This window comes from Methylobacterium sp. J-072 (assembly GCF_022829425.1).
Lineage (GTDB): Bacteria > Pseudomonadota > Alphaproteobacteria > Rhizobiales > Beijerinckiaceae > Methylobacterium.
The window spans coordinates 1-57,671 of sequence record NZ_JAKSYK010000039.1 but is presented as its reverse complement, the minus strand read 5'-3'; the positions used below and the strand labels follow the sequence as shown (position 1 = coordinate 57,671).

Here is a 57,671-nt window from a genome sequence, read left to right as displayed (position 1 = left end):
GCATGGTCAGGCCGATGAACCCAGCTGCCCCGGCACGTCGGCTGAAGCCGGCGTCGAAGGTCGTCCACGAGGTCCGATGCGGCACGAAGTGCCCGGCCGCCAGTTCAGCGTCGAGGAAAACGCGGACGGCCGCGCGGGCCGCCTCGGCCTCGGCCGGGAGCGGTTCGGCGCTGAAGCGAAAGCTCTGCATCTCTGCTCCGTGGTCTGTCAGATCAGGGGCTCGCCCGTATGGCCCGCTCAGCTCCCGTCGCGGTCCTTGAGGCCCGGAAAGAAGAGTTCCTGCCAGTCGGTCGGCACTTTGCGCAGGAGCCCCTGCGCCGCCATCGCCTTGGCGAGGTTGACCATGTCTTTCGGGGCCACGCCATAGACCAGGGACCCGTCGGTGAGGGTCGCCTCGACTTGGGCCTGATCGATCTGCACCTGCTCTGAAGCCAGATAGATCGCCGCCGCCCGCCTCGGGTCGCTGCGAATAAGCGAAACCGCGTCCTCCATGCCGGCGAGGATCGCCTGCGCCACTCTGGGATTGGCGTCAACAAAGCCCTGCTTGGCGTTCAGGGTCGCGGCGGTGGGGTCACCGTCGCCGATCAGACCGGTGGAGGTCATGATCGCCCGGAGCTTGGGATCCCCCCGCAGGACCTGGGTGAAGGGTGGCGTCGAGAAGTAGCCGGCGATGCTTTGCCCGGCGCGCATGGCCGCGGTGGCGTCGGGGTGGGGCAGGCTCACCATCAGCGTATCGGCCTTGGCCGGATCGCCGAGTTGCCGGGCCGCGGCCACCCGCAGCAGGATAGCCTGCGGCGAGTTAAAGGCTGGGACCGCGATTTTGTCACCAAAGGTAAAATCCTTCAGCGCGGTGACGCCTTGCTTGCCCGTAAACAGCGTGTAGACGACTGACGTGAGGGCGCAGAGACTCTTGATCTGCTGACGACCGCGGGTCTTGTCCCAGGCGATCAGGGCGCCGGTCGCGCCGAGGGTGCCCAGCTCGATGCTGTCGGAGAGCAGCGCGTCGTTCATCGCGGCTGAGCCACTGAAGCGGCTCAGCGTGACCGACAACCCGTCGAGGCCTGCCGCCTTGGCGCGCTTATCGAACAAACCTTCGTTCTGCGCGATCATCACCGGCAGGTAGACGAGACCGTATTGCAGGCCGATGCGGACCGTGTTCGTCTCGGCGCGGGTCGGTCCGCTCAAAGCGGACAGCAGCAGCGCCACAGCGACGAGACGCGCGGCGACGGCCGCGAGGCGGATCGACATCGGCATTCCTCCCGAGCAGAGCCGCCCTTGGCGCGCGGTCTCAGCACGTCCGGACAGCATCACCGTCCGGCGCTCGCCCTCGAGTAGGACAGAGCCGGGATTGGTCTTCAACCGTCATCGTCGATCTGCTGAGCAATATCACATCTGTGATGGAGCGGCGGATGATTCGCACTATACGTCGTCGAGCGCGGATGCGGTGATGCATTCATGACGGCAGCTGGACCTAAGCGGCCCGTACTCCATTCACGATAATTGGACATGCCATGAAGTCGCACCGCAGACGCCATGTTCGTTCGAGTTGCGGGCGACTCAAATGATTGCCGGGCGGGCAGTCTATTCGTGGGCTTCACGGTGCGCGGATATCACGTTCGCGGCCGTTCACAGCCTCCTCGCACTACCGGCCTGGAGCTGGGTATGATTGGCCCCGGCCGCTTCACGCCTCGGGTAAAGACCGGAGCGGGTTCGAGCACGGACCTCTTAGTTAGGGCCGATGCAGTCGGTCCCTCCTTGGCTTTCGTGAAATCCGCGGGCCGCGTGCTTCAGATCCTGGAGCTGTTCGACGAGCTTCAGCGCGAAGCTCGGGTCTCGGAGATTGCCGAGCGCCTAGGCTTTCCGCAATCCTCAACCTCGATGCTTCTGAAGAGCCTCGCCCAACTCGGCTATCTCGATTACGACGCCGATAGCCGCAGCTTCCTGCCGTCGCCGCGGGTCGCGCTGCTGGGCGCGTGGCTCGACAAGGGGCCGGTGCGCGACGGTAGTCTCGTGCGCATGCTCGAGCATCTGTCCGAGTGCACGGGCGGCACGGTGATCCTGGCGGCACGCAACACCATCTATTCGCAGTACGTCCACGTGTTGCAGGCGCGAACCGCGATGCGCTTTCACGTCCCACCCGGCACGCGCCGACTTGTGGTGTGGTCGGCGACCGGCACCGCGCTTCTCGCCGGTATCCCCGATGCCGAGATCGGCCCACTTGTGCGGCGCACGAACGCGGAGGCCCCGCCCGAGCAACCCCCGATTCAGGTCTCAGCCGTCTTGGCCAACGTGGCCCGTTTGCGGCAGGACGGCCATTTCTTTTCTCATGGCCTCGTCACGTCCGGTGCCGGGTCGATCGCGGTGCCACTACCCAACCGCATCGACCGCAAGGGCCGTCCCCTCGCCGTTGCGGTCTCAGGACTGCTCGAGGAATTTGAGCGACGGGAGGCGCAGATCGTCGCGATGATTCACGATGCGATCGCACGTTTCCTCGTACACATGGACTAGGAAGATGGATCGGTATGTCCGCGGCCAGTTAGGGCAGGGGGCGATTGCGCCGTGGCAGCTCGTTCTGAGTGAGGCGGTGTGACGACCACTCCGTTAGTTTCAAGATCATCTGCTCCCTCCTGTGCGGCCGACAGGCTGGGGCCATCACCGACCGGACCTATCGCTCAACCTTAGGCACGTATCTCGGCCTCCTGAGCAGGGCCGGGGCACCGCCATCAAGATGGTGGTGCGAGGCACAAGACGCGGTGCGGTCCAGGGACGGTCGCGTAGTTCGGTCTGGCTTATCCACGGGAAGGCCGATTATCGTGATCTCACGCCGTCTTCTCCTAGCATGTCTGGCCCTCGCCCCAACATCGAGCCGGGGTCAGGAGGGCGAAGCGACCAGACGTATCGTACTTGGCACGGCAACGCCGGGGGGCTCGTTCCCCGCCTTCGGTCGCGCGCTCGTCGCAGCAGTCAACGAGGTTGATCCCGGTCTGACGATCGAGCCTCGCATCACAAAGGGCTCGACTGAAAACCTCGCGCTGCTGCGGGAAGGCAAGCTCGATCTGGCCCTCGTGCAGGGGGAGTACGCCTTCGACGCGTTGAATGCTCAGCCAACCTCTGGGTCCGGGCTGACCGTCGTCGCCCCGATCGACGCATCGCCCGGGTTGTTCGTGGTCCCGAAGGCCAGCCCGATCCACGGCGTGGAGGACTTGCGCGGGTGCGCCGTCGCGCTCGGCACGCGAGCCTCCGGCTTTACGCTGATGGGGCGCACCGTGCTCCTGGGTTCAGGCATCGATCCCGAGCATGACATCCGCCCGATCCTTCTCGACGATGCCGGCGATGGCGCCGTTCAAGTCCGCGATGGCCGAGCGGCTGCCTTGTGGGGTGCGAGCCTCGGTTGGCCAGGCTTCAAGACCCTCGCGGACGCGCCCGGCGGCGCCCGCTTCTTCGGCCCGGCGCCGGAAGCAGTCCCGAAGATCCTCGCGCTCCGCTCGTCGCTGCGACGCCTGACCGTCCCGGCGGGCTCGTTCAAGGGACAGGACAGGGCGCTCGAGACCGTCGGTTCCTGGAGCTTCATTTTAGGCCGGCCAGGGCTCGATGACGCCTTCGTCTCGCGCCTCGTGCGGGCGATCGATCAGGGGCGGAACACGCTGGCGCGCCACTATGCACAGGGACACGAGAGCGATCCGCGCAACCTGGTCTCGAATGTGCCGGCCGCGTGGCTGCATCCGGCGACCGCAATCTATCTGCGGGAGATCGGCGCCGTTCCGCAGTGAGCCTCGCGGAGCCTTCCCGGCCGCAGTCTCTGGCGTAGCACTGCGAGGACCCGGCCCTAACCAGCACCTCTGACCCTTTTAAGGGGCAACAGTGAGGGGGTACCGTTGCGGCGTTCCTGGTGTCACTATGACTTAAGGGTTTGTGCTGACGCACGAGGCTCACCAACAGCTTTGGCGGCCAAGTTCTTGAGATAACGATCGACTTCGGTATGATCGGCGGCGGGGCCCAGCTGTTCCAGAGCGCGGCGGGCGAATGCGACGACATCTTGGGAAAAGGGTGCGGGCCGCGCCAGCTCTTTGGCGAGATCAACCGCGATACCGATATCCTTAGTCATGAGCGCGAGCCCGAAGCCCGAATTGTAGGCTTCCGTGATGATGAAGGGCTTGAGCTTGTTCTCAGTGGAATTGTTGCGCCCGGTGGAGACGTTGAAAATATCCGTCATCAGTTCTGGGTCGAGGCCGAACGCAGCGCCGATCTGCACCGCCTCGCAGGCGGCGATCAACCCGGCGGCAGAGACGTAGTTGTTGAGCGCCTTCATGGCATGCGCTGAACCCAAGGCGCCGGTTCGGAACATGGAGCCGCCCATCGCGTCCAGCACGCCCGTGATGCGCTCGATCACTGCTGGCTCGCCGCCTGCCATGATGGACAAGGTACCGGCGACAGCTTTCTTCACACCGCCCGAGACCGGCGCATCGACGACATCGATCCCAGCCCCCGCCAGTCTCTCCCCGAGCGCCCGGGTCGAGAGTGGGGCCGAGGAGCTCATCTCGATCAAGACTGCGCCCCGGGTCATCGCGGTGCCGACCGGATCGGTGTCGTCGAGAACCACGCGGCGCACGGTATCGCCATCGGGCAACATGGTGATCACCGCCGCCGCGCCCGCCGCCGTTGCCGCGGCGGACGTACATGCCGTGCCGCCAGCGCCGACCAGGTTGTCGAGGGCCTGCTGGGCTGGATCGTAGCCGCGCACGGCGTAGCCGGCCTCGATCAACCGTACGGCCATCGGAAGTCCCATCTTACCCAGGCCGATAAACCCAAGCGTCGCGGGTGGCATGATCTTGTGGTCCGCCATCGTTCTCTCCTCCATGGATCTGCTATTCGTCAGCCGGCAGCCCGGATCGCCTCAAGTGCCCGCGTGAAGTAAGGGCGGAACAGGTCCGGGTTTTCGGACATCGGGAAATGTCCGAGGTTCGGCATCTCGTGAAAACCGCTGCCCGGCATGAGGGCCGCGAGCGCCGCACCATCGTCGGTGGTGGCCGAGTAATCGTAGGTCCCGGTGAGGAGGTGGACCGGAAGCCGGCCCGCATCAATTCGCGGCGCGACCCGGGCCCCGTCGAACTCGTCGCTGTAGAAGGCCAGATCGCCGGTATAAATGCCCGGTCCACCCTGCGCGTAGATCCACGCGGCGCGCCGCCGCCACGCTTCCGGGCTGGTCGGGCTCATCAAACCGCGCACGTAGGCGCTGTTGTGCATTCCCCCTGAGACGGCCGCATGGGCGAGATAGGGGTTGCGGCGCCCCGATGAGCGCAGCGGCGCTTCCAGAGCGATGACTCCCCGCAGCAGGTCGGGGCGGTCGGCAGCGACCGTCAAGGCGATCGCCGCACCCATCGAGCAGCCGACCAGAATCGCTGGCGCCGACACAACGGTCTCCAGAAACGTCGTGACCCACGAAGCGTAGCGTACGCTGTCGAGACGATACGCGCCCCCGTCCCAATCCAGGGGTGGCAGCGATCGCCCGTGAAAGGGGCAATCGAATGCCAGGAGCTTCCAGTCCCGCGCCAATGCCACGTCCGACAGCAACGCGCCGTACTGCCGCGAATCCGCCCCGGCGGTGTGCAGGAATACCACCGGTGACCCAGAGCCCGCCGTCTCAAAAAAGACCTCGCACGGCCCCTCCTGAGTGATCAGGGACACGTAGCGTCCGATCACCTGGCCCATATCCCGGGCGACCGGCTGAGGCGGCGAACCACCGGTGGTGACCGGTCCTGCCACCAGCCGCAGGACCTCAAGCAACCGTTCCAGGGCCGGGCGCGCCTGTGCCACCCGCAACGGGTCGCCCGACACGGTCGCGTCGGGATTTGCCAGTTGCAGGGCGGTAAAGGACTGGTGCCGCGGCGGCGGCACCCGCGCCAGGGCGGCCTCCCAAACGGCCGGCGGCGCGGTCAGAGCGACGTCGACAACGCCGCCGGCGGAATCACACCATCGCGTCGGCGTATCGGGCGCGAACACGAGGTCGACCGCCGCGTCGCCGCACGCGAGCTGGACGCGCGCGTCCAGGCCACGCGCCGACGCCCGCAACTCGGGATCGTCTAGGGCGCGTGGCAGGCGCGCTGTCAGCGTCGCGATAAAATCCAGCATCTCGGTCCCTCAGCCCGTTGCCCAGGAGACAGCCAAACGCACCGCCCCCTCGGCCGGATGGTCATTTGTTCTGACGGCAGCCTGGAAAGGGAGATGGGACATCCGGCGCTCAGATCCCGAGATAGGCGGTTCGCACCTGCGAGTTGGTCCGCAACATCTCCGCGGTCCCCTCGATCACGATGCGACCAGCCTCCAAGACGTAGCCCCGGCTTGCGACATCAAGGGCGAGCGCCGTGTTCTGCTCCACCAAGAGGATGGCGGTTCCCTGGGCGTGTATGTCGGACAGGGCTCGGTGCAGTTCCTCGACGACGATCGGCGCGAGTCCGTGGCTTGGCTCGTCGAGAATCAGCAGACCCGGGGCGAGCATGAGCGCGCGCCCGAGGGCCACCATCTGCTGCTCGCCCCCCGACATCGAGCCGGCGCGCTGCCTGCGCCGCTCGGCGAGCCGGGGGAAGAGGGCGTAGACCGTCTCGATCCGCTCGCCGAGGCTCGGTTCCCGCCGCCGGCTGAACGCGCCGAGCCACAGATTCTCCTCGACCGTCATGTCACCGAAGACGTGACGCCCTTCGGGCACGTGGGCGATGCCGAGCGCCGGCACGGCGTGGGCCGGCATAGACATCAGGTCGGTGCCGCAAAAGCTGATAGCCCCACGTGCCCGGGGCACGAGGCGGGAGATCGCCCGCAGAAGCGTGCTTTTGCCCGCGGTATTGGCTCCGATGACGCAGACGAACTCGCCCGCGCCGACGCGCAGGGAGACGCCGTGCAAAATGTCCGCCTTGCCGTAGCCGGCATGGAGGTCGCGCACGTTCAGGAGGTCGACGGCCTCACTCGGCATAGGCGCGCCCAAGATATGCGGTGACGACATCGGGGTGTCGAACGATCTCGTCTGGCGAACCCACCGCCAGCAGCCGGCCAAAGCTCAGCGCGACGATGCGGTCGCACAGCGCCATGATCGCCTTCATGTGATGCTCGACCACGATGACGGTGAGCCCGTCCGCACGCAGTGCCCGGATCAGGTCCATCATCTCCGCCATCTCCACGGCGTTTAACGCCGCCATGACCTCGTCGAGCAGGAGCAACTTCGGCTCGGTCGACAGGGCACGGGCGACCTCGACGCGGGCGCGTTCGGGAAACGAGAGGTCGCCTGCCCGTTTGTGCGCGATACTGGCGAGCCCGACGCGCTCCAGGCAGGCGAGAGCGCGGACGCGTGCCTCGGGCAACGGGTGGTGCAGCAAGGCGCCGATGACGACGTTGTCGAGAACGTCCGTGTCCATGAACAGCGCGACGTTCTGGAAGGTTTTGGTCAGACCGAGCCGTGCGATCCGGTGGGGTTTGAGCCCGACGAGATTCCGGCCCTCCAGCTGGATCGTCCCGGCATCCGCCCGGTGCAGGCCGACCAGTGTCGAGAACAGGGTGGTTTTCCCGGCGCCATTCGGGCCGATCAGACCCAAAATCTCACCGGGCTGGACCTCAAAGCTCACATCTTGAAGCGCCTGCAGCCCACCGAAGCGCTTGCCGACGCCGCGCAACTCCAGGATCGGGCTCATCGGCATGCCCGGCGCGGTCACTTCGGTGCATCCACGGCGGGGACGCGCCAGGGCCACCGGAACACCGGGCCCATGGCGACGAGTCCGTGCGGCTGGATCATGATCACCGAGATCAGGATCAGGCCGTAGACGAGGTTCGACAGTCCGGCGACCTGACCCGAGAGCAGTACGTTGGCGATCTCCTCCAACGACACGATCAGGATCGCACCGAGGATCGGGCCCGCTGCCGTACCGATGCCACCCACAATCGCGATGAGGGCGATGCGCACCGAGATCGGCGCCGCGCCGAACACCGCGTCTGGATCGAAGAAGAAGTTCATCTGGGCGTAGAGCGTGCCGAGCATCGCGGTCAACGCCCCGGAAATCACGGCCGCCTGGATCTTGATACGCGCGGTGTCGACGCCAACGACCTCGGCGGCGCTCGCGTCCTCTCGCACGGCGCGGAGTCGGTAGCCGAAGGCCGAGCGGCGGATGCCGACAAACACCGCCGTCACCCCCACGAGCGCGGCGAGGTTCAGATAGTAGAACGGGAGCGTGCCCTTGAAGCTCAGCATCCACAGCCCCGGCGCAGAATAGGGAACGGAAATGCCGACGGGGCCGCCGGTCAGGCCGGTCCAGGCGTTGGCGACGACGCGCATGACCTCCCCGAAGGCGAGGGTGGCGAGGGCGAAATAGTGGCCACGAAGACGCATCGTCGGGAGGCTGATCAAGGCGGCGGCGGCTCCCCCGAGGACGCCTCCGGCGAGCATCCCGAACCAGGGCGACAGACCGAAGTCGATCAGGAGTCGCGTCGAGGTGTAAGCACCGATCCCGAAGAAGGCCGCGTGCCCGAGCGAGATCTGGTTTGCGAGCCCCCCGACGATGTTCCAGCTCTGGCCCAGTGCCGCAAACAGGAACACCAGGGCGATGACGCGGATCGCGTAGCCGTCGCCGTCGAGCGCGAGCGGCACGAGCAGCGCAGCCGCGAGCGCAGCCGCGGGCACAAATCGCCGTGAGATCGGCGCTCCCGCTGAGGGCAGGGACGTGGCGAAAACGCTCATCGCGCCTTCCCCAGAAGACCCTCGGGGCGAACCGCTAGGACCGCGATGAACACCACGAACAGCACGAGGTTCTGAAGCTGGATCGGGAAGACGAGTCCCGAGAGCGATTGGATCACCCCGACCGCGAGGCCACCAACTACGGCGCCCGCCACGCTGCCCAGGCCACCGAGCACCACCACCGTGAACATCAAGACCGTGAACTGGCTGCCGACCGTGGGATAGACCGTCAGGTACGGCAGGATCACCGCGCCTCCGAAGGCGGAGAGTCCGACACCGAGGCCGAAAGCGAGGCGACGCATCCGGTCGACGTCGATGCCCGACAACCGCGCCGCCATCGGGTCTTGGGCTGTCGCCCGCATCGCTCGACCGAACCAGCTCACCCGCAGAAACCACCACAGCCCCAGGCCACTGAGTGCGGACATCGCGAAGGCGGCGAGATAGGGCACGCTGATGAACAGCGGCCCGAGCCGGAGAGCGGCGGTTTGGTAGGGTGTCGATACCGAGCGGAAATCTGAGCCGAAGGCGAGCAGCGCGGCGTTCTCCAGAACGATCAGCAAGCCGACTGTCAGGAAGATCTGCGCGACTTCGGGCGCACGCATCACCCGACGGACCAGCCAGTGCTGCACGGCGAGGCCGAAGAGGAAGACGAGCCCGAAGGCCAGAAAGGCGCCGATCAGCGGGTCGAGCCCGAGCTTGGCCCAGGCAAACCACGCGATGAACATGCCGAGCATGAGAAATTCGGCCTGGGCAAAGTTGATGATGCCCATCACGCCGAACACCAGCGTCAGACCGATCGAGGTCACGGCGTAGACGCCGCCGATCATTATCCCGTCGAGAATGGCCTGGATGAGCGCCACGTCAGGCTTTCCAGACCGGCTGAGCCTTGGCGAACCGCTCCGGCCAAACGGTGACGGGCTCCTTGCCCCGCCATTGCACCATCAACGGCTCAGCCAACGTGTTCAGACCGGCCGCATCGAATTGGACGGCCCCTCCGGTCATCACCTTGGTCCAGCCGCCATCGAAACGCGTGCCGTGTAGGGTATCGCGCAGGGAGGCCGGGTCCGACTTGCCGGCCTTCTCCAAGGCCTGCGCCAATACGTCGAGGCAGACCGCGTGCTCCAGCGCCTCGTGCACCATGAAGTAGCCATAGCGCTTGCTGAACGCGTCGGTCAGTGCAGGATCCTGGTCCCAGCTTGCGGGGCTGATCGAGAGAATGCCCTCCGCGTACTCTCCGAGACCGCTCTTGAAGTCCGGAATGACGTAGCCCGCCGCGCCGCCGATCGCCGGGATGGTCAGCCCTTGCTGGCGCATCACCCGAATGATCTGCAGGCTGTCGTTGAGGTAGGAGACCGGAAACACCGCCTGGGCACCGGATGTGCGCAGCTTATTGATCAGCGGGGTCACGTCGGTGATGCCGAGCGGGTAGCCCTCGTCCATCACGACCTGCACGCCGGCCTTCGCCGCAGCCTTGCGTAGCCCGCCGGCCTGAGATGTCCCGTAGGCGGTATCCTCGAACAGGATCGCGACCTGCTTCAGGTCGGTCCCGGCCTTTTTCGCGATCGCAAGCGTTCCATCGAACTGAGCTGCGCCGATCATGGAAGCCTTGGCGACGACCTGAAACACGCTCTTGAAGCCGCGTTCGGTGATCTGGTCCGAGAACGACATCGTCAGGAGCGGGATATCGCGTCGCTCCGTCACTTCGGAAATTGCGAGTGTCAGCGACGACGCAAATGCGCCGAGGATCGCCGAAACTCGGTTCTGGGTGATCATGCGCTGCGCAACTGTCGCGGCCTGCGTCGGCGTCGAGGTGGCATCCGCCACGACGAGTTCAATCCGAGCGCCGCCGAGGCTCTTGATACCGCCGGCCGCGTTGATCTGATCTGCAACGAGCTGGATGCCATTCCGGGAATTGACCCCGAACTGAGCATTCGCTCCGGACAGGGGCAGAATAACCCCAATGCTAACCGCTGAAGCAGCCTGCGCGCTCCGGATCAGGAAGGGCGCCGCGACCGCTCCGCCCAGCGCGCCAACCAACTGCCTCCGGTCGAGCCGCAAACGCCGATCTCCGGCGGCATTGTCCGACATTGTGGTCCTCCCAGTGGTCCGTGTTCGGCCCATCGTTGACCGGCACACTGTCAAACCGGTCGCAGCGCGTCAATCGACACTCCGTCAATCTGATTGTAAGACAGTGTGGATTGTCGACTGCAGAGGCTCGCGTCCGCGGGGTAGCACGGTGGTCACATTTGGGTTGGGGGCTTGCCTCTGGCGTTTCGCCAACACGCTGACCCACGGGGCAGACCCAAAGGCCCACGATCACACGAATTTAAGGCCCAGCCTGGCGGCTCTGTTTCAGGCGAGGAAGGGGGGGTTGAGAGAACGATGACCTACGAAGTCCTTGCGATCCGTTACGCCACCCATGCCAGATTTGCGCACGAAAACTTCATTTTCCCACCGGATGGCAGCCGAGACGCGCACGATACGCCAATGCCGATGGACTATTTTGTTTGGTTGCTGCGCTCCGACGAGCGAACGATCCTCGTCGATACGGGCTTTGGTCAGGCGGAAGCCCGTGCCCGGGGCCGGGTCCTGCTGCAGCACCCGGGCGATGCGCTGCGTGCGGTCGGCGTCGAGCCAGGAAGCGTCACCGACGTCATCATCACGCATTTGCACTACGACCACGCGGGCAATCTGGCGGCGTTTCCCGCGGCGAGATTTCTCCTCCAGGACGCGGAGATGGCCTACGCTACCGGCCGCTGCATGTGTCACGGCCGGCTACGCAACGCTTTCGCGGTTGAAGACGTGGTTGAGATGGTCCGGCGGGTCTACGCCGGCCGGGTGCGCTTCACCGACGGCGACGCAACGCTCTTTCCCGGCGTGTCGGTGCACCTCGTCCCAGGCCACTCCCGCGGCTTGCAATGCGTGCGCGTCGAGACCGTCCGGGGCGCCGTCGTGCTGGCCTCCGACGCCGCGCACTATTACGCCAATATGGAGACCGGAAATCCTTACCCGATCGTCGTTGACGTGGCGGCGATGGCCGAGAGCTGGGCGCGCCTCCATGAACTTGCCGAAAGCGAAGCGCATATCATTCCGGGACACGATCCACTGGTGATGGCGCGCTATCCACGCCTCGTCCGCCCTGACGTCGAGGCCGTTCAACTTCACGTGCCGCCATCTGCCTAGTGTTCACGGACATGCAGTCCATACCGAGCCCGTATCGGCGCGGAGGCGCCGATGGGAATGCTGCAATCCAGCGCGATTCCCCGCTGAGCGACCGGTGCCGTGAAACGATGTCACGCGAGACGAGTAATCGCTGTCGCGCCACGAGCGCGACATCCGACTGAAGCACCGATCGCATTTGTCTTATTGACATACAGTATGCGATTGCGGACTGTTCGAACGGTCTGTGGTGTGGAGCGGGTGTGATGGCTGAGAGCGAACAGTTCGAGAAGGGTTTGGCGGTGCGGCGCGCCGTACTCGGCGCAGAATACGTCGATGGCGGGCTCGCCAAGGCCGACGATTTCATGATGGCGTTTCAGCGCATCACGACCGAGTGGTGCTGGGGCTACGCCTGGACGCGCGACGGCCTCGATCGGCGCACGCGCAGCATGCTCAACCTCGCGATGCTCACCGCGCTCAGCAAGCCAGCTGAGTTGAAACTTCACGTGAAGGGCGCGCTCGCCAACGGCGTCTCCGTGGAGGAAATCAAAGAAATCCTGCTTCACGCGACCGTCTATTGCGGCATCCCTGCGGGCCTCGATGCCTTCAAAGCCGCACACGAGGTGCTGAAGGCTGAGGGCGCGGTTTCGGGTGAGCCCGTCGGGCCCGCCTGAACGTGGCGGCCGTGGATGTCGCGCTTTGCGGCCATTCACGGCACATACGTCGCCTGAGCATCGAGCTCCCTTCCCGGCAGGCGATCAGACCGGGGCACGCGCTCGCTCTCAGTCGCTGCCAGATGGCCCACTCAAGGGGATGTCTCGCTGCGCTCGCAGGATCCGAAGCGCTACGTCTGCAGCCCGTTGCACGTGCTCACGGCACGCAATGAATGCCTCGTTGGGATCGCGTCGCTCGATCGCCTCGACGACCCGCCGGATCTCCTTGATCGTCCAAGGCAGGCGCCCTGGATCCGACAACGACATCGCGCGCAGTTGCATATTGCGGTTCATCAACTGCTCAAGCATGCGGGCGACGTAGGCATTGCGCGCGCCCTTCAGCAGCCCTCCGTAGAACCGTTGCTTGATCGCAAGCAGGGTCTCCCGCTCAGTGTCTGGCCCACAGCGCGCGAGTTCCTCGAAGACCTCTCGCAACGCACGGCGCTCCTCGTCGGTCGCACGCAACGCGAACCCTTCACCGGCCAACGCCTCCAGTACGCTGCGTAGCTCGTAAATCTGCGAGGCTTCCTCGACGGAGAGATGCGCGACGAACGGGCCGCGGTTGGGCTGCACCGTGACCAGCCCCTCCGCCTCAAGCAGTCGGACGGCCTCTCGCACTACGCTACGACTGGCCCCCGTCAACTCGCAGAGTACGCGATCGGACAGGTGCTCTCCGGGCAGGAAGCGCCCGCTCACGATCGCCGAGCGAAGCCCCTCCTCGACCTGCCGCCGCATGGGCGTGGGGACTACCCGCAGAGTATCATTCATCGACATTCAATCCGTCACAGTGCGCTACGATGCCTGGGTGGGGAGTACGGGTCCAGGCGTGCCATCCTCTTCGACGGGCCACGGGGTCAAATATCCTTCGTTTCCAATGGCTGACACGTAGCGATTGTCTACAGGCCGCCTCACATGACAACGAGGTGTCGGATCACCTCGCCTCGGTCGAGCCGGTCGAATGCCGCGTTGATATCGATCAACGGTCCCGTGCTCGATAAAAGCCGCGTCACCGGCAAGCGACCTTGACGCCATAGGTCGACGAAGCGGGGAATATCGCGGGAAGGCACGCAGCTGCCCATATACGAGCCCTTGATGACTCTCTCCTCGCCGACGAGAGCCAGCGGCGGGATCTGGAACCGTTGGGCGGCATTCGCCAGTCCCGCCGTCGCTGTGGTGCCGCCGCGGCGTGTGACATTCAGCGCGAGATCGAAGGCCTGAACCGAGCCCGCCATCTCCACCGCATGGTGGACCCCGCCCCCCGTTAGGTCCCGGACGGCCTCGACGACGTTGGGCGCATCAGCCAAGAACACATCCGTCGCGCCGATCTCGCGCGCTACGTCAAGCTTGGCCGGCGAAAGGTCGATCGCCACGATGCGATTGGCGCCGCACGCCACCGCTCCAAGCACGGCCGAGAGTCCGACACCACCGAGTCCGACGACGGCTACGCTCTCGCCGAGGCGCACTGCGCAAGTGTTCACGACGGCGCCCACGCCCGTCATGACCGCACAACCGAACAAGGCAGCCTCGACGAGGGGGATGTCTTGGCCTATCCGCACGACCGAGCGCCGTGAGACGACAGTATGCTCGCCGAAGGCCGAGACACCGCTGTGATGGTTGAGCTCGATGCCGTCGCAGTGAAATCTCCGCGCCCCAGACAGCAGCGTACCGCGCCCGTTTGCTGCGTGCCCCGGTTCGCACAGTGCCCCACGCCCTTCCGCGCAGGGACCGCAGACACCGCAAGTCGGCAGGAACGACATCACCACATGATCGCCAACCTTAAGATCGTCGACGCCCGCACCGAGGCCGGCCACGACGCCTGACGCCTCATGCCCGAGAGCCACCGGGACGGGCCGGGGGCGATCGCCGTTCATGGCCGAGAGGTCCGAATGGCACAGTCCGGCCGCTGCAACGCGCACCAGCACCTCTCCCGGCCCCGGATCGTCGAGTTCGATATCCTCAATCGTCAAGGGCAAGGTCTGCGCATAGGGCTTCGCGCATGGCGTGGCGCGCAGAACGGCGGACCGAGATCTCACTGAGCCTCTCCTCGAGCGTATTGTCATACAGTCATACAGCTGGTAGGTCAGTGTGAATAGCCGGAATCGGCGCTTCTCACGGGAGGGTCACCGATGGTGGCGGAACGCCGATACTTGACGCGTCGCACTGTGCTGGCCGGGGCGTCGAGCAGTTTGTGCATGCCGGCGCTGCTCACCGGGCCGGCCTCGGCGGCGGACCCGATCAAGGTAGGCGTCCTGAGCGACCTGTCCGGCTCACTGTCGGATTACAGTGGTCCGACTTGCATCATTGCGGCCCAGATGGCGGCCGAAGATTTTGGCGGCACAGTACTCGGCCGGCCGATTCAGATTATCTCAGCGGATCATCAAAATAAGGCGGATGTCGGCGCCGGCATCGCGCGGCAATGGTTTGATGTGGAGGGCGTTGGCGCAATCGCCGATCTGCCGAACTCATCCGTCGCTTTGGCTGTCCAGCACCTTGCTGCGGATCGTGGGAAGATCACGCTCTTATGCGGACCGGCGAGCGGGCAACTGATGAACGAAGGCTGCTCCAAGACAGGTTTCCTCTGGGTTCTCGATACCTACTCCAACACTGTTGGCCCCGCCCGCATCCTCATGGATCAGGGTAAGACGACGTGGTTCCTGATCGTTGCCGACTATGCCTACGGCCATCAGATGCGCGCAGATCTGACCCGGAGCGTCGAGCGTGCAGGGGGACGAGTCTTGGGGAGCGCGCAGCATCCGACCGCCTCCCCTGATTTCTCGTCCTTCCTTCTGCAGGCGCAGGGATCAGGAGCGCAGGTTATCGGGCTTCTGAATGCTGGAAGCGATACGATAAATTGCGTCAAACAGGCGAACGAGTTTGGAATCACGTCTCACCAGAAACTATTTCTCCCAGGGGCGGTGATCAGCGACATACACGCCCTGGGCCTCGAGCAAGCCAAAGGTCTGCTGCTCATGACCGGCTTCTATTGGGACCGCAACGACGAAAGTAGGCTTTGGGGCCAGCGCTTTTTTCAGCGGTCCAAACGCATGCCCGGCCAGATCCAGGCCGGCGTGTATTCTTCCGTGCTCCACTACCTGCGCGGCATCGCGAAAGCTGGCTCCGACGACGGCCGTGTCGTCGCAGAAACAATGCGCGCCGCGCGCGTCAACGACGTGTTCGTCAGCGATGGCGAGATCAGGCCGGACGGTCGGCTGATCCACGATTTCTACACCGTCGAAGTAAAATCCCCGAAGGAGTCGGCACGCCCCTGGGATTACTACAAGTTAACCGGACACATCGCCGGCAGCAACGCGATGCAGCCCCTATCCGAGACCCGCTGCCCGTACCTGAAGAGCTAGGATCTGCCTCATGCGCCTCGTCGACAAGGTCGCTCTGATTACCGGCGGCGCGAGCGGCATCGGCCGTGCGACCGCGTCGCTCTTCGCCGCGGAGGGAGCAGCTGTCGTCATCGCAGACCGCGATGGCGCGGCTGCCGAACAGGCAGCACGGGATATCGGAGATCGCGCCACCGCCGTTGAGATGGACGTGTCGCGTGCGGCCGAGGTAACGGCGGGGGTCGCAGAGGCCGTCGCACGCCACGGTCGGATCGATATTCTCGTCAACAACGCAGGATACGGGGCACGTGGTTCGGTCGTCGAAACCGAGGAGGAAGCCTGGGACGCATTGATGGCCACCAATCTCAAGGGCGTCTTTCTGTGCGCCAGGACGGTCATCCCGCTGATGGAAAAACAGGGCGGCGGCGTCATCGTCAACACCGGCTCGTATACCGCGAGCGCGGCCATTCGCGACCGCGCCGCCTACGTCGCTTCGAAGGGTGGCGTGGTCGCCCTTTCCAGGGCCATGGCGCTCGACCACATCGATCAGAACATCCGGGTGAATTGCATCGCCCCGGGGACGATCTTCTCGCCGTACTTCGACAAGATGCTAGCCGCTGCCCCAGATCCGGCGGCGATGCAGCGTGAGTTGGACGGGCGAGCACCGATCGGACGCATGGGACGGCCGGACGAGATCGCCAGGGCCATTCTCTTCCTCGCCTCCGACGATTCCGCGTTCGTCGTCGGCAGCGTGCTCACAGCCGATGGCGGAACGACCGCCTGGTAGGCTGTTTTGCAGATGGTCGCCGGGATTCGGCGCCAAATCAGCGGAGGTCGTTTGACACTGACTCAAACTCACCGCTCGACTTGGTGCCGAATGAGGGCTCAATCGCAAAAATATCGCACCGACGCCTGACGAAAACTTGGGCAAGCAAGGCCCGTCAGACAAATACAGCTGTCCCCCGCGCGTCCGCTGGAGACTGGTTTTGGCCAGACCTCGGGTTCCAGAAGCGAAGGTTCCGAGAGCGAGAGGGCGACGGTGATGCCGGCATCGGTGGGCATCAGCCTAGCTCTCGCCGCCACGCCGCCCCCCTCCACGACGGATCGAGGGCACTTATGATTTACGCCAAATATATACCGTCATCGTCAATACCATGATTTGCACCCTAGAGAATGCGCGCGATCCGTCAGCGCGCGGCAGGCATTAGGACTTGCCCCATGCTTTGTCAGCTGTAAGGCTATCCAAAATACAACCCGCGCGACGACGCGGAATCACATCGGGAGGCGTTGATGATAGCCCACATTTTAAGCACGCTTGCCTGTGCGCTCGCCCTCGTCGCGCCGGCGGCAGCGCAGAGCCCGATCGTCATCAAATTCAGCCACGTCGTGACGACAGACACGCCCAAGGGTCAGGGTGCGGAGCGTTTCAAGCAACTCGCCGAAGAGCGGACTAAGGGTGCGGTCAAGGTCGAGATCTACCCGAACAGCACGCTTTATAAAGACAAGGAAGAGGTCGAGATGCTTCAACTCGGCGCCGTGCAGATGCTGGCGCCGTCCACGAGCAAATTCGGGCCGCTCGGCGTCAAGGAATTTGAGGCCTTCGATCTCCCCTACATCTTTCCAAACGAGCAGGTGCTGCGGAAGGTACAGGATGGTCCCATCGGCCAGGGCCTGTTCAAGAAGCTGGAGTCCAAGGGCATCAAGGGCCTCGGCTACTGGGACAACGGTTTCAAGATCCTGACGTCCAACAGGCCGATGCACGGACCGGAAGATGTGAAAGGCCTGAAGTTTCGCATCCAGTCCTCGAAGGTGCTCGAGGCGCAGTTCAAGGCGGTCGGCGCGCTGCCGCAGGTGCTGGCGTTCTCAGAACTCTACCAGGCGCTCCAGACCGGCGTGGTCGACGGCCAGGAAAATCCGCCGTCCAACATCACCACGCAGAAGGTCAATGAGGTGCAGAAACACGCGACCCTGACCTATCACGGCTACGTCGGCTACGCGGTGATCGTGAACAAGAGCTTCTGGGACGGCTTGCCCGCCGACATCCGCACGACGCTCGAGGGCGCGATCAAGGATGCGACGGACTACGAGCACCAGATCGCCGACAAGCAGAACGAGAAGGCGCTCGCTGACATCCGCTCCACCGGTAAGACTGAGGTCTACACCCCGACCGAGGCCGAGAACGCCGCGTGGCGCAAGGCTTTGAACCCCGTCCAGAAGGAGATGGCCTCGCGCGTCGGCAAGGACCTGGTCGCGGCCCTGAACAAGGAAGCCGAGGGCGCGCCGAACAACTGATCCGATAATCCGCTATTGGGTCTCGAAACCATGATCCTCAAGATTCTCGATCGGCTCGAAGAATTACTGATCGGCACGCTGATGGCGGCAGCCACGGTCATCACCTTCGCCACGGTGGTGCATCGCTTCCTCTCGGGCATCCCAGCGTTGCAAGACTATACCGACCGGCTCGACTTCGGTTGGTCGCAGGAATTGTGCATCTACATGTTCATCTGGGTCGCCAAGTTCGGGGCGGCCTACGGCGTGCGCACCGGCATTCACGTCGGCGTGGACGTGCTGGTCAACCGCCTGCCACCACGCGCGCGTCGCACCATGGTTCTCGTCAGCCTTGGAGCAGGCGCGCTGTTTACCGGCATTGTCGGAACGCTTGGGACCAACTTCGTCTGGCGCATTGGCCACACCGAGCAAACCACGCCGGACATGGAGATCCCGGTCTGGATCGTCTACCTCGCGATCCCGCTCGGCTCCTACCTGATGTGCTTTCGCTTCCTGCAAGTAGCCTGGACCTTCTACAGGACGGGACACCTGCCAGCGCGCGATCACGCCCATGTCGACGGCGTCGAAACCGTCGAGGGCGTCGACCCGATCCAGTTGGCGCGCGAGGGAGGCCCGGCATGAGTGGACTGATCATCTTCGGGCTGCTCATCGCCCTGATGCTCACCGGCATGCCGATCTCGATCGCGCTCGGCCTGACGGTGCTGACATTCCTGTTCACCCTGACCCAGGTGCCAATCGAGAGCGTTGCGCTCAAACTGTTCACCGGGATCGAAAACTTCTCGATCATGGCGATCCCGTTCTTCATCCTGGCCGGCAATTTCCTGGCTCATGGTGGCGTCGCCAAGCGGATGATCAACTTCACCACGTCGCTCGTCGGCCACTGGCCGGGGGGACTGGGCCTCGCGGGCGTCGTGGCCTGCGCCCTCTTTGCCGCCGTCTCAGGGTCGAGTGTCGCCACGGTGGTCGCCATCGGATCGATCATCCTGCCGGCGATGGTGGCCGAGGGCTATCCGAAGCGCTTCGGCGCCGGCGTGATCACCACCTCGGGCGCGCTCGGCATCCTCGTGCCGCCCTCGATCATCCTTGTGCTCTACGGGGTGTCGACGAACTCTTCGATCGGCAACCTGTTCCTGGCCGGGGTGATGCCGGGCATCGTGCTCTCGGCGATGCTGGCTGCCGTCACCTTCATCATTGCCAAGAAGCGCGGCTATCCCCGGATGCCGAAAGCGTCCTGGATGGAGCGCCTGCGCGCCTTCCGGGAGAGTGCCTGGGGCCTGTTCCTCGTGGTGATGGTGATCGGTGGCATCTACGCCGGCATCTTCACGCCGACTGAGGCGGCGGCCACAGCCGCCGTGTACGCCTTCGTCATCTCGGTGTTCGTCTACCGGGACCTGAAACTCTCCGACGTGCCGCGCGTGTTGCTCGCCTCCGCCAACATGAGCGCGATGCTGCTGTACATCATCACCAACGCGGTGCTGTTCTCGTTTCTGATGACCTCGGAGAACATCCCACAGACGATGGCGGCGTGGCTCATCGCGATGAACTTCAGCCCGCTGGTCTTCCTGCTTGTCGTCAACATCATCCTGCTCATCGCCGGCAACGTGATGGAGCCGTCCTCGATCCTGCTGATCATGGCGCCGATCCTGTTCCCGATCGCGATCAAGCTTGGCATCGATCCGATTCACTTCGGGATCATCATGGCGGTGAACATGGAGGTCGGCCTGTGCCACCCACCGGTCGGGCTCAACCTCTACGTCGCGAGCGGTATCGCCCATATGGGCATCTCCGAACTCACCGTCGCCGTGATGCCGTGGCTGCTGACCATGTTGGCCTTCCTCGTCCTCGTGACCTACTGGCCGGGCCTGTCGCTGTGGCTGCCCAGGGCGCTGGGGGCGATATGAGGAGACGCCCATGAGCACCCCGACGCCGGAACCAGCCCCGCGCTGGCGCTCCTTGCTGTTCGTGCCCGCGCACGTGCCGCGCTTCATTGACGGCGCGCACAAGCGCGGTGCGGACGGGCTGGTCCTCGACTTGGAGGACGCCGTGCCGGCCGGCGAAAAAGCCGGTGCCCGCGACCGGCTGGCGGACGCGATCCGCGCGGTCTCCCGCGATGGCGCAGTGGCGATGGTCCGGGTCAATCACGGCCTGCGCGACCTCGTGCGCGACCTTGAGGCCGCGGTGGTGCCGGGGCTAACCGCGCTGGTCGTACCGAAGGTCGAGCATGCCGGTTACGTTGCGGAATTGGCTGACGCAGTTACTGGAATCGAGGCCGAGCGAGGTATGCTGCACGGTAGCGTACGCCTCGTCCTGCAGGTCGAGACGCCGGCGGCGTTCCCGCATCTCGACGCGATCGCCTCGCACCCCCGCATCGCGGCCATGACCCTCGGCCCCGAGGACTACGCCGCCGCGATGGGCGGCGTGCCTGACCCCGACACGTTGCTGGTGCCGAGCTTTGCCGTCCTGCGGGCGGCGCGGGCCGCAGGAATCTTACCTCTCGGCTTCATCGACAGCATCGGTGCCTACCGCGATTTGGACGCCTTTCGCGCGACGGTGGAGCGGGCCCGACGCTTCGGCTTCCGTGGTTCGCTCGCCGTGCACCCGGCGCAAGTGGCTATCCTCAACGAAGGATTCGGACCGACGGCGGTGGAAATCGATTGGGCGCGCCGCGTCGTGGCCGGCAACATCGCTGCGCAGGTGGAGGGACGCGGTGCGTTCGAACTCGACGGGCGCATGATCGACGCTCCTGTGGTGCGCCGTGCCGCCGACATCCTGGCGTCCGCGAGCACCTAATGGCCGATACGGTCCGTGAGCTTCCCTCCGAGATTGCCGGCTATGGGGCGGTCCGGCCCTATACGGGCGCTTTCGACAATCTCGGCACTCTGAGGCGTGCCGTCCGGACGGTGCACGCCGCTCGGCCCGGAGCCGACAAAGTCCTGCCCGATATCGACGCCGCGATCCGCGCCTGCAGCCTGCGCGACGGCGCGGTGATCTCGTTCCACCATCATCTGCGCAACGGCGACGGCGTGCTCAACCACGTCCTCGACGCAGTCGCGCGCGCGGGGCTGCGAGACATCACCGTGGCGGCCAGCGCGCTCTTTCCGGTCCACGCGCCGTTGATCGGCCATATCCGCAGCGGGGTCGTCACCGGCCTCGCCGCGAGCACAATCTACGGGCCCCTGGCGAAGGCAGTCTCGCACGGCATCCTGGCGCGTCCGGTGCTGATGTACACGCACGGGGGAAGGGCGCGCTGCATCGAATCCGGGGACCTCCGCATCGACGTGGCGTTCGTCGCCGCGCCCACCGCCGACGCCTACGGCAATCTCACAGGCGCGGTCGGCCGGGCAGCCTGCGGGCCGCTCGGCTACGCGGTGACGGACGCTCAAGGGGCCGAACGCGTCGTGGCGATCACCGACACCCTCGTGCCTTATCCCACGGTGCCGATCGAGATCGGCCAGGACTGGGTCGACTTCGTGGTGGCCGTGGACTCGATCGGCGACCCATCGCAGATCGTCTCAGGCACGACGCTGGCGACCACGAACCCGATCGCGCTCGGCATCGCAGAAACGGCCGCCCGAGTCATCGCGGCATCCGGCCTCTTGGAGGACGGCTTTTCGTTTCAGACGGGGGCAGGGGGGGCCTCACTGGCGGCAGCTGCATACCTCGGGCGGATCATGTCTGAGCGGGGTGTGCAGGGGAGTTTCGCGGCGGGCGGCATCACGGCGGGCATCGTCGAGATGTTCGACGCCGGCCTGTTCCGCGCGCTGATGGATGTGCAGGCTTTCGACCATGCGGCGGTGGACAGCTTTCGCCGCAGCGAGGCGCATCAGACCATGTCGGCCTCAATGTATGCTAACCCGCACAATCGCGGCTGCGTCGTGAACCGCATCGATGCCACGATCCTCGGTGCTGCCGAGATCGACCGCGCCTTCGACGTGAACGTGACCACCGGGACCGACGGCGTTATTCTGGGCGGATCCGGAGGGCACGCCGATACCGCGGCGGGCGCCAAGCTGACCGTAATCACGACCTCGCTCGCCGCCGGGCGCCACGCAAAGGTGGTTGAACGTGTCACCACGCGCACCACGCCGGGCGAGACGGTGGATGTCGTCGTAACGGACGGCGGAATCGCCGTGAACCCACGTCGCCCGGAGCTGGCCGAGCGGCTCCACGCGGCTGGCCTACCGCTCACCACCATCGACGCATTGGCCAACCGTGCGGCGGAACTGGCGCCAGTTCCGCCCCGAGACCGAAGCCACGACGGTCGGATCGTAGCCGTCGTCGAGTACCGAGACGGGACGGTCATCGACGTCGTGCGTGCCGTTCCTGAGACATGAGAGTGCTCAATAGCCCAGCCGGTCAGCGCTGCACGGGACTGAATTAACGCGCTCGATGCCGGTGCCGTTACTGGTTCGGCGTCGGTGAGCGCGTGACATCCAGGGACTGGAGGCAGGCTCACGCAGGACGTGCCCGGCCCCCATGCGATGCGTTGACGGCAACGTTTGGACATCGAAATCAAAAACGTCCAGGGAACGAATCATGCAGACGATCGATCACGGCAGCTACAGTGACATCCGCGATGCGGTGCGAAGCCTCTGTGCTGAGTTCCCCGCGGAATACCACCGGAAGATCGACGAAGCGCGTGGCTACCCTGAGACATTCGTCGACGCGCTGACCAAGGCCGGCTGGATGGCCGCTCTCATCCCGGAGGAATACGGCGGTTCAGGTCTCGGGCTCACCGAGGCTTCTGTGATCATGGAGGAGATCAACCGCTCGGGCGGCAACTCGGGTGCCTGCCATGGGCAGATGTACAACATGGGCACTCTGATCCGGCACGGGTCGGAGGAGCAGAGACGCAAGTACCTGCCTCGCATCGCCGAGGGCGAATTGCGGCTCCAGTCGATGGGTGTGACCGAACCGACCGCCGGTACCGATACGACCCGCATCAAGACTCTCGCAGTGCGCAAAGGCGACCGCTACGTGATCAACGGGCAAAAGGTCTGGATCTCACGGGTCCAGCATTCCGACCTGATGATTCTGCTCGCCCGCACCACACCCCTGGATCAGGTTGCCAAAAAGTCCGAAGGCATGTCGATCTTCATCGTCGACCTGCGCGAGGCTCAGAAAAAGGGCATGACCGTTCGGCCGATCCTCAACATGGTCAATCACGAGACCAACGAGTTGTTTTTCGACGACCTGGAGATCCCCGCCGAAAATTTGATCGGGGAAGAAGGCCAGGGTTTCAAGTACATCCTTACAGGGCTCAACGCCGAGCGCACCCTGATCGCGGCCGAATGCATCGGCGACGGGTACTGGTTCATCGACAAGGTCACGGCCTACACCAAGGAGCGCCACGTCTTCGGCCGCCCGATCGGACAAAATCAGGGTGTGCAGTTCCCGATCGCCGAGAGCTTCATTGAGATCGAGGCGGCCAACCTGATGCGCTACGAGGCCTGCCGATTGTACGATGCGCACCAGCCCTGCGGCGCCCAGGCCAACATGGCCAAGTACCTCGCGGCGAAAGCGTCTTGGGAGGCGGCCAACGCCTGCATCCAGTTTCACGGCGGCTTCGGCTTCGCTGCGGAGTACGATGTCGAGCGCAAGTTCCGGGAGACCCGTCTCTACCAAGTCGCGCCGATCTCCACGAACCTGATCCTCTCCTACGTCGCCGAGCATATCCTCGGCCTGCCTCGGTCATTCTGATGTCGGCGCAGCTTCCCCTCGAGGGTCTCGTCGTCGTCGCGATCGAGCAAGCGGTGGCGGCCCCGTTCTGCACCGCCCGTCTCGCGGATGCGGGGGCGCGAGTGATCAAGGTCGAACGGCCGGAGGGCGATTTCGCCCGGGGCTACGACGACGTCGTGGCCGGCGGGCAGAGCAGCTATTTCGTGTGGCTCAACCGCGGCAAGGAATCCCGGACTCTCGATCTTGCCACGGACGCGGGCAGACGCGCACTGCGTGATCTGATCGTCGGAGCGGACGTGCTCGTGCAGAACCTCAAGCCCGGCGCCCTCGATCGGATGGGGCTTGGGGTCGAGACCCTGTGCGTGGAGTATCCCCGTCTGATCGCCTGCTCGATCAGCGGCTACGGCGAGACGGGGCCGCTCGCGAGCCGCAAAGCCTACGACTTGCTGATTCAGGCCGAGTCCGGCCTGTCCTCGATCACGGGGGGGCCAGACGAGCCGGCGCGCGTCGGCATCTCGATCGTGGACATCGCCACGGGTGCCACCGCGCAAGCGGCGATCCTGGAAGCGCTGATTGCCCGTGGCATTACCGGCCGCGGCGCCGATATTCGGATCTCGATGTTCGACGTGATGGCCGATTGGCTGACCGTGCCACTGTTGCATCACGAAGGTGGACGGTCGCCAAAGCGGGTCGGCCTCGCGCACCCGTCCATCGCCCCCTACGGCGTATTCAAAACGCGGGACGGCAAACAGATTCTGATCTCGATCCAGAGCGACCGGGAATGGGTGAAATTCTGCGCCCTGCTTCTGTGCGACGACGCGGTGGCTAAGGACGAACGCTTCGCCACCAACGTCGCGCGCACGCGCAACCGCGGCGAGACCGACGCCCTGGTCGCGCGCGCCTTTGCGGGCCTCGACGAGGCCCAGGCGACAGCCCGGCTGACGGAGGCAGATACCGCTTTTGCCTCGGTCAACGACATGGCGGCGCTATCGAGCCACCCGCACCTGCGGCGGATCACCGTGAACACCCCGACCGGCCCCGTCGCCTTCCCGGCCCCGGCTGCCGTCGTGCGGGGCGAGGAGCGCACCTATGGCCCGGTCCCGGCGCTTGGCCGATCGGACCTCCTCGACCCATGAACGATAGGCCGACCTTACGATGACGGAAGATCTCATGACGGGCACCCCGGAGTCGGTGGACGTCGAATTTCTACGGTCGTGGATCGGTCGGTCGCGCGAGAAGGCGGACCGGATCACGCCGCGCATCTTCGATGAGTTCCACGCCACGTTCGGGCGACTTCTGGCAGCGGGGGAGGGGGATGTCGCTCCGCCGGCGCTCCATTGGTGTCTGGCGCCCGAAACGCCGCCGGCCGACGCCCTCGGGCCGGACGGACACGCAGCCAAGGGTGGGTTCCTGCCGCCGGTGCCACTTCCCCGAAGGATGTGGGCGGGTGGCACGGTCGAAACTCTCGACGCCCTGCGCCTGGATGACCTAGTGACGCGCCGTGAGACGGTGCGGGACGTCGTTTTTAAGGAGGGCCGCAGCGGTCGCCTCTGCTTCGTAACAGTAGATCATGTCGTGTCGACGGCGCGCGGCGTCGCCATCCGCGAACAGCAAGACATCGTCTACCGGGACAAGCCAGGCGCCTCATCGGTCGCGGCATCGACGCCGCAGCGAGACCTGCCGTCTGATTACGCAGAGACACGGTCGGTCGTGGCGACACCCACGCTGCTGTTCCGCTACTCAGCGATGACCTTCAACGGTCATCGCTTCCACTACGATCGCCCCTACGCCACCGAGGTGGAGGGCTACGCCGATTTGGTCGTGCATGGCCCCATCCAGGCGACACTGCTGATGAACCAGGCCGCCCGGCTGATCGGCCACGTTCCGCGCCACTTCATGCACCGGGGCGTGTCCGCGCTCACCGCCAACCAGACGTTTCGCATCTGTGGGCGTCTCGACGGCGACGGCCGTTTTGACGGTGTGACGCTGGATCAGACCGACGGGGTTTGCATGCGGGCAGACGGCCACGGAGGGGCGGCATGAAGCCCTCGAGGTTCTCGCCGGAGCGCTGAACGACGTCCCCCTCTGACGGAGACGCGTCATGACCCTGTCCAACACGACCGATCAGACCCGGCTGTTTCGGTCAGCTGGCTCTCTGGCTCGGACTGGAGATCTGCGGCGAGCCGTTCCTCACACCTTGCGGTCCGCCTACGTAAACACGGTGATCGCCTTTCACCAATGCCGTTCGGCTTGCAAACTCGCGTTGTCCTACCCGCAGGGTAAGCGGCGAGGCGGCCCCCGGATATCGAGCCCCCCGACTGGGAGACGCCTCACTCTGATGAGGAGGGGTTTCAGAGGAGCAAAAGTGGTGCGAGAGGAGCTATCTGCTGTGCACAGCAGGACCAATCAAAAGAATTTAGATTTATCGTAAAAGTCAATACTGCAACCAAGAGTTAGGCTCCGCCTAAAAATTTGTATCGGCATTATTAAAATAGATCTCATATGCCTCATATCAATATTAAACCTACGCATCGATTTATGTTGTAACCCCGCGCATTAATTTAACGACGCGCGATCGCAGATCATATTCTCGAACTGCGAGCCGTTTGCTGATTGAGGATTTAGCGGCAAAAATAAGCCCCGATCGCGGTGGCAACCCAGCGCCGACATCCCCAGCAAGCCGATTTCTGGCGCCGCGTCCAGCCGGTCGCTCAGGGGCGCCGGCTATGTGCCGGGAAGCGACGGTCACCGGTCAATCGTGTTCGAACGCGTTGTCGTGACATCATCGGCAGCTCAGTTGCAGACCTCCTTCGATTGCCGGTCCATCGGGAGCGACATTCGGCCAAATGCGTCGCTGAACCTGGACGGGGTGTCAGCCGTGCGACTGGACGAATTTGACTTTGCGGCGTCAGTTGTGCGGTCGAGATTGAAGCATAAAATCTAGAGGCGCCGGCATGCTACGACGTTTAGGGATTGTCGTTCGTCCTGCCCTCGCGGCTCTGTCAGGTCCGGGTGAACCCCACATGGTCCAACGCGCTTCTGCGGGGGGATCGCGATGATCGCCGCGACCGACCCGACCGGGGCCGCCGCCTGCCCTTGCTGCCTGCCGCGCCGCGGCTTCATCCGCGGCCTCGCGGGCTTTGGAGCTGTCGCCGCGGCCATCACGATGGACACCGCGCGCGCCGAGCCAGCGCCGCAGGGGCCCCGCTATACAGGTGTCGTGATCGACTGCCACGGACACTACACCACCGAGCCGCCGGCCATGTTGTCTTGGCGCAAGCGTCAGATCGATGCCATCAACGACCCCGCTCAATCGCCGAGCCCGTCCAGTCTACGAGTGAGCGACGACGAGATCCGCGAGAGCGTGAGCGGGCGCCAGCTGAAGCTTCAGAGCGAGCGGGGCATCTCACTCGCCCTGTTCTCACCGCGGGCGGGGGGCATGGGCCACCATATCGGCACCGCGCGCACCAGCCTCGACTGGTCGATCGTATCGAATGACATGATCCACCGTGTCGCGAGCCTGATGCCGAAGAATTTCGTCGGCGTCTGCCAGCTGCCACAGACACCCGGCGTCTCGCCAAAAAACTGCATAGCCGAGCTGGAGCGCTGTGTGAAGGATCTCGGCTTCGTCGGCTGCAACGTCAATCCAGACCCCTCGGGCGGCTACTGGACGGATCCACCTCTATCCGATCGATTCTGGTACCCACTCTGGGAGAAGATGGTGGAACTGGACGTGCCGGGCATGGTGCATGTCAGCGCCTCGGCCAATCCCAATTTCCACGCGACGGGCGCGCATTACATCAACGGGGACACCAGTGCGTTCATGCAGTTCGTCACTTCGGACCTCTTCAAGGATTTCCCGACGCTTCGCCTGATCATCCCCCACGGCGGTGGTGCTGTGCCCTACCATTGGGGCCGCTACAGAGGTCTCGCGCAGGACCTGAAGAGGCCGCCCCTGTCCGAGTTGATGCGCAACGTTTACTTCGACACCTGCGTCTATCATCAGCCGGGCATCGACCTGCTGCTCAAAGTCGTGCCGCATGAGAATGTGCTGTTCGCCTCGGAGATGGTGGGCGCGGTGAACGGCACTGATCCTGAAACCGGCCACGCCTACGATGACACCAAGCGCTATGTTGATGCGGCTGAAGTTTCCAACACCGACCGGGCGAAGATCTACGCTGGAAACACATTGAAGGTCTACCCGCGACTCGCAAGCAAACTTAAATCGGCCGATCTGATGCCATAAACGAATATCCAATTTGACGGCACAGATGGCCCGACAGAACGGATTCTGTGCGACCGCGCTTTTTCCCGCTGGTCCGCGACGGGAGTTGATAGAGGCCGATCGATTCAGCTCCTCGGCATGGCCGATGCAGACGGATTGTGGCCAGCCTCCCCGGCCGCGTTGAATGGGAATCCAGAATGGCGCTGCAAGAAGCATCCAAGTCACCGGTCCGAGGCGGCCGCATCGCGATCGCCGGCCTCGGCACGGTCGGGCGCGCCGTAGCGCGGGCGCTCGACGGGGGCGCTATACCGGGACTGAGCCTGACCGCCGTCGCGGTCCGCGACGCCGCGAAGGCTCGCACCGAACTCGCGGCGCTGGCCGAGCCGCCCGAGGTCGTCACCGCGTTCGACGCCCTAGAGCCGCGGGCAGATATTGTTCTGGAATGCGCACCATCCCAGCACCTCCCTGCGATCGTGCGGCCGTTCGTGACGGCGGGCAAGACGGCCGTCGTGCTGAGCTGCGGGGCGCTCCTTGACAACGAGGACCTCGTGGAGCTCGCCCGCGCCCACGGGGGGCAGATCGTCGTCCCGACCGGCGCGCTGCTCGGCCTCGACGCCGTGACGGCCGCCGCGGAGGGCACGATCCACACGGTGCGCATGATTACCCGCAAGCCCGTGCGCGGGCTCGTCGGCGCGCCCTATCTCGTTGAAAACGGCATCGAGATCTCTGGGATCACCGAGCCGATGCAGGTTTTTGCCGGTAGCCCGCGCGAGGCGGCCCGCGGGTTTCCGGCAAACCTCAACGTCGCGGTCGCGCTCTCGCTCGCCGGCATCGGACCGGATCGGACCAAGCTCGAGATCTGGGCCGACCCCATCCTCGACCGCAACACCCACCGCATCGAGGTCGAGGCCGACGCGGCGCGATTCTCGATGACGATCGAGAACGTGCCGACTGATGAGAACCCCCGCACGGGTCGCATCACCGCTCTGTCGGTCATCGCCTACCTGCGCAAGCTCGCCGCCCCGCTCAGGGTCGGGACCTAAAGGACCCATCCGGGCTGGCACGCCCTGTGCTGCCACGCTCACGCGCTTGGGCCCGAGGCCGCGCGCGGTTGTCTCTCAGATCCCGGAGTGGTCCGTGACAGCGGCGAGCGGTGAGATCCTGTCCGAGATCGAACGGGAAACGATGCGGCGCGTGACGATGCGGCTCATGCCGCTCCTGATGCTGGGCTTCCTCGTCGCCTTCATCGACCGCGTCAACGTCGGCTTCGCCGCCCTGCAGATGAACGCCGATGCCGGCCTGTCGTCCTCAGTCTTCGGCCTAGGCGCCGGTCTCTTCTTCGTGGCCTATTTCCTGTTCGAGGTGCCCTCCAACCTGATGCTCGAGCGGTTCGGCGCCCGCCTCTGGCTGGCCCGCATCATGATCACCTGGGGACTCATCTCCGCGGCCACCGCGCTCGTCATCGGCCCACTCTCGTTCTGCACGGTGCGCTTCCTGCTCGGCGCGGCGGAGGCCGGCTTCTATCCCGGCGTGATCTTCTACCTGACGCGCTGGTTCCCGAAGGCCTACCGCGCCCGCGTGATCGCCCTCTTCGCGGTGGCCGTGCCCCTGTCGAACTTCGTCGGCTCGCCGATCTCGGCGACCCTGCTCGGGCTCGACGGCTGGCTGGGTCTGCGCGGTTGGCAGCTGATGTCGATCCTCGAGGCCGCGCCGGCCGTGGTGCTGGGCTTGCTCGTCCTTCGATTCCTCCCGGATGGCCCGGACCGAGCGCCCTGGCTCGACGCGGCGCAGCGCGGCTGGCTCACCGGACGTTTGGAAGCCGAGCGCGCGGAGCAGCCGCTGGTCCGGCCTTCCGTTTGGCGGGTGATCCTCGATCGGCGCGTGCTCGCAGCGGGCCTGATCTTCGCCGGCAGCGTCGGCGCGAGCGCGTGCCTGTCGATCTGGCAGCCGCAGATCTTCAAGTCCTACGGCCTCACGACGATGGAGATCGGCCTGCTCAACTCGGTACCATTCGGAGTCGCAGCCGGGCTGATGGTGCTCTGGGCCCGACGCTCGGACCGTACGGGGGAGCGGGCCTGGCACGTCGCCGGGCCGCAGGCGCTCACCGCGCTCTGCCTCGCGGCGGCGCTGGCCGCGCAGGGGTTCGGACCGACGGTCGCGATCCTGTTCCTCGCGATCCTGGGGACCTACGCCGTCAAGGGCCCGTTCTGGGCAATGGTCACGGAATGGCTGCCGCCGGGCGCGTCCGCAGCCGGGATCGCGCAGATCAACGCCATCGGCAATCTCGGTGCCTTCGTCGGGACGTACCTGATGGGCGTGATCAAGGACGCGAGCGGCAGCTACGCGCTGGGCCTGCTGCCGCTCGCCCTGGTCACGGCCATGGGCGCCGCGCTCGCGTTGGGCCTGGGCCGCACGCGCGCGCCGCTGAGCCCCGTCCTACCGGGCGAGCGGGCATAGAATGCAACGCACGCCCCGCGCCGAAACCGCGAGGCAGTATGAGGTGCAAGTCCAAGCTTCGAGCACCACCCGCTCTGCGCCCTGTGGCCAACAGTCCGCCATCGCTGTCCGAGATCACTTCCCCAACCGACCGAGCGGCGATGCCACGAAGAGACGCATCCCGGCGCCACCGTTTCTGGCGTCTCCGGGGCCGCGCTCAGACGGGAAAGGGCGCGACAGGCGGGGAGGCGTACGGCGGGTCGACGATGCCATCGTTGTAGAGCGCAGCACTCCATGCTCCAAAATCCAGCGTATCCTGTCGGTTCGCGAGATCGCGGGCGTCGCGCCCGAGGAGAAATGCCATGTGCCGAGCTCCGCTGCTGTCGATCGCCTGTTGTATGGCTGCGCTGAGCACGCCCACGGCGGCGGCCGACATCCGCGTGCTCGCGACGGGCGTCTACGCGTCGAGCCTGCGCGACCTCGTCGCGCCGTTCGAGCGACAGACCGGAGACCACCTCACCCTGACGATCACCAATGCGGGCGGCGTCCTCGCCAAGCTTGCCGCGCACGAAGACGCCGACGTGGTCATGACCGCCTCGGCCGGCATCGACACGCTCGTCGCGCGCGGGGACGTTCGCGTGGAGACCAAGGTCGATGTCGCACGCATGCGGCTCAGCGCCGCCGTTAAATCCGGGGCCGCGCTCCCCGACCTGATGGACGAGGCAGGTTTCCGCGCCGCGCTCCTCGCGGCGCGCGCCGTGGCCTACATCGATCCCAAGGGCGGCGGCTCGGCGGGGGCGTTCTTCGACGGGATGCTGACCCGGCTTGGCCTCACTGAGGCCGTGCAGGCCAAAGCGGTGCTCTGCGCCACCGGCGCCGAAGTAGCCTCGGCCGTCGCCTCGGGCAGGGCAGCGATCGGACTGACGCAGGCCAGCGAGCTCATCGACGCACCGGGTGTGGCGTTCGCGGGGTTCCTGCCCGAGGCCGTCAACACGTGGACGCCCTACGCCGCCGCCGTCACGACGAAGACGCAGGACCCGCGCGCGGCACGCGCCTTCATCGCCTTCGTGACCGGACCGACCGGCAACGCCCGGCTGAAGCAGGCGGGTTGGGACGTCCCGCCGCGCTGAGGGGCGCACCCGTATCAGCGGGACATCAGAGGGGTTCGGTCTCGATCAACCGGCGAGGAAGTCAAGCAGGCGCGCGTTGAACGCCTCCGCGCTATCCAAAGACGAGATATGTGCCGCTCCAGGAATGATCGCGAACCGCGCACCGGCCACGCCGTCGCTGACCTCGCGCGCGACGGCGGGCGGGAACAGCTTGTCCTCGTCGCCCGCGATCACCAGGGTGGGATGCCCGATACCCTGGAGGCGGCCCGTGACGTCGAACGCGCGCATGCCGAGGGCGACGTTCGCGAGTGAGGACCCGCTGTGTCGCTCGGCCAAGCGGCACCAGGTCGCGTAAGTCGCGCGTCCGGCCGAGCTCTGCCGGTACTCCCCGTTGAGCATAACGGGCCACGTCGCCTGGAAGCGCTTGAGCGGCCCATCCGGTTGATGGAACACCTCGACCCAGCCGGCGACGAGATCCGCGGTCGCCGGGTCGTTGAACGCAGCCCGCGAGTTCGCGATGACGAGCCCGTCAATCCGCTGCGGCTGCTCGAGCGCGAGCGTCAGCGCGATCATGCCCCCGAGCGACAACCCGCAGACCGAGACGCGCTCGAGCGCGAGATGGTCGAGCAACCCGATGACGTCCCAGGTCAGATCGTCCACGGTCGTGACGTCGGTTGCCGGATCCGACAGGCCGTGCCCGCGGAGATCGGGCACGATCACGCTGTAGCCGGCGAACACCAAAGCGGCGACCTGGTTCATCCAGGACCAGCCGGCGTTCGTGAACCCGTGGATCAGCATCACCGGGTCGCCCCGGCCGAGCAGTTCGTAGTGCAGCCGGCGTCCGTCGCGTTCGAAGTGCGGCATCGTTTCAGACCTGACCTGTCATGCCGGAGAGTTCCGCCGTGACCGCTTCCAGCGATTTACCGCGGGTCTCGTAGCCGAGGAGGTAGCCCCCGACACCCCCGATCAGCAGCAGCATGCCCAGGGCGGTGAAGAAGGCGTAATTGGGGGCGCCGTTACCCAGCATCCATCCGAGCGCCGGCGCCGCGACGATCCCGCCGATCCGCTGCCAGGCCGCGGCCCAGCCCGTCCCGACGGCGCGGTACCGCGTCGGGTAGACCTCGCTCGTGTAGGCGAAGAGTGGACCGCCCGCACCGCCCGAAGCGAAGAACGCCGTCAGCGCACCGAGCCCGAGGATCGACCAGGACTCGGTGGCCTGCCCCCAAGCGAACATGAGGAGCCCCCCGACGCAGAGGAACACCGGGACGGTCGTGCGCCGCCCCCAGCGATCCAGCAGCAGGCCGCCGGCGATGTTGCCCAGCGCGCCCGTCCCCGCAATCAGACCGGTGAAGGCGAAGCTCTTCACAACCGGAAAACCCATGCGTGCGAAAATCGACGGCAGCCAGATCGCCACAGCGAAGAACACCGCCCCGCCGGTGAGTTGCATCAGCCAGATGCTCGCAGTCGGTCGGAAGTAGCCGCCGCGCAGGATCGCGCTCAGGTGCGCCGGCTCGGCCGGCGGTCGATGGACGGTCGGCGGCAGCGTCCGTGGGTCGACGGTGCTGAGGCCGTCAACGATGCGGTCGGCTTCATCGAGGCGACCGCGAGCGATGAGGAAGCGAACGGACTCGGGCAGAAGCGCCCAGAGCACGATCAGTACGAGGCCGGGAACGGCTCCCGCGATGAACATACCCCGCCACGTGAACGCCGGGATGACGAGGAGGGCGACCATCGCCGCGACGAAGCTTGAGCCCTGCCAAAACGCAACGGTCGAGGCAAGCATGAGCCCGCGTCGGCGGGCCGGGATGAATTCGGAGAGGTACGTGAACACGAGCGGCACCTCCGCGCCCAGTCCGATGCCCTGAAGGATCCGCAGCACCAGGAGCGAGTCATGGCTCCAGGCGAACGCGACGGCGCAGCTGAGGACGCAGTAGGCAGCGATCGAGCCGACCATCGTCCATTTGCGCCCGAACCGATCGGCGAGGAAGCCGACACAGGTCGAGCCGATCAGCATGCCGATGAAGACGCTGGAGGCCAGGACGCCGGCCTCGGCCGGGCTCAGCGTGAAGGCCGCGACGATGCCGGGCAGCGCGAAGCCCATCATGTTGATGTCGAAGCCGTCGAACAAATGGCCGAGCGCGGCGGTCACGTACATGCGCCAGTGCTTCGCCGTGAAATCCGACCGGTCGAGGCTCTCAAGCAACTGGCCCGCTTGTACTTGCGTCATCATCAGCTCGACGGTGATCGAATAATCGGATGCTCGAGTGGGTATCTTCGTGAGAACGGTGTCGTTCGCAGTTGCGCGCCTCAGCCCTGATCTCATCAGCCTGAGTTCAAGAGATCCTCAGCACCACCGGGCGCGTCTAGCGCACGCGGTTCTACGGGTTGCGCGGCGAGGGGCTCATTGGGCCCCTCGGTCGAGCCGCTGGCCTGGGCCGCTTCCACCAGCACTGCCTCTCACCAGCCTTGGTTTGGTCGGATGTTGTAGCCCGGCGGCTGCGTTCGCTCGATCGCCGCAGCCGTTCGCACCACGTCGGCCTCGCCCAGAGTGCGGCCGACGATTTGGAGACCGACCGGCATGCCGTCCGGGGCAAGGCCCGCGCAGACGGAGGCCGCAGGCTGACCAGTGAGGTTGAAGGGATAAGTGTAGAACGCCCAGGAGACGAGGCTGCGGTCGCCGAGCTCCTCGGGGATGTTCCGGCCGGCCTCCAGGGACGAGATCGGCAGGGTCGGCGAGAGCAGGACGTCATGGTCCGCAAAGAAGCGGACCATGCGGTCGCGCAGCGCGTAGCGCGCGAAAACCGTCTCGTAGTACCCACGCATCTCCTGGGCGAGCGCGGCGTCGAGCACGTCGGCGACCGCCGGATCGAGCAGGTCGCGGCGGGTCTCGAGGATGCCGCGCAGCCTGGTCCCGATGCCGGCGTAGAATTCCGCGGTCCAGAGATCTGCCGGGTCGGTCTCGAAGACGGTGTCGATCTCCTCGACCACCGCGCCCTGGTCGGCGAGCGCCAGGGCGGCCGTGCGGGCGATCGCGGCAACCTCCGGATCGGGACGGGCGTAGCCGAGGGTCGCGCTCCAGGCGACGCGCAGGCCGGCCACTGAAGCTTGCGCAGCGCCGAGAAGATCGGGCACCGGGCCAGCCACCGCGAAGGGATCGCGCGGGTCGTGGCCGGATATCGCAGTCGTTAGCAGGGCCGCATCGACCACGTTGCGTGCGAGGGAGCCTACATGGGCCAGCGTCGGCGTCGCCGATGTTGGCCAGACCGGCACGCGCCCGAACTGGGCCTTGAGTCCTACGAGCCCGGTGAGCGAGGCCGGGATGCGCAAGGATCCGCCGCCGTCCGTCCCCACGGCAAACGGCGTGATCCCGGCCGCCACCGAGGCGGCCGCGCCGGCGCTCGATCCGCCCGGCGTCTTTTCGAGATTCCAGGGATGTCGGGTGATTCCGGTGAGCGGCGAGTCGCCCACCGGCTTGGCCCCAAATTCACTTGTCGTGGTCTTGCCGATGATGATCGCGCCGGCAGCCCGCAGCCGCTCGACGGAGGGGGCATCAGCGGCCGCAATATTGCCCGCCATGGCGCGCGAGCCCGAAGCATAGGGCACGCCTGCTACCGCGATCAGATCCTTCACCGAGACCGGTAGACCATGGAGGAGCCCGAGGACTCCGCCGCGCATCACCGCCTCCTCGGACCGCCGGGCGGCGGCGCGGGCCTCGTCCCCCATCAGGTGGCAGAATGCATTTAGCGTCGCTTGGCTGGACTCTGCCAGCGAGAGGGCTCGCGCAGTCAGCTCAACCGGGGAGACCGCGCGCGTCGCGACGAGCCGGCGCAACTCGAGCGCGGTCATGAAGTCGAATTCGGCCGTCATCGATCCACCCTCCCGTCTTGGGCGGCGCCCAAGAGGCGCCGCGATCGAGTCAGTCGTTGACGATGGCGAAGGCGCGTACCGGCGAGCCGGACCCGCCCTTGAACTTCAGGGGCACGCCGAAGAACTGGACCTCGCCCTTGCCCAGGAGTTCCTCCAGGTTCACCAGCCACTCCCAGTGGCTCATGCCGAGGTCTCGGCACAGACGGTGCTGGGCGAAAATGTTGTCGCTCGGCTTGTCGGTGGAGGGACCCTCGACGCCTTGCATCTTCGAGCCACGCGCGTGCAGCCACTTGGTTGCCTCCGCGGTGAGCAGCGGATTCTTCCAGACCGAGTCGGGCCCCGGGTAGTTGCGAGCGTGGAAGCCGGTGCAGAGCAGGACGATGTGACCATCGATCTTCACGCCGCTCTTGGCCTCAGCCGCCTCCATATCGGCGACCGTGATGTCGCCGAGGTCGGGGATGTGGCGCAGGTCGAAGCACACCGCCTTACCCATGAACATCTCAAGCGGCATCTCGTCGACCGGTTGGCCGTTCGGGTTCACGTGGAGGAACGCATCGACGTGCGTGCCGACATGGTCGAGCATCGCGATGAAGTTCGTCTGGAACGTCATTGCGTCGCCGGGGACGCCGAGTCCAAGGGCAGCGGAGCTCTCGTGGCTGAGATGGGTGGTGAGCACCGGCCTTTGAAAGAGCTTGTGGGCCGGCATGTTGTCCTCGATCAGGAGGCTCAGGTCGACGACGCGCTGGGGCATGACGGTTCCTTATCGGGCATGAGAGACCGTCCGCAGCGCCGCCTGGTGCCGCGTCGGATCAGGTCTTCGAGGTGTCGTTCTCAGGCGGCTTTCTTCTTGCCGAGGAAGGTTTCCATGACCTCCGGATCGCGGGCGAGAAGCACGCTCGGGCCGTCCCGCACCACGCGCCCCTGTGCCACCACGAAGGCGTGGTCGGCGATGGCGAGCGCGTAGGATGCGAGCTGCTCGACGAGAAGAATGGTGAGGCCCTGCCGGTTGAGGTCGCGCAGGACGCCGATCAGTTGCTCGACGATCCGGGGGGCGAGGCCGAGCGAGAGTTCGTCGATGACGAGGAGGTCGGGCTCGGCCATCAAGCCGCGGGCGATGGCCAGCATTTGCTGCTCGCCGCCCGACATGCTGCCTGCGGGCTGACGAAGACGCTCACGCAGCCGCGGAAACAGGGCGAGCGATCGTTCCAGGGTCTCCTTCGACCGCATCGTCTTCAGACCGCCGTGGGCATAGGCGCCCAGGATGAGGTTGTCCTCGACCGTTTGGTCGGGGAAGATCAGCCGCCCCTCCGGCACCATCACGAGGCCACGGGCCACCTTGGCGTGGGCGGGAAGCCGCGTGATCTCCTCACCCTTGAACAGGACACGCCCGGCGCTCGGCCGCACAAGCCCGGTGAGGCCGCGCATCAGGGAAGTCTTGCCGGCCCCATTGTTGCCGATCACAGCGACGAGCTGGCCGCGGCGTACGCTCAAGCTGGCGCCGCGCAGCGCGGTGACCGCGCCGTATCGCACCTCCAGGTCATCGACCGAGAGAAGGGGAGCGTCGGTCATCAAGCAGCCTCCTCGCTGAGGATGGTGGAAGGGCCGCCGAAATAGGCCTCGATCACCCGCGGATCGGCCTGCACGACGTCCGGCCGATCACTCGCGATGATCTGACCATAGTCCAGTACCGTCACGGTATCGGCGACCGCCATGATCAGGTCGACGTGGTGCTCGATCAGCAGCACCGACACGCCAAGTCCGGCGATCTTGCGGATCATGACCTCCAGCTCGTCGATTTCCCCGGTGGTCAAGCCGGCGGCGGGCTCGTCGAGGAGAAGCAGGCGGGGTCGTGTGGCGAGCGCCCGGGCGATCTCCAGACGGCGTTGATGGCCAAAGGGCAGATAGCGCGCCTGCTCGTTAGCCGCGTCCGCGAGGCCGACGAAGTCGAGCAGGCCGATGGCTGCGGCGTGGCAAGCAGCCTCTTCGCGGCGGAAGCGGGGCGTGCGCAGGATCGCGCTCGGCAAACCGTAGCCAAGATGATGGAAGCCGCCGACCATGACGTTCTCCAGCACCGTCATCTGTCCGAACAGCTCGGTGTTCTGGAAGGTACGGGCCAGGCCACGCCGGGCAATGTCGTGGACCTTCCGACCGGCGAGTTCGGTGCCGTCGAGACGCACACCACCGTCGCTCGGCCGGTAGAAACCCGAGATCGTGTTGACGAAAGTTGACTTGCCGGCGCCGTTCGGACCGATCAAGGCGTGGATCTCACCGGGAGCGACCCGGACAGTTGCCGCGTCGAGAGCCGTCAGGCCACCGAAGCGTACGGTGAGACCGTTCGTCTCCAGCGCGGCGGGTGCACGCCCAGCCAGGATCGCGGTGGCGGCCGTACCGTCAGCCGGGTCGACACCGCGCGGACCCGGGCGCAGCCGGGCGTAGACATTGCCGAGCGTGCCGAGGATGCCGCCTGGCAGCCCGAACATCACGGCGAGGAGCAGCGCGCCGTAGGCGAACTTCTGCCACTCCGCAAAGCGCTGCAGAACCTCCGGCAGGTAGGTGAGGATGAAGGCCCCGAGCACCGGCCCGAAGGTCGAGGCCGCTCCGCCCAGGATCACCATCAGCAGGAAGCGAACGGAATCCGAGAACGTGAAAATGTCGGGCGAGATGTAGGCGTTGAGGAAGGCATAGAAACTGCCGGCCACGCCCGCCGTCACAGCTGCGACCGCGAAGGCAAGCGTCCGGATGCCCGTCGCGCCGATCCCGAGGCTGCGCGCCGCGGTCTCACTCTGAGAGACAGCCAGCATCGCCCGCCCGTAGCCAGAGTGCTTCAGGTTGTGCGTCGCGAGCGTCCCCAGGAAGAGGGTGACGGCGAGCACGGCGTAGAAGGCGTAACCCGATAGGGGGTAACCGAGTAGGTTCGGGCCTGGGATGCCGCTAAGCCCGGTGGTCCCGCCGGTCAGCCCCTGCCACTCGATCGCGACGTTCTCGACGATGAGTCCGAAGGCGATCGTCACCACGGCGAGATAGACGCCGCGGACGCGCACGCTCGGATAAGCGAGCGCCGCGCCAAACACCCCCGCCACGACAGCAGCGCCAAGGCTCGCGAGCACGAGGTCCAGGCCGAGACGGATCGCCAGGATCGCGCCGGAATAGGATCCAAGCGCGAACAGTCCCGCCTGCCCGAGCGAAACGAGGCCGGTGAGGCCGACTAGGACGTTCAGACCGACCGCGATCAGACCGTAGATCAGGAACAGCATGAACAGGCGTAGCTCGTACTCGTTGCCGGAGGTGAACGGCACGGCGACGAGGATCGCGGCGAATAGCGCGAAGCCGAGGAGATGGAGCGCCTTCATACCTTGAAGATCTCCCGGCGACCGAACAGGCCCTGAGGGCAGGCGAGCAGCACCAAGATCATCACGCTGAAGCCGACGATCTCGCGGGCCGCCGTCGAGACGTAGCCTTCGACGAACTTCTCCATGATGCCAAAAGCGAGGCCGGCCACGACGACGCCTAGCCCGCTGGTGATCCCGCCGATGATCGCGACCGCGAAACCCTTGAGACCCAGGAGCACGCCCATGCTGGCCGAAGCCTGGATCACGGGGGCAACGAGTACGCCCGCTCCAGCGCCAAGCAGGGCGGCAAGACCGAAAGAGAACATCACGATCCGGTCGACGTCGATCCCCATAAGGGCCGCGGCTTGGCGGCTGTGGGCGACCGCCTGCATCGCACGCCCTACGAGCGTGTGCCGCTGCATCAGGTGCAGGCCGATCATCGCCAGCACTGCGACGGCCGGGATCACCAGTTCCTGAGGATAGACGCCCGCTCCGAAGACCGAGATTGCTCGGGCGACGCCAGGCGAGGGCAGCGGGCGTGAGAAGCCGCCGAACTGCATGGTGGCGAGAGACTCCGCCATGATGCCGACCGCGATGGTCGTGAGCATCCAGCCGATCGAGGCGTTAGCGCCGATGAATGGCCGCACCGCAAGGCGCTCCAGCACGACGCCGAATACTCCCCCCGCCAGAACTGCCAGTAGGCAGGCGAGCGGCAGCGGAATGCCGGCGTCAAGGCCCATCACGGCGATCACGGCGCCGATCATCAGAGTATCGCCGTGGGCAAAGTTCACGGCCTTGGCAGCCGACCACATGATGTGGAAGCCGAGCGCGACCAAGGCGTAGATGCCCCCGATCGCCAGGCCCGAGAGGGTATACTGCAGGGCGGTCGTCATGACTGCGCGGGCCTCTCAATGTGAAGCGTGCAGAGCGTTCACCGGAGTCGGGGCGGTCCGGCCCGGCGAGGGGGATCCGGACGAACCGCCCCAGCCCCTCCCGCTTGGGAAGGAGGAAAGGCGCGTGCCTTAGTTCGTCTTACCGTAGGGGGTCTGTCCGATCGGCAGCAGCTTGCCGTCGGACCAAACGGTCAGCTTGTAGTAGCTGGGCAAGATCGCGTCCTGCCGCTCCGGGTCGGAGGCGTCGAAGGCGGGGTCGTACTTGGCGACCAAGCCGTCGTACTTGACTTGGTAGAGGGCCTCGCGGACCTTTTTCCAATCATAAGCGCCAGCTTTTTCGATCGCCTGAGCCACGATGTGGACGGCGTCGTAGGTGTTGGCGATGCCGGAGCCCATCTTGATCTGCGAGGGATCCTTCAGACCGTACTTGGCCTGAACCTTCTGCCAGAGCCCCTGACCCTTCGGGTCGAGGTCGCCCATGAAGCTGTAGGTCTGGACAACCTCGATGCCGTTGGCGAGTGGGCCAGCAAGCTCGCCAAGATTACCGGCGATGCCCCAGGCGCCGATGACAGTGGGTTTGTAGCCGACCTTGTCCATCGAGCGGACCAGCTGATTGCCCTCGCGGTCGAGGGCCCAGAACAGGGCCACATCCGCACCCGCGTCCCGTGCGCGGATCGCCTGCGGGGTCATATCCTGATCGTTCCAGTTGAAGGTCTCGGTAGCGACGAGTTCCTTGCCGGCCTTGGCGATCGCCGCCTTGACGTCCGGCACCGCACCGTTGCCCCAACCTGTGTTCTCGTAGAAGAACGCGATCTTGCCGCTCTTCGAAACCTTCGCTGCCTGCTCCACCAGGAAGCGGGCGACCCATTTGTCCTTGGCCGAGACGCGGAACATGTAGTTCGGGCTGCGCCCATTCTCAATCGCCTGGGTGTTGGCGGCCAGCACCCCGACGAAGGGGATGCCGATGGCATGGACTGGCTCAACCTGCGCCACCGAGACGGTAGAGTGGTAGCCGCCCAGAACCACCACGCATTTGTCAGCGAGCGCGATGCGGCGAGTGTTGTCGACGCCGCGAGGCGGAGCGCCCGCATCGTCGTACTGTACGAAGCGCAACGGCTTGCCCAGGACGCCGCCCTTGGCGTTGATCTCGTCGATGGCGATCTCGGCACCCATCTTGATAGCCTGACCACCGAAGGCCGCAGGACCAGTTATCGCTGCAGAGTTGCCGATGCACGGTTCCTGCTGCGCCAGGGCCGTACCCGGGGCCGTGAGTATCAGCGGTGCAGCCAGGGAGAGGCCGCGCAAATACTTGTGCGCATCCATGCTATGGTCTCCGATGTCCAGATAGCAGCCCGGGTTCGGCCCTGATGCTCGACGAATTAACGTCAGGCTACGCGGCGAATACAGCCATCATCAAAGACCAAATTCCAATACGAGGTATCGGAATTTCCTATGAGCATCAATCATAGGCGACTCATACCGGAGGATGCGCTAACCAAGTCATTGCAAAAACATCGAAAAACATGCCTCTGTGCACATAGCTTGCGCAGATTGCTCAGCGTCAGAGCAGTTTGACATCGTCGTAGCGCTGCGGAGATGCTACCAAAAATTCGATAGGATCAGCATGGATCTTCGTCAGCTTCGCTATTTCGCCCAGATCGCCGAGAGCGGAAATGTCTCTCGGGCCGCCGAGGTCTTGCGGATCGCACAGCCCTCTCTCAGCCAGCAGATGCGAAATCTCGAGGAGGAGCTCGGCATCGAGTTGCTGTTCCGGCATGCCCGGGGCGTTACACCGACAGAGCTGGGGCTTAAATTCTACGAGCATGCCCGACGTATCCTCCAAGAGGTCGAGCGAGCCAAAGAGAGTGTTCGCTCCCAATCGACGAGTCCGAGCGGGCGCATTTCGGTCGGACTGCCGACGTCGGCCTGCCGGGGCCTGTCCCTGCCGTTGCATCGCGCGATGGCGATGGCATTGCCCAACATCACACTGCACATCGTCGAAGCCATGAGCGGTACGCTCGACGAGTGGATTCAATCCGGCCGCCTGGATGTGGCGCTGCTCTACGACCACAAGGCCTTCGAGCATGTGGCTTGGACCGAAATGATGGTCGAGGCTCTGATGTTCGTCGTCCCGGCAGCCCACCCGCTGGCGGCGCGGCGTGACATCAAGTTCGAACAGGTCTTCAAACAGGAATTACCTGTCGTGCTTCCGGGACGGCCGAACGTGCTTCGGGTCGTGATTGAGCAGCTTGGGGCCCGCAACGACGTCACACCGGTTGCTACTGATTGCGAGAGCTTGCCGGCGATCGCGGAGCTTGTGCGCGCTCAAGCGTTTGCGACTGTCATGCCGCACTTCGCCTTGGCCGCAGAGATCGAGCGCGGAGAGATGGTCGCCATCCCGATCGTAGATCCGACTCCATCCTGGCGGCTCTCCGTTGTCGTCTCCCAACGGACCCTCAACGCCCGCGGCAGCGAGGCTGTCGCCGAGGTTCTGGCGAGCGTGATCGGAGATTTGGTCGAGCGCTCCATCTGGCGTGCCCGGCTTAAGCCAACGGACCGTACCGCGCCTGCACGCAGTCGTGCATAAAAAGTGGCGCGAGTCCATTAAGATTTCAAGGACGACTTAAGGCATCCCAGCCGCAGGCTCGAACGAACGAACAATATTGATTATGAAAGCCTGCCTTTAGACTGGGAGCCTCGAAAGCGGCTGAGTGGATGGCAGGGCAGCGGGGAGCTTATGGCGGCGGTAGGCGTACCGCCCCGGGGGTGGGGAAGGGAAGGCCAGCGGGGAGGGTCGTCGGTACGCCGGTGGTAGGCTTGCTAAGAATAGGGTGAACGGAATTTAGCGGGTGCGACAGGCGTTCGACGCGTGCAGCGGCGCGTCGAAGCGCCGTCCGTTCATTGTAGGCCCGTAAATACCAATAGCGGACGTTCCGCTTTGCGCCCATCTCGGTCATTCAGGAGGCTCTCGTCCTTCCCCGAAAGCGGACCCCGATGTGATGACTCTGGTCTGCTTGTAGCCAAGCGAGCGCCCGACCTTGCGGTAGAGGCAAGACCTACGCACCACAGTTACAAGCGTCGATCGCCAACGCCGACATGTTCGTCGGACCCGGCGAGAAATCTATCTCGCTGCTGAGAATACGGTTGGGCCACTGATTGAAGTGGCTTCTCGATGCTCCCGCAATGCGACGCACAACCTGCGCAAAGCGAGGCTGCCCGCGGCGCACCGCGTCACCGAAAGCTCTGCTCCGAACCGACGAACCGATCGCCCGCGAACCAAAACTATCACGGCTCGCCTCGGGACGAAGCCCCCGGATCCGCATCTGATCACGAGTGAGATGACCCAATCTCTCTGGGAAGTTCAGCGATTTGTGCAGCTGGTGCCGCGAAAATAAGCGTCGAAGCGCTTGCGGATGATCAAAAAACTTCTCAGACTGATGAGAGGTGAAAATTTTTGATCGGCTTAAGCGTCGTGGTGTTGGAGCCTAAGGAACCTTCTGTCGCGCAACGGATCGCGCACGCGTTTCCGGCGCTCAGCTCCGCCCACCGAGAAGTCGCCCGCTTCGTCCTTGATCATCCGTTGCGCGCTGCGACTCTGCCTGTGAATGAGCTTGCAGATTTGGTTGGCGTCTCAGTCGCAACCGCTAATCGGTTTGCCCGCGCCGTGGGCTACGAGGGCTACGCAAAGTTCCGCGCGGCCCTCGTCCTCGGCTATGAGAAGGCGCTCGCACCGGTCGAGAAGCTGCGCGGCAGCCGTGATCAGCCCGCGACCGCGTCCGGCATCCTCGACGGAGCCTTGGCCGACATCATCCGCAACATCGAGGCGACGCGGCGCGGGCTCGACGGCCAGACCTGCGCGCAAGCCGTCGAGGCGATGCGCCGGGCCCGGCGGGTCTACGTTGTCGGGCTGGGCAGCAGCAGCTGGCCGGCCGGCATCCTGGCGCGCAACCTCGACGTCAACCGCGAGGACGTCCACCTGCTGGCGACACTGGAGGGGCCCGGCTTCGCCGCCCGGACCCTGCGCCGGCTGACCGCCGACGACTTGGTCATCGCCCTCGCCACGCCGCGGTACTTCGCCGACACGGTGCGGCTGGCCGAGATCGCCCAGAAGCACGGCGCCGCGGTCCTGGCACTGACCGACGGACCGCACTCGCCCCTCGTCGCCGCCGCCACGATCACGCTCTACGCGCAGACCGACTGCCACTACTTCGCCGCCTCGGATGCCAGCCTGACGGCCCTCGTGGAGGCCCTGGCGAGCGCCTTCGCCCACGCCACCGAGGATCTCGTTCCAGCGGCGACGCGGGTGACGGAGGCCGTGCTGCCGTGGCTCGACCGCGACTACGCCGCCTGGCCGCCTCAGGGCGGATCCGACGACCTGTCCGACACCACGCCTACGGGAACCGTTCCATGAGCGACCACCGCCCCGTTCTCGTGATCCACGGCGGCGCCGGGACGATCGCGCAGGGCCAGGACGATCTGGGCGAAGCGCGCTATCACGCGGCCCTCGCCGACATCCTGGCGGCCGGAGCGGCCTGCCTCGCCGCCGGCGGCAGCGCCCTCGACGCCGTGAGTGTCGCCGTCGACCTCCTGGAGGAGTGCCCGCTCTTCAACGCCGGCCGCGGTGCCGTCTTCACGAGCGCCGAGACCCACGAGCTCGACGCCGCGATCATGGACGGCGCCACACTGCGGGCCGGCGCTGTCGCGAGCGTCTCGCGGGTCCGCCGGCCCGGCCGCGCGGCCCGCGCGGTGATGGAAGCGGCCGAGCACGTCCTCATGGCCGGTGCCGGCGCCGAGGCCTTCGCGCGCCGGCACGGCCTAGAGATGGTCGAGCCCGATTTTTTCTCGACGGAGGCGCGCCGCGACCAGCTTCGCCGGGCCCGGGCCGCCGGGCAGGTCGCCCTCGACCACGACACGGCGTCGGGGCCCCTCGACGAGACCCGCAAGTTCGGCACGGTGGGCGCCGTCGCCCTCGACCGGGACGGCCATCTCGCCGCCCTGACCTCGACCGGCGGCATGACCAACAAGCGTCCCGGCCGTATCGGCGACTCGCCGCTGATCGGCGCGGGCACCTACGCGGACGACCGGACCGCCGCCGTCTCCTGCACCGGCACGGGGGAAGCCTTCATCCGCGTCGCGGCGGCGCACGATGTCTGCGCGCGCATGGCCTACGGGGGCCAGGACCTCGCGGCGGCGGCCCGGGCGGTGGTCGAGGACGCGCTCCCGGCGGTCGGGGGCCGCGGCGGACTGATCGCTGTCGACGCGCGCGGCCGTGTCGCGATGCCGTTCAACACCGAGGGCATGTATCGCGGCCTCGTCCGCCCCGGCGAGGCGCCAACCACCGCGATCTTCGGCGAGTCCCGCCGCGTCCCAGCTCCCGCGCGCTGAGATCCGACATGCCGACCATCGCAGCCGGAACCGGCTCTCCCACCGCGATGCCCGACGGGCGCGTCGTCTCCGTCACCGGCCTCACCGTCCGCTTCGCGACCTCCGAGCGGGTCGTGGAGGCGGTCCGCGACCTGTCGTTCCACGTCGATGCCGGCGAGACCCTGGCGATCGTCGGCGAGTCCGGGTCCGGCAAGTCCGTGACCTCGCTGAGCCTGATGCGCCTCGTCGAGCACGGCGGCGGCCGGATCGCGGCCGGGCAGATGCTGTTCCGGCGCGGCTCGGGCGAGATCCTCGATCTCGCCGCCCCGAACGCCAAGATGGGGGCGATCCGCGGCGCCGAGATCGCGATGATCTTCCAGGAGCCGATGACCTCCCTGAACCCGGTCTTCACTGCCGGGGATCAGATCGCGGAATCGATCCGCGTCCACCAGGGGAAGAGCGCCTCGGCCGCCCGGGCCGAGGCGCTGCGAATGCTCGACCTCGTGCGCATCCCCGAGGCGCGCAACGTCCTCACGCGCTACCCGCACCAGCTGTCCGGCGGCATGCGCCAGCGCGTGATGATCGCCATGGCCCTGTCCTGCAAGCCGCAGCTGCTCATCGCCGATGAGCCGACCACGGCCCTCGACGTCACGATCCAGGCGCAGATCCTCGAACTGATCCGCAGCCTCCAGGCCGAGATGAAGATGGGCGTCGTCTTCATCACCCATGACATGGGCGTCGTGGCCGAGATCGCCGACCGCGTGCTGGTCATGTACCGCGGCGACAAGGTGGAGGAGGGGGAGGCGCCCGCGCTCTTCGCCGCGCCGCGCCATGCCTACACCAAGGCGCTGCTGGCCGCCGTGCCTAAGCTTGGCGCCATGGCGGGCAGCGATCTGCCCCGGAAGTTCGACCTGCTGCGGGCCGAGGCCCGGGAACAGCCGGCAGGACAGGGGGCGCCCGCCACGGTCGACGTGCCCCACGACACAGTCCGCGCTGGCGCCGGGCCGATCCTGCGGGTGCGCGACCTCGTCACCCGGTTCAACATCCGCGGCGGCCTGCTCAACCGCGTGCGCCGCCGCGTCCACGCGGTGGAGCGAGTCAGCTTCGATCTCCACCCCGGCGAGACCCTGGCCCTCGTCGGCGAATCCGGCTGCGGCAAGTCCACGACGGGCCGCTCGCTCCTGCGCCTCGTGGAGAGCGAGAGCGGCCTGATCGAGTTCGATGGCGGCAACGTCCGCGACCTGCCACCCGGGCAGCTCCGCGGCCTGCGGCGCAACATCCAGTTCATCTTCCAGGACCCCTACGCGTCCCTCGATCCCCGCCTGACCGTCGGCTTCTCGGTTATGGAGCCGCTGCTAGTCCACGGGATCGCGACGCGTCGGGAGGCTGAGGCGCGGGTGGCGTGGCTGCTCGAGCGCGTCGGGCTGACCCCCGACCAGGCCCAGCGCTACCCACACGAGTTCTCGGGCGGTCAGCGGCAGCGCATCGCCATCGCCCGAGCCCTCGCCCTGAACCCGAAGGTCATCGTCGCCGACGAGGCGGTCTCGGCGCTCGACGTGTCGATCCAGGCGCAGATCGTGAACTTGATGCTCGACCTCCAACGGGAGTTCGGCCTCGCCTACCTGTTCATCAGCCACGACATGGCGGTGGTCGAGCGCATCAGCCACCGGGTCGCGGTGATGTATCTCGGCCAGATCGTCGAGATCGGCCCCCGCCGCGCGATCTTCGAGAACCCACAGCACCCCTACACCCGCAAGCTGATGGCGGCGGTGCCGATCGCCGACCCGGCCCGCCGACACCTGCACGCCCGCCGGCTCCTGACCGATGAGATCCCAAGCCCAGTCCGGGCGCTCGGCGACGAGCCGCAGGTCGCGCCCCTCGTCGAGATCGGCCCCGGCCATTTCGTCGCCCGCCACACGGTCGGCGGGCTAGCCGCCTGACACCGCCTATTCCCGCCAGCAGGATCGTCTCATGTCCCGAGGTCTGACCATGTTCGAGCGCTTCCTCCTCGCCACCGGCCTGCTCGCCGCGGCGGCCGCGCCCGCCGCCGCCGCGGGTGATCCGATCCTGGCGATCAGCGGCCAGCCCGAGACCCTCGACCCGTACAACACCAACACCACGCTCACGACCGCCGTCACCAAGTCGTTCTACGAGGGCCTCTTCGGCTTCGACAAGGATCTCAAGGTCCGCAACGTTCTGGCCGAGAGCTACGAGAGCTCGCCCGACGGCCTCGTCTACACGTTCAAGCTGCGTGAGGGCGTGAAATTCCACGACGGTACGACGTTCGACGCCGCGGCGGTGAAGGCCAACCTCGACCGCGTGCTCGATCCTGAAAATCACCTCGCGCGGTACAATCAGTTCAACCGCATCAAGACGATCGAGGTGCTCTCGCCCACGAGTCTGCGCATCACCCTTAAGGAGCCCTTCGGGCCGTTCATCAACTCGCTGGCCCACGCCTCGGCGGCGATCATCTCGCCCACGGCCCTCAAGAAGTACGGCAAGGACATCGCCTTCCACCCGGTCGGCACCGGGCCGTTCACCTTCGTCGACTGGAAGCAGACCGACTACGTGAAGGGCGCCAAGTTTTCCGACTACTGGCAGGCCGGCTTCCCGAAGGTCGACACCATCACGTGGAAGCCGGTGCCCGAGAACGGCACGCGCGCCGCCATGCTGCAGACCGGGGAGGCCGATTTCGCCTTCCCGCTGCCCTACGAGCAGGCCAAGATGCTCGAAGCCAGCAAGAAGCTGAAGATCGAGGTCCACGCCTCGATCATCGAGCGGTATCTCAGCATGAACGTGCTGCAGAAGCCGTTCGACGACCTGCGCGTCCGTCAGGCCATCAACTACGCGATCAATAAGGAGGCCTTGGCCAAGGTCGCTTTCTCGGGCTTCGCCTTCCCCGCCCAGGGCATCGTCCCGCAGGGCGTGCGCTACGCCCACAAGATGGACCCCTGGCCCTACGACCCGGCCAAGGCGCGCCAACTCCTGAAGGAGGCCGGCTACGCCAACGGCTTCGAGGCGACCCTCTGGAGCGCCTACACCACCACCACCGCCCAGAAGGCGATCCAGTTCCTCCAGCAGCAGCTCGGGCAGGTCGGCATCAAGGTGCAGACCCTGGCCCTGGAGCCCGGCCAGCGCACCGAGTGGGTGCAGACCGCCCCCGATCCGAAGACCGCCCGCGTCCGCCTCTACTATGCCGGCTGGTCATCCTCGACCGGTGAGGCCGACTGGGGCCTGCGGCCGTTGCTGGCGACGGAGGCGTGGCCGCCCAAGCTTAACAACACCGCCTACTACAGCAACGCCGAGTTCGACGCCCTCCTCGCCAAGGCGCTGGTCTCGACCAACGACGCGGAGCGGGCCGAGCTCTATGCCAAGGCGCAGGAGATCGTGATGAAGGACGCCCCCTGGGCGCCGCTGGTCACCGAGCAGAACCTCTACGCGACCTCCGCGCGGCTCTCAGGCGTCTACGTCATGCCCGACGGCAACATCGATTCCGGCGAAATCGCCGTCGCTCAGTAGCCGCCAATCGCGGACCCCGCGCCGGCTGGCCCGATCGTTGGCCGGCCCGGCGCGGCGCGCCCGCGCGATAGCCTCACGCAAACCCCGGATCGCGGGCGCGAGCCTATGCTGACCTTCCTGCTCAAGCGGCTTCTCGGGCTGCTGCCGACGCTGCTGATCGTCTCGGTGCTGGTCTTCCTGTTCGTCCACCTGCTGCCCGGGGATCCGGCCCGGCTGGCGGCCGGGCAGGATGCCGACGCCCAGACGGTGGCCCTGGTGCGCACAGAGCTCGGCCTCGACCGGCCCCTGCCGGAACAGTTCGTGCGCTACTTCGCCAACCTCGCCCGCGGCGATCTCGGCGTCTCGATCCGCACCCGCCGCCCGGTCTCGACCGAGATCGGCGAGCGCTTCCTGCCGACCCTCCTGCTCACGCTCACCAGCATGGCCTGGGCGGTCGCCTTCGGGCTGATCATCGGCATCGTCTCGGCGGTCTACCGCAACGAATGGCCCGACCGGGTCGGGATGACGCTCGCCGTGTCCGGCATCTCGTTCCCCGCCTTCGCGCTCGGCATCCTCCTGATGCAAATCTTCTCGGTCGAGCTCGGCTGGCTGCCGACCGTCGGCGCCGACACGTGGCGGCACTACGTGCTGCCGTCGCTGACGCTGGGCGCGGCCGTGGCCGCCGTGATGGCCCGCTTCACCCGCGCGGCCTTCGTGGAGGTCATCGGCGAGGATTTCGTGCGAACCGCCCGCGCAAAGGGCCTTAAGGAGCGCGTTGTCATCGCCAAGCACTGCCTGCGCAACGCTTTGATCCCGATCGTGACCATGATGGGCCTGCAGTTCGGCTTCCTGCTCGGCGGCTCGATCGTCGTGGAGGCGGTGTTCAACTGGCCCGGCATGGGCCGCCTGCTCGTCGATGCCGTCAACCAGCGCGACTATCCGGTGATCCAGGCCCTAGTCCTGCTGTTCTCGCTGGAGTTCATCCTGATCAACCTAGTCGTGGACGTGCTCTACGGCCTCATCAACCCGACCATCCGCTACAGGTGAGCCGGCCGTGACCGACATCCTCGTCCCCGCCGCCCCCACCGTCGCGCCCGTCCCCACCGGCATCCGGACGCCGTGGTCGGAATTCTGGCGCAAGTTTCGGCGCCAGCGCGTCGCTGTCGTCGCCCTGGGCTTCATCGGCCTGCTGGTCGTGGTGGCTGCGCTGGCCCCGTGGATCGTGCCCTATGATCCGGTCAACGACTTCGACTACGACCGGATCAACGAGGGTCCCTCGCTCGCGCACTGGCTCGGCGTCGATCCCCTCGGGCGCGACATCCTGAGCCGCATCGTCGAAGGCGCGCGGATCTCCCTGGCGACTGGATTCCTCTCGGTCGCCGTCGGCGGTCTCGTCGGGACCGTGCTCGGTCTCCTGGCGGGCTACTACGGCGGCTGGTGGGACCGGATCGTCATGCGCATGTCCGACGTGCTGTTCGCCTTCCCGGGCATCTTGCTGGCGCTCGGCGTCGTCGCCATCCTCGGCTCCGGGCTCGTCAACGTCGTCGTGGCGGTGTCGGTCTTCAGCGTCCCGGCCTTCGCGCGCCTCGTGCGCGGCACGACCCTGGTCCTGAAGAACAGCACCTACATCGAGGCCGCGCGAAGCATCGGCGCTCCCGACCGGACGATCATCCTGCGCCACATCCTGCCGGGCACGATCTCGGGCATTGTGGTCTACTTCACAATGCGGCTGGGTACCTCGATCATCACGGCTGCGAGTCTGTCCTTCCTCGGCATGGGCGCGCAGCCGCCGACGCCCGAATGGGGCGCCATGCTGAACGAGGCCCGCGCCGACATGGTCTCGGCGCCGCACGTCGCGCTGTTCCCGAGCCTCGCGATCTTCTTCACGGTGCTAGCCTTCAACCTCCTCGGGGATGGCCTCCGGGACGCTCTCGACCCGAAGATCGACCGCCTGTGACGCCGGCCGCCCCCCCGCGCCCAGCGCCTCGCGTCGGCAGCCTGCCGAGGGGTCAGCGCGACGCCATCACCGACGTCCCGGGCGTGACAGTCGGTCATTGCACGCTGGCCGAGGGCGACGTGCAGACTGGCGTCACGGTCGTGCGGCCGCACGGCAGCGATCCCTACCGGGACCGCGTTCCGGCGGCCGGCGTCGTGCTGAACGGCTTCGGCAAGTCCGTCGGCCTGATGCAAGTCGAGGAGCTCGGTGTGCTGGAGACGCCTATCGCCCTGACCAACACCTTCGCGGTGCCGGCGGTGGCCGCGGCCCAGATCCGCGCGGCGATCGCTGACAATCCGGAGATCGGGCGCGTGCTGCCGACGCTCAACCCACTCGTCTTCGAGTGCAACGACGGCTACCTCAACGACATTCAGCGCATGGCGGTGGGGGCGTCCCACTATCGCGAGGCCCTAGACGCGGCCGGCGCCGACGTCGCGGAAGGATCGGTAGGGGCCGGGCGCGGGATGTCGAGCTTCGGCCTAAAAGGCGGCATCGGCACCGCTTCCCGGCGGGTCCGCACGCGCACGCGAGGCCGGTTCACGCTGGGCACCCTCGTCCTCTCTAATTTCGGCAAGCCGTCCCAGATCCGGGTCTGCGGCACGCCGCTCGCCGCCCACCTCCGGGCAGACGCGGACGAACCGGACTCGGCCGCGGAGGCCCCGGAGAAGGGGTCGATCATCATGATCGTCGCCACTGACGCGCCCCTCGACGCGCGCCAGCTCCGCCGCCTCGCCCTGCGGGCCGGGGCGGGTCTCGCCCGGACCGGCTCGGTGTTCGGCCACGGCAGCGGCGACATCGCGCTCGCTTTCTCGACCGCCTACACCGTGCCACACGATCCTGCGCGCCCGATGCCGGCGCTCGCCCTGCTGCACGACACGGAGCTCGACCCGCTGTTCGAGGCCGCCGCGGACGGGATCGAGCAGGCGATTATCCACGCTTTATGGCGGGCCGAGGCGGTAATGGGCCGCGACGGCCACAGGCGGCGCGCGCTGGCCGATCTCCTGCCCGGCTGGGCCGATATTCTCGGAGCCTAAGCGATGCGCATCCTGATCTCGACGGATATCGAAGGCGTCGCCGGGATTTACCATCGCGTCCAGACGACGCCGGGCAACCCCGAATACGAGCGCGCGCGGCTGCTGATGACGCGGGAGGCCAACGCCGCCATCGCGGGCGCGTTCGACGGTGGAGCACGAGCGGTGCTGGTCAACGACTCGCACGGCAACTTCCGCAACATGCCCCCCGACCTCCTCGATCCCAGGGCGCAGGTCGTCCAGGGTAAGCCACGGCCCCTCGGGATGATGGCCGGCCTCGATCAGGACATCGATGCGGTCTGCCTCGTGGGCTACCACTCACGGGCGAGCGGACGGGGCATCCTGGCCCACACGGTCAACAACTTCGCCTTCGCCCGGCTAGAGATCAACGGCCTTGAACTTGGCAAAGCCGGTCTCTACGGCGCGCTGGCTGGCGAATACGGCGTGCCGGTCGTGATGGGGAGCGGCGATGACGTCTTCATCGCCGAGAACCATGCACTGTTTCCTCAGACCTGATTCGTGGAAACCAAGCGTGCGACGGGACAGAACAGCGGCATCAGCCTCTCGCCCGCGCAGGCCTGCGCGGCGATCCAGAAGACCGTCGCGGCGGCGCTGCGGGATCGCGCAGCGCCGCCACTCCGCTTCGACGCTCCTTTCGAGATCCGCATGTGGGCACAATCTCCTGCTCTGGCGGATCTGTTCTGCGTTTGGCCGGGCCTGCGACGGGGAGAGGGCAATGGATTCGCATTTACTGCCGCGCGCATCGAGGAGGCCGTTCGGATGATCAACTGCATGTCAGCTATGTCGGCCGCGCTCCGGTGAAGTGAAGGCGGCGCAGGAGGCGTGGTTCGAGGCTTCGCCCGACCTTGACCCCGGGCGACTCGTCTTCCCCGACGAGCCAGCGGCAGCCACCTCAATTGGGTTGGTAGAAGAACGTCCGCTTCTCCGGGCAGCCTTTTCAGAAGCGGTCATTCCGCTTTCTGCCACATCCAGCCAACGTCCGATCGACTTTAGGACGGCGCTTATCTGATCCGCTAACGTTCCGGAGCCGAGATGTAGACCGGTGAGAGGCTCTGGTTCCAGCTCTGGGCCTGAACGAACCCCTTCACGCTCGGGTTCATGGCTCGCGGGTTCACGTCATGAACGACCATGACGAACAGCGCATCGTCGACGAATTTCTCGTGGATTTTCATCAGTACCTTGGCCTGCTGAATGGGATCGAAGGTGTTGCGTACGTCGTCGAACATCTTGTCCATCGCTGGATCGCAATAATATCCCCAGTTGCTTCCCACGGGGGCCGTCAGATCGCACTTAAGATGACGGATCAGCGCACTGTACGGATCCTGCAGCGAGTAGCTGTAATTGATGCCGGTCACGCCGCGTGAGATGTCAGCCTTGGCACCGGCGCGCCAGATGTTGATGAGCGTGTTCCACTCGACCACCTCGTAGTCGATCTGGACGCCGACCTCGGCAAGGTTCTGCTGTATGAACTCGTTCATCGGCAAGGGCTGCATCTGGCCAGAGCCCGATGCCGAGATTGCGATCTTCGTCCTCAGGGGCCTACCCGGCCCGTAACCGGCTTCCGCCAGAAGCTTCCTGGCCGCGCCGGGATCGTACCTGACCTGGAACGACGGATTGCCGAACCACCGGTCGTCAGGCGGGAGGAACCCGGTAGCCGGAACCGCTAGGCCGCCGAGCAGCTCCTTCAGTCCCTCGCGATCGACCGCGAGATTGACCGCCTTGCGCACCCGGATGTCGTTCCAGGGTGAACCCGCGATGCGAGACAGGTGCCACGTCCAGTTGTGCGGATACGAGTTTGTGGCAATCGTGAAGCCCGCTTTCCTCAAGGACGCCACCGCATCTGGCGACGGCGCCTCAATCCAGTCGACCTGACCGGAACGCAGTGCGGCGACACGCGCGTTCGCATCGGGCAGCGGCACAAGCACCAGCTTGTCGAGCTTCGGCACACGCGACGCGTCCCAATAGGAGTCGTTGGGCACCATCTCCGCGCGCTCACGCGGGGCGAACAGCGTAAGCTTCCACGGACCCGTACCGGACGGCTGCTTGGCGAAGGCGTCCCAGGACCGACCAACCTTCTCCCACTGCGCCGGTGAGGATATGGCGATATAAACGAGCTGGTAGGGCAGCGTCGCATCGGGCGCCTTAGTCACGATCTCCAGCGTCATCGGATCGATCGCCCGATAGCTCGCCACCGCCGGGATACGCACCTTGCCCTGCGCGGACTGGCGTGGGTCATATTGAGGAGCGTCGGGCCTTAACAGCTTGTCGAGGTTCCAGACGGCTGCGTCGGCGGTGAAGTCAGATCCATCATGGAATTTGACGCCCGGTCGGATATTGAACGTCCATCTGTTCCTATCGACCGGATCCACCGTCCAGTTCGTCGCGAGACCAGGGATCAGGTCGGCGGGCTTGTCGGAGTGGGTGAGGTCCCATGCGATCAACGCGTCGTAGATCGTTTGCCCGACGAAGCGGATCCCCTCGCCACCGTTGTCCGCCTGTCCTGTGGTCAGCGGGATGTCGGAGGCGGTCATGCCGATCCGCAGCACGCCCTGGGCCGAGGAGGCGTCGTGCATGCCCAGCAGTAAGGCAAAGGACAGGATCGCGGATCGCCAGGGTGGCAACGTCGACATGTCGGGACCTCGGTCTCGTGCCGACGTGGGATGGCCGGCGGCTGACGGCGGTCCCGCAAATCTCCAGCCAAGCTGTCTGCAACGGTTGCATGCGGGTTCGTGCCCGCGCCGGTTCCAGAGCTTGGCAGCGGCTTTGCACCGGCGGGAGGATACGCGGTTGCACGGCGTTCGGTCCGACCGTGACGTATCCAGAATGGTGAGCTCCCCATGGTTCAACTCGTCGTCGGCGGCGCTCAGATGGGCCCGATTCAGCATGCCGACAGCCGGCAGGTCGTCGTGGCCCGGATGATCGCCTTGCTGGAAGCCGCCGCCGCTCGGGGTGTCGAGATGCTGGTCTATCCTGAACTCGCGCTTACGACCTTCTTTCCGCGCTGGTACATGGAGGACGAGGCCGAGATCGACGCGTTCTTCGAGCGCGAGATGCCGAACGGCGCGACGGCGCCCCTGTTCGAGCGCGCACGCGCCCTCGGCGTTGCCATCACCTTTGGCTACGCCGAACTGACGCCCGAAGGCCGCCGCTTCAACACCTCGATCCTGACCGACCGGGCGGGCGCCATCGTCGGCAAGTACCGCAAGATCCATCTACCCGGGCACAGCGAGTACGACCCAGAGCGCACCCACCAGCACCTGGAGAAGCGCTACTTCGAGCCGGGCGATCTCGGATTTCGCGTTTGGCGCAACGCCGGTGTCGTGATGGGCATGGCGATCTGCAACGACCGGCGCTGGCCGGAGACCTACCGGTGCTTGGGCCTTCAGGGGGTGGAACTCGTCACGATCGGCTACAACACCCCCTCGGCGAACGGTCAGCAGAGTTCTGAAGGCCTGGAGAAGCGTCTGTTCCATTCCGACCTGTCGCTTCAGGCGGGCGCCTATCAGAACGCGACTTATGTCGTCGGCGTGGCTAAGGCCGGCATCGAGGATGGGCATCCGCTGATGGGAGGCTCGATCATCGTCGATCCGGATGGATTCGTCCTCGCACGGGCGGCGACAGAAGAGGACGAACTCATCCTGGCCGCCTGCGACTTCGACAAGTGCGCCTTCGGCAAGACGACGATCTTCGACTTCGCCCGTCATCGCCGGACCGAGCACTACAGCCGCATCACCGCGCAAACCGGCATGCAGGTCGAGGTTTGATCCGTGGCACCTGTCTTATGCCGACACCGCTGTGATGAGCGATACCTCCAGTCAAACTACGAGCATCGTAGAGCTCACAAACAAGCGCACAAATCTTCATTGCTTTCCTGTAATATATCACGAGCCGGCGACTGCGCTTTCACTCTGCCCGCATGGCATTGTATGTCAGGCGCTCTGCATAACCTCAGCGAGTCAGGAGTGGCTCGTCCGCTTTCTGGCCTGCCCCCCTGAAAAGTGGTCCTCCCTGAGGTATGGCTTTGCGCCACGCGGAGGATGTTTTCATGGGACGGAAGAAGCATACGGCTGAAGAGATCGTCGCCAAGCTGCGGCAGGCTGATGTTCTGGCCTCGCAGGGACGCAAGGTCGCCGAAGCAATCCGGTCCATCGAGGTAATGGACGTCACGTATTACTGTGATTAGGTGTGGAATAAGGACCCCGTTTTCGGGGTGATCGGCGTCCAAACGGCCCCCCAGGACAAGTCATCCACACTGTCTTCCGGCTCGAACGGGAGGCTTGCACGGGATGTTGGTCGTGGAGACGGTCGCAGAGATCCGCCGCGCATATTTCGTGCAGCAGAAGCCGATCAAACAGATCTGCCGGGAACTGAGGGTCTCGCGCAAGGTCGTGCGCAAGGTCATCCGCTCCTAGGCGACGGCGTTCCAATACACCCGCGCCATCCAACCCGCCCCGAAGCTCGGATCGTGGCGGGACGAACTCGATCGGATGCTCCTGGCGAACGCCAGCAAGGCGCGGCGTAAGCGACTGACCTTGATGCGTGTCTACGAGGCCCGGCGTGGGCTCGGCTATGTTCGAGCGGGACAGTGCCGTGGAACGGTCCTCGCGTTTCCTCAGGCTTTGATGCGAGTCTGACGCGGCGGGCTGGCCAGGCGTGTCATGTCATGTCATGGGCAGGTCGGTGATAGAACATCCCACCGCCTTCCAACCCCTATCGCTTGCAAGCCTGGGTTGGTCCGATTTCTTCGAAGACCAGCGCAAATCCCACGAGGCTGATTTCGCCCCGATGCGAATTGCTGCGATTCACCGCTCCCGTCTGACTGCCCTATCGCAGGCCGGAACGGTCGAACTGACGCTAGCCGGTCATGCAAATACGGGCGACTTCACGGTCGGCGATTGGATACTCGCCGCCCCCCGGACACAGACACTGCATCGCCGTCTCAGCCGCAGGACGGTGATGGAGCGACGCACGGAAGGCAGCCGAACGCTTCAGGCCGCTGCAGCCAACGTCGACACGCTGTTCATTGTCACCTCCTGCAACGCCGACTTCAATTCCGCGCGCCTGGAGCGCTATCTGGCTCTGGCCAATCAAGGCGGCACAACCCCGGTGATCTTGCTGACCAAGGCCGACACAACGGCTGATTTGGGAGCCTACCATCGCCAAGCGTCCCGGCTGCAGCGCGGGCTCGACGTCGTGATCGTCAATCCCCGGCTCCCGACGGCTGCAGACATGCTCGCGCCGTGGTGCGGCGTGGGACGGACCGTGGCGCTAGTCGGTTCCTCCGGTGTCGGCAAATCAACTCTGGTGAACACGCTGGTCGGTCCAGGTCAGGCCGTTGCGCAGCAGACCGGAGGGATTCGCGAGCGCGATGCGAAGGGACGCCACACAACCACGTCCCGATCCTTGCATGCCATCGCCGGCGGTGGCTGGGTCATCGACACGCCGGGAATGCGAACGCTGCACGTCAGTGGCGCCGCGGAAGGGATCGACACCCTGTTCGCCGAGATCATCGAACTGGCGCCCTTGTGCCGCTACCGTGACTGTACGCACGCCCACGAACCCGGTTGCGCCGTGCAGGCCGCAGTCACCGGAGGCAAGATCGAACCGGAGCGATTAATCCGGTGGCGCAAGCTTCTAGACGAGAACAGAGACAACACACCGACATCTGTCGGGCCACGGGGTCGCCGTACTTGCAGGTAGCTCCTCAATAACACACGTCAGGTTCGGACGCTTCGAAGCAATCCGTAGATCATTTGTTGCGACAGGGTCGGGCCGGTAGCCGAATGTCCGTTTCACCGTCCTATCGGCTCCGAAGCGGACCGGCGGCCCTCGGCCAGCTTCAGCCAAATTGGCGGCCGCGTCGGAATGGCTGGGTTGGGTGGATTTCTGCCGGTCCGCTTCGGGACGGCGATGTATGAAAGCGGACATCGCCGCCGAGCCCGCTCCCGACCCCTTTCGGACCTTGAGCCCGAACTTTTGAAGGTCCGCTTCGTAACAGAGGCGGACGCCGCTCAAGC

49 protein-coding genes and 4 pseudogenes (1 of these 53 running past the window's edge) are annotated in these 57,671 nt (G+C 65.8%); 32 read left to right on the top strand and 21 right to left on the bottom strand.

Annotated elements, in window-relative coordinates:
- On the bottom strand, positions 1–190 hold the beginning of the coding sequence (locus tag MKK67_RS03850; protein WP_243962308.1) for an acyl-CoA dehydrogenase family protein. The gene continues 962 nt to the left of window position 1, outside the view; the window shows 190 of its 1,152 coding nt (coding positions 1–190); the start codon lies at positions 188–190; its stop codon lies beyond the left edge, outside the window.
- A gap of 47 nt (positions 191–237) precedes the next feature.
- Positions 238–1,248: an ABC transporter substrate-binding protein gene (locus tag MKK67_RS03845; protein WP_243962306.1), complete on the bottom strand. Its 1,011-nt coding sequence runs from the start codon at positions 1,246–1,248 to the stop codon at positions 238–240.
- Positions 1,249–1,764: 516 nt separating this feature from the next.
- Here MKK67_RS03845 and MKK67_RS03840 point away from each other — a divergent pair.
- Both MKK67_RS03840 and MKK67_RS03835 read left to right on the top strand, forming a co-directional pair.
- On the top strand, positions 1,765–2,508 hold the full coding sequence (locus MKK67_RS03840) for an IclR family transcriptional regulator (protein ID WP_243962321.1): 744 nt from the start codon (positions 1,765–1,767) through the stop codon (positions 2,506–2,508).
- A gap of 245 nt (positions 2,509–2,753) precedes the next feature.
- Positions 2,754–3,770, top strand: coding sequence for a TAXI family TRAP transporter solute-binding subunit (locus MKK67_RS03835; protein WP_243962305.1), 1,017 nt, complete (start codon positions 2,754–2,756; stop codon positions 3,768–3,770).
- 125 nt (positions 3,771–3,895) lie between these two features.
- Here MKK67_RS03835 and MKK67_RS03830 read toward each other — a convergent pair whose 3' ends face one another.
- The 7 genes from MKK67_RS03830 to MKK67_RS03800 form a co-directional block, all read right to left on the bottom strand.
- The gene (locus MKK67_RS03830; protein ID WP_243962304.1) at positions 3,896–4,843 is read right to left on the bottom strand and encodes an NAD(P)-dependent oxidoreductase; all 948 of its coding nucleotides are present in this window, start codon (positions 4,841–4,843) and stop codon (positions 3,896–3,898) included.
- Positions 4,844–4,872: 29 nt separating this feature from the next.
- Positions 4,873–6,129: an alpha/beta fold hydrolase gene (locus MKK67_RS03825; RefSeq protein ID WP_243962303.1), complete on the bottom strand. Its 1,257-nt coding sequence runs from the start codon at positions 6,127–6,129 to the stop codon at positions 4,873–4,875.
- A gap of 109 nt (positions 6,130–6,238) precedes the next feature.
- Positions 6,239–6,964, bottom strand: coding sequence for an ABC transporter ATP-binding protein (locus MKK67_RS03820; protein WP_243962302.1), 726 nt, complete (start codon positions 6,962–6,964; stop codon positions 6,239–6,241).
- Positions 6,954–7,697: an ABC transporter ATP-binding protein gene (locus MKK67_RS03815; RefSeq protein WP_243962301.1), complete on the bottom strand. Its 744-nt coding sequence runs from the start codon at positions 7,695–7,697 to the stop codon at positions 6,954–6,956. The genes MKK67_RS03820 and MKK67_RS03815 overlap by 11 nt, the downstream gene beginning before the upstream one ends.
- A complete protein-coding gene (locus MKK67_RS03810) occupies positions 7,694–8,716 on the bottom strand; it encodes a branched-chain amino acid ABC transporter permease (protein ID WP_243962300.1) in 1,023 nt (340 codons plus the stop codon). Before MKK67_RS03810 ends, MKK67_RS03815 begins: the two co-directional genes overlap by 4 nt.
- Complete coding sequence (locus tag MKK67_RS03805) at positions 8,713–9,573, bottom strand: branched-chain amino acid ABC transporter permease (RefSeq protein WP_243962299.1); 861 nt, start codon at positions 9,571–9,573, stop codon at positions 8,713–8,715. The genes MKK67_RS03810 and MKK67_RS03805 overlap by 4 nt, the downstream gene beginning before the upstream one ends.
- 1 nt (position 9,574) lies before the next feature.
- On the bottom strand, positions 9,575–10,801 hold the full coding sequence (locus MKK67_RS03800; protein ID WP_243962298.1) for an ABC transporter substrate-binding protein: 1,227 nt from the start codon (positions 10,799–10,801) through the stop codon (positions 9,575–9,577).
- 294 nt (positions 10,802–11,095) lie between these two features.
- On the opposite strand from MKK67_RS03800, the gene MKK67_RS03795 reads away from it, so the two are divergent.
- Positions 11,096–11,896, top strand: coding sequence for an N-acyl homoserine lactonase family protein (locus MKK67_RS03795; RefSeq protein ID WP_243962297.1), 801 nt, complete (start codon positions 11,096–11,098; stop codon positions 11,894–11,896).
- 242 nt (positions 11,897–12,138) lie between these two features.
- Complete coding sequence (locus tag MKK67_RS03790) at positions 12,139–12,546, top strand: carboxymuconolactone decarboxylase family protein (protein WP_147852812.1); 408 nt, start codon at positions 12,139–12,141, stop codon at positions 12,544–12,546.
- Between the two features lie 108 nt (positions 12,547–12,654).
- Here MKK67_RS03790 and MKK67_RS03785 read toward each other — a convergent pair whose 3' ends face one another.
- Together MKK67_RS03785 and MKK67_RS03780 are read right to left on the bottom strand one after the other, a co-directional pair.
- Complete coding sequence (locus MKK67_RS03785) at positions 12,655–13,353, bottom strand: GntR family transcriptional regulator (protein WP_243962295.1); 699 nt, start codon at positions 13,351–13,353, stop codon at positions 12,655–12,657.
- A 140-nt stretch (positions 13,354–13,493) separates the two neighbouring features.
- A complete protein-coding gene (locus MKK67_RS03780) occupies positions 13,494–14,618 on the bottom strand; it encodes a zinc-dependent alcohol dehydrogenase family protein (RefSeq protein WP_243962294.1) in 1,125 nt (374 codons plus the stop codon).
- A 159-nt stretch (positions 14,619–14,777) separates the two neighbouring features.
- On the opposite strand from MKK67_RS03780, the gene MKK67_RS03775 reads away from it, so the two are divergent.
- From MKK67_RS03775 to MKK67_RS03715, 13 genes are all read left to right on the top strand, one after another.
- Positions 14,778–15,941 carry an ABC transporter substrate-binding protein gene (locus MKK67_RS03775; RefSeq protein WP_243962293.1) on the top strand — a complete coding sequence of 388 codons (1,164 nt, stop codon included), beginning with the start codon at positions 14,778–14,780 and terminating at the stop codon, positions 15,939–15,941.
- 10 nt (positions 15,942–15,951) lie between these two features.
- Entirely contained in the window at positions 15,952–16,704 is a 753-nt protein-coding gene (locus tag MKK67_RS03770; RefSeq protein WP_243962292.1) for an SDR family oxidoreductase, read from the top strand.
- Positions 16,705–17,207: 503 nt separating this feature from the next.
- Positions 17,208–18,209: a TRAP transporter substrate-binding protein gene (locus MKK67_RS03765; protein ID WP_243962291.1), complete on the top strand. Its 1,002-nt coding sequence runs from the start codon at positions 17,208–17,210 to the stop codon at positions 18,207–18,209.
- A 30-nt stretch (positions 18,210–18,239) separates the two neighbouring features.
- Positions 18,240–18,827 (top strand): TRAP transporter small permease, encoded by a 588-nt coding sequence (locus MKK67_RS03760; RefSeq protein ID WP_147852822.1) that lies wholly within the window; start codon positions 18,240–18,242, stop codon positions 18,825–18,827.
- Positions 18,824–20,107, top strand: coding sequence for a TRAP transporter large permease (locus MKK67_RS03755; RefSeq protein ID WP_147852806.1), 1,284 nt, complete (start codon positions 18,824–18,826; stop codon positions 20,105–20,107). The genes MKK67_RS03760 and MKK67_RS03755 overlap by 4 nt, the downstream gene beginning before the upstream one ends.
- A 10-nt stretch (positions 20,108–20,117) precedes the next feature.
- Positions 20,118–20,996 (top strand): HpcH/HpaI aldolase/citrate lyase family protein, encoded by an 879-nt coding sequence (locus tag MKK67_RS03750; RefSeq protein ID WP_243962290.1) that lies wholly within the window; start codon positions 20,118–20,120, stop codon positions 20,994–20,996.
- A complete protein-coding gene (gene citF / locus MKK67_RS03745) occupies positions 20,996–22,540 on the top strand; it encodes a citrate lyase subunit alpha (protein ID WP_243962289.1) in 1,545 nt (514 codons plus the stop codon). Before MKK67_RS03750 ends, citF begins: the two co-directional genes overlap by 1 nt.
- A gap of 202 nt (positions 22,541–22,742) precedes the next feature.
- On the top strand, positions 22,743–23,906 hold the full coding sequence (locus tag MKK67_RS03740; RefSeq protein WP_243962288.1) for an acyl-CoA dehydrogenase family protein: 1,164 nt from the start codon (positions 22,743–22,745) through the stop codon (positions 23,904–23,906).
- Entirely contained in the window at positions 23,906–25,021 is a 1,116-nt protein-coding gene (locus MKK67_RS03735) for a CaiB/BaiF CoA transferase family protein (protein ID WP_243962287.1), read from the top strand. The genes MKK67_RS03740 and MKK67_RS03735 overlap by 1 nt, the downstream gene beginning before the upstream one ends.
- A 19-nt stretch (positions 25,022–25,040) precedes the next feature.
- On the top strand, positions 25,041–25,928 hold the full coding sequence (locus MKK67_RS03730; RefSeq protein ID WP_243962286.1) for a MaoC family dehydratase N-terminal domain-containing protein: 888 nt from the start codon (positions 25,041–25,043) through the stop codon (positions 25,926–25,928).
- Between the two features lie 1,123 nt (positions 25,929–27,051).
- On the top strand, positions 27,052–28,131 hold the full coding sequence (locus MKK67_RS03725) for an amidohydrolase family protein (RefSeq protein ID WP_243962320.1): 1,080 nt from the start codon (positions 27,052–27,054) through the stop codon (positions 28,129–28,131).
- Positions 28,132–28,307: 176 nt separating this feature from the next.
- Positions 28,308–29,153: an aspartate dehydrogenase gene (locus MKK67_RS03720; RefSeq protein ID WP_243962285.1), complete on the top strand. Its 846-nt coding sequence runs from the start codon at positions 28,308–28,310 to the stop codon at positions 29,151–29,153.
- Positions 29,154–29,295: 142 nt separating this feature from the next.
- Entirely contained in the window at positions 29,296–30,567 is a 1,272-nt protein-coding gene (locus tag MKK67_RS03715; RefSeq protein ID WP_279601423.1) for an MFS transporter, read from the top strand.
- A gap of 196 nt (positions 30,568–30,763) precedes the next feature.
- On the opposite strand, the gene MKK67_RS03710 is transcribed toward MKK67_RS03715, so the two are convergent.
- Positions 30,764–30,910, bottom strand: coding sequence for a hypothetical protein (locus MKK67_RS03710; RefSeq protein WP_243962283.1), 147 nt, complete (start codon positions 30,908–30,910; stop codon positions 30,764–30,766).
- Between the two features lie 34 nt (positions 30,911–30,944).
- Between MKK67_RS03710 and MKK67_RS03705 the strand changes: the two genes are divergently transcribed.
- Positions 30,945–31,676, top strand: coding sequence for a molybdate ABC transporter substrate-binding protein (locus tag MKK67_RS03705; RefSeq protein WP_243962282.1), 732 nt, complete (start codon positions 30,945–30,947; stop codon positions 31,674–31,676).
- Between the two features lie 45 nt (positions 31,677–31,721).
- Here the strand turns inward: MKK67_RS03705 and MKK67_RS03700 are convergent, their stop codons facing one another.
- From MKK67_RS03700 to MKK67_RS03665, 8 genes are all read right to left on the bottom strand, one after another.
- On the bottom strand, positions 31,722–32,519 hold the full coding sequence (locus MKK67_RS03700) for an alpha/beta fold hydrolase (protein ID WP_243962281.1): 798 nt from the start codon (positions 32,517–32,519) through the stop codon (positions 31,722–31,724).
- Between the two features lie 4 nt (positions 32,520–32,523).
- Entirely contained in the window at positions 32,524–33,885 is a 1,362-nt protein-coding gene (locus tag MKK67_RS03695; protein ID WP_243962280.1) for an MFS transporter, read from the bottom strand.
- Between the two features lie 227 nt (positions 33,886–34,112).
- Positions 34,113–35,522 (bottom strand): amidase family protein, encoded by a 1,410-nt coding sequence (locus tag MKK67_RS03690; protein WP_243962279.1) that lies wholly within the window; start codon positions 35,520–35,522, stop codon positions 34,113–34,115.
- Between the two features lie 49 nt (positions 35,523–35,571).
- Positions 35,572–36,273, bottom strand: a complete 702-nt coding sequence (locus tag MKK67_RS03685; RefSeq protein WP_147897451.1) for a cyclase family protein — start codon at positions 36,271–36,273, stop codon at positions 35,572–35,574.
- Between the two features lie 80 nt (positions 36,274–36,353).
- The gene (locus tag MKK67_RS03680) at positions 36,354–37,091 is read right to left on the bottom strand and encodes an ABC transporter ATP-binding protein (RefSeq protein WP_147897450.1); all 738 of its coding nucleotides are present in this window, start codon (positions 37,089–37,091) and stop codon (positions 36,354–36,356) included.
- Positions 37,091–38,872, bottom strand: a complete 1,782-nt coding sequence (locus MKK67_RS03675; protein ID WP_243962278.1) for an ABC transporter permease subunit — start codon at positions 38,870–38,872, stop codon at positions 37,091–37,093. Before MKK67_RS03675 ends, MKK67_RS03680 begins: the two co-directional genes overlap by 1 nt.
- Positions 38,869–39,744 carry a branched-chain amino acid ABC transporter permease gene (locus MKK67_RS03670; protein WP_243962277.1) on the bottom strand — a complete coding sequence of 292 codons (876 nt, stop codon included), beginning with the start codon at positions 39,742–39,744 and terminating at the stop codon, positions 38,869–38,871. Before MKK67_RS03670 ends, MKK67_RS03675 begins: the two co-directional genes overlap by 4 nt.
- A 129-nt stretch (positions 39,745–39,873) precedes the next feature.
- Positions 39,874–41,067 (bottom strand): ABC transporter substrate-binding protein, encoded by a 1,194-nt coding sequence (locus tag MKK67_RS03665; protein ID WP_243962276.1) that lies wholly within the window; start codon positions 41,065–41,067, stop codon positions 39,874–39,876.
- Between the two features lie 301 nt (positions 41,068–41,368).
- Between MKK67_RS03665 and MKK67_RS03660 the strand changes: the two genes are divergently transcribed.
- The 10 genes and pseudogenes from MKK67_RS03660 to MKK67_RS03610 form a co-directional block, all read left to right on the top strand.
- Entirely contained in the window at positions 41,369–42,331 is a 963-nt protein-coding gene (locus MKK67_RS03660) for a LysR family transcriptional regulator (RefSeq protein ID WP_243962275.1), read from the top strand.
- 885 nt (positions 42,332–43,216) lie between these two features.
- Complete coding sequence (locus MKK67_RS03650; protein ID WP_313898997.1) at positions 43,217–44,155, top strand: MurR/RpiR family transcriptional regulator; 939 nt, start codon at positions 43,217–43,219, stop codon at positions 44,153–44,155.
- Entirely contained in the window at positions 44,152–45,129 is a 978-nt protein-coding gene (locus tag MKK67_RS03645; protein WP_243962274.1) for an isoaspartyl peptidase/L-asparaginase family protein, read from the top strand. The genes MKK67_RS03650 and MKK67_RS03645 overlap by 4 nt, the downstream gene beginning before the upstream one ends.
- 8 nt (positions 45,130–45,137) lie before the next feature.
- On the top strand, positions 45,138–47,048 hold the full coding sequence (locus MKK67_RS03640) for a dipeptide ABC transporter ATP-binding protein (RefSeq protein WP_243962273.1): 1,911 nt from the start codon (positions 45,138–45,140) through the stop codon (positions 47,046–47,048).
- Positions 47,049–47,079: 31 nt separating this feature from the next.
- Positions 47,080–48,627 (top strand): glutathione ABC transporter substrate-binding protein GsiB, encoded by a 1,548-nt coding sequence (gene gsiB, locus MKK67_RS03635; protein WP_243962272.1) that lies wholly within the window; start codon positions 47,080–47,082, stop codon positions 48,625–48,627.
- A gap of 105 nt (positions 48,628–48,732) precedes the next feature.
- Complete coding sequence (gene gsiC, locus MKK67_RS03630; protein ID WP_243962271.1) at positions 48,733–49,653, top strand: glutathione ABC transporter permease GsiC; 921 nt, start codon at positions 48,733–48,735, stop codon at positions 49,651–49,653.
- A gap of 7 nt (positions 49,654–49,660) precedes the next feature.
- Positions 49,661–50,563: a glutathione ABC transporter permease GsiD gene (gene gsiD / locus MKK67_RS03625; protein ID WP_243962270.1), complete on the top strand. Its 903-nt coding sequence runs from the start codon at positions 49,661–49,663 to the stop codon at positions 50,561–50,563.
- Positions 50,560–51,636, top strand: coding sequence for a P1 family peptidase (locus MKK67_RS03620; protein ID WP_243962269.1), 1,077 nt, complete (start codon positions 50,560–50,562; stop codon positions 51,634–51,636). The genes gsiD and MKK67_RS03620 overlap by 4 nt, the downstream gene beginning before the upstream one ends.
- 3 nt (positions 51,637–51,639) lie before the next feature.
- Positions 51,640–52,455 (top strand): annotated as a pseudogene (locus tag MKK67_RS03615) (M55 family metallopeptidase).
- Positions 52,454–52,552 (top strand): annotated as a pseudogene (locus MKK67_RS03610) (IS630 family transposase); the annotation flags it as partial. The pseudogenes MKK67_RS03615 and MKK67_RS03610, both read left to right, overlap by 2 nt.
- Before the next feature lie 115 nt (positions 52,553–52,667).
- On the opposite strand, the gene MKK67_RS03605 reads toward MKK67_RS03610, so the two are convergent.
- Positions 52,668–54,284, bottom strand: coding sequence for an ABC transporter substrate-binding protein (locus tag MKK67_RS03605; RefSeq protein WP_409568364.1), 1,617 nt, complete (start codon positions 54,282–54,284; stop codon positions 52,668–52,670).
- Positions 54,285–54,491: 207 nt separating this feature from the next.
- Between MKK67_RS03605 and MKK67_RS03600 the strand changes: the two genes are divergently transcribed.
- The 4 genes and pseudogenes from MKK67_RS03600 to rsgA all read left to right on the top strand — a co-directional run bounded on the left by MKK67_RS03600 (position 54,492) and on the right by rsgA (position 57,354).
- The gene (locus tag MKK67_RS03600) at positions 54,492–55,418 is read left to right on the top strand and encodes an N-carbamoyl-D-amino-acid hydrolase (protein ID WP_243962268.1); all 927 of its coding nucleotides are present in this window, start codon (positions 54,492–54,494) and stop codon (positions 55,416–55,418) included.
- A gap of 281 nt (positions 55,419–55,699) precedes the next feature.
- A pseudogene (locus MKK67_RS03595) lies at positions 55,700–55,828 on the top strand (IS3 family transposase); the annotation flags it as partial.
- Between the two features lie 112 nt (positions 55,829–55,940).
- Positions 55,941–56,225: pseudogene (locus MKK67_RS03590) on the top strand (IS21 family transposase); the annotation flags it as partial.
- A gap of 97 nt (positions 56,226–56,322) precedes the next feature.
- A complete protein-coding gene (gene rsgA, locus MKK67_RS03585; RefSeq protein ID WP_243962267.1) occupies positions 56,323–57,354 on the top strand; it encodes a ribosome small subunit-dependent GTPase A in 1,032 nt (343 codons plus the stop codon).
- The last annotated feature ends 317 nt before the right edge of the window (positions 57,355–57,671 follow it).

What these genes read in the sequence shown, in the direction of transcription:
- MKK67_RS03700 (WP_243962281.1), bottom strand. Translation starts at nt 32,519, where the DNA reads ATGCCGCACTTCGAACGCGACGGACGCCGGCTGCACTACGAACTGCTC.
- MKK67_RS03830 (WP_243962304.1), bottom strand. Translation starts at nt 4,843, where the DNA reads ATGGCGGACCACAAGATCATGCCACCCGCGACGCTTGGGTTTATCGGC.
- gsiC (WP_243962271.1), top strand. Translation starts at nt 48,733, where the DNA reads ATGCTGACCTTCCTGCTCAAGCGGCTTCTCGGGCTGCTGCCGACGCTG.
- MKK67_RS03660 (WP_243962275.1), top strand. Translation starts at nt 41,369, where the DNA reads ATGGATCTTCGTCAGCTTCGCTATTTCGCCCAGATCGCCGAGAGCGGA.
- MKK67_RS03640 (WP_243962273.1), top strand. Translation starts at nt 45,138, where the DNA reads ATGCCGACCATCGCAGCCGGAACCGGCTCTCCCACCGCGATGCCCGAC.
- MKK67_RS03795 (WP_243962297.1), top strand. Translation starts at nt 11,096, where the DNA reads ATGACCTACGAAGTCCTTGCGATCCGTTACGCCACCCATGCCAGATTT.
- MKK67_RS03670 (WP_243962277.1), bottom strand. Translation starts at nt 39,744, where the DNA reads ATGACGACCGCCCTGCAGTATACCCTCTCGGGCCTGGCGATCGGGGGC.
- MKK67_RS03845 (WP_243962306.1), bottom strand. Translation starts at nt 1,248, where the DNA reads ATGTCGATCCGCCTCGCGGCCGTCGCCGCGCGTCTCGTCGCTGTGGCG.
- citF (WP_243962289.1), top strand. Translation starts at nt 20,996, where the DNA reads ATGGCCGATACGGTCCGTGAGCTTCCCTCCGAGATTGCCGGCTATGGG.
- MKK67_RS03765 (WP_243962291.1), top strand. Translation starts at nt 17,208, where the DNA reads ATGATAGCCCACATTTTAAGCACGCTTGCCTGTGCGCTCGCCCTCGTC.
- MKK67_RS03750 (WP_243962290.1), top strand. Translation starts at nt 20,118, where the DNA reads ATGAGCACCCCGACGCCGGAACCAGCCCCGCGCTGGCGCTCCTTGCTG.
- MKK67_RS03740 (WP_243962288.1), top strand. Translation starts at nt 22,743, where the DNA reads ATGCAGACGATCGATCACGGCAGCTACAGTGACATCCGCGATGCGGTG.
- MKK67_RS03730 (WP_243962286.1), top strand. Translation starts at nt 25,041, where the DNA reads ATGACGGAAGATCTCATGACGGGCACCCCGGAGTCGGTGGACGTCGAA.
- MKK67_RS03790 (WP_147852812.1), top strand. Translation starts at nt 12,139, where the DNA reads ATGGCTGAGAGCGAACAGTTCGAGAAGGGTTTGGCGGTGCGGCGCGCC.
- MKK67_RS03800 (WP_243962298.1), bottom strand. Translation starts at nt 10,801, where the DNA reads ATGTCGGACAATGCCGCCGGAGATCGGCGTTTGCGGCTCGACCGGAGG.
- MKK67_RS03690 (WP_243962279.1), bottom strand. Translation starts at nt 35,522, where the DNA reads ATGACGGCCGAATTCGACTTCATGACCGCGCTCGAGTTGCGCCGGCTC.
- MKK67_RS03605 (WP_409568364.1), bottom strand. Translation starts at nt 54,284, where the DNA reads ATGTCGACGTTGCCACCCTGGCGATCCGCGATCCTGTCCTTTGCCTTA.
- MKK67_RS03820 (WP_243962302.1), bottom strand. Translation starts at nt 6,964, where the DNA reads ATGCCGAGTGAGGCCGTCGACCTCCTGAACGTGCGCGACCTCCATGCC.
- MKK67_RS03645 (WP_243962274.1), top strand. Translation starts at nt 44,152, where the DNA reads ATGAGCGACCACCGCCCCGTTCTCGTGATCCACGGCGGCGCCGGGACG.
- MKK67_RS03755 (WP_147852806.1), top strand. Translation starts at nt 18,824, where the DNA reads ATGAGTGGACTGATCATCTTCGGGCTGCTCATCGCCCTGATGCTCACC.
- MKK67_RS03825 (WP_243962303.1), bottom strand. Translation starts at nt 6,129, where the DNA reads ATGCTGGATTTTATCGCGACGCTGACAGCGCGCCTGCCACGCGCCCTA.
- MKK67_RS03665 (WP_243962276.1), bottom strand. Translation starts at nt 41,067, where the DNA reads ATGGATGCGCACAAGTATTTGCGCGGCCTCTCCCTGGCTGCACCGCTG.
- MKK67_RS03810 (WP_243962300.1), bottom strand. Translation starts at nt 8,716, where the DNA reads ATGAGCGTTTTCGCCACGTCCCTGCCCTCAGCGGGAGCGCCGATCTCA.
- MKK67_RS03785 (WP_243962295.1), bottom strand. Translation starts at nt 13,353, where the DNA reads ATGAATGATACTCTGCGGGTAGTCCCCACGCCCATGCGGCGGCAGGTC.
- MKK67_RS03720 (WP_243962285.1), top strand. Translation starts at nt 28,308, where the DNA reads ATGGCGCTGCAAGAAGCATCCAAGTCACCGGTCCGAGGCGGCCGCATC.
- MKK67_RS03685 (WP_147897451.1), bottom strand. Translation starts at nt 36,273, where the DNA reads ATGCCCCAGCGCGTCGTCGACCTGAGCCTCCTGATCGAGGACAACATG.
- MKK67_RS03770 (WP_243962292.1), top strand. Translation starts at nt 15,952, where the DNA reads ATGCGCCTCGTCGACAAGGTCGCTCTGATTACCGGCGGCGCGAGCGGC.
- MKK67_RS03715 (WP_279601423.1), top strand. Translation starts at nt 29,296, where the DNA reads ATGCGGCGCGTGACGATGCGGCTCATGCCGCTCCTGATGCTGGGCTTC.
- MKK67_RS03775 (WP_243962293.1), top strand. Translation starts at nt 14,778, where the DNA reads ATGCCGGCGCTGCTCACCGGGCCGGCCTCGGCGGCGGACCCGATCAAG.
- MKK67_RS03695 (WP_243962280.1), bottom strand. Translation starts at nt 33,885, where the DNA reads ATGATGACGCAAGTACAAGCGGGCCAGTTGCTTGAGAGCCTCGACCGG.
- MKK67_RS03735 (WP_243962287.1), top strand. Translation starts at nt 23,906, where the DNA reads ATGTCGGCGCAGCTTCCCCTCGAGGGTCTCGTCGTCGTCGCGATCGAG.
- MKK67_RS03600 (WP_243962268.1), top strand. Translation starts at nt 54,492, where the DNA reads ATGGTTCAACTCGTCGTCGGCGGCGCTCAGATGGGCCCGATTCAGCAT.
- rsgA (WP_243962267.1), top strand. Translation starts at nt 56,323, where the DNA reads ATGGGCAGGTCGGTGATAGAACATCCCACCGCCTTCCAACCCCTATCG.
- MKK67_RS03725 (WP_243962320.1), top strand. Translation starts at nt 27,052, where the DNA reads ATGGACACCGCGCGCGCCGAGCCAGCGCCGCAGGGGCCCCGCTATACA.
- gsiB (WP_243962272.1), top strand. Translation starts at nt 47,080, where the DNA reads ATGTCCCGAGGTCTGACCATGTTCGAGCGCTTCCTCCTCGCCACCGGC.
- MKK67_RS03710 (WP_243962283.1), bottom strand. Translation starts at nt 30,910, where the DNA reads ATGGCATTTCTCCTCGGGCGCGACGCCCGCGATCTCGCGAACCGACAG.
- MKK67_RS03675 (WP_243962278.1), bottom strand. Translation starts at nt 38,872, where the DNA reads ATGAAGGCGCTCCATCTCCTCGGCTTCGCGCTATTCGCCGCGATCCTC.
- MKK67_RS03705 (WP_243962282.1), top strand. Translation starts at nt 30,945, where the DNA reads ATGGCTGCGCTGAGCACGCCCACGGCGGCGGCCGACATCCGCGTGCTC.
- MKK67_RS03680 (WP_147897450.1), bottom strand. Translation starts at nt 37,091, where the DNA reads ATGACCGACGCTCCCCTTCTCTCGGTCGATGACCTGGAGGTGCGATAC.
- MKK67_RS03760 (WP_147852822.1), top strand. Translation starts at nt 18,240, where the DNA reads ATGATCCTCAAGATTCTCGATCGGCTCGAAGAATTACTGATCGGCACG.